Genomic DNA, 52,559 nt, shown 5'->3' on the forward strand with positions numbered 1-52,559 from the left:
GCTCGTACCCGATCCGCAGCAGCCCGACCGGCCCGGGGGGGCCCCCGCCCGCGGGGGACTCGGCACGCCGGGTGGGGGGGGGGCGGCCCCCCCCCCGGCACTCAGGCTCCCGGGGGTACCTGCGCCGGGCGGCCGTTACCGCGGGTGAGGCGGTAGCCCCAGATGCCCGCGAGTGCCGCCAGTACGGCGCCGCCCGCCGTCCACAGCAGCCGGGTGGACCACCAGCCGGAGGCCCAGCCGCCGTCCGGCTCGACCCGTGGGCCGGACGCGGGCACCAGCGGCGCTCCCAGGGAGCCGTCCGCGTCGGCGGCAGCCCCGGCGTCCGCCGTGGTCACTTCGAGCGAGGTGTCGACGGACTCACCCAGGTCCTCGGCGGGGGCGGTGACGACGGTCAGACGCACGTAGTAGGCACCGGGCAGCGGATCGTTCGCCGCGGGCTCGGCCCACGCCCTGACCGTACGCAGCGCGCACGACAACTCGACCGAGGCGGTGCCGGGGGACGCGCTCTTGGTGTCGCCGCCGTAGCGGCAGGCCTGACGGCGCCGCAGCCCGTCGTACACATCGAGCCGCCAGGTGTGGGCGCCGTGCCGGGCCTTCGCGTCCGGCAGCTTCACCGTGGCCCTGACCGTGGTGCGGTCCCCGGCGTCGGCGGGGAACTGCCAGTACAGGTAGTCACCAGTCGACGCCGGGGCCGTGGCTCGCTGCCCGGGACGGACCACCGTCGCGGTACGGAACGACGTACCGGCCTCGGTCGGCGCCGGGGCTTCGTCCACGTCCCCGGACGCGGTCGGCGAGGGTGTGTCGGCAGCGGCGGTCCCGGGCAGTGCGAACAGCGCAGCGCAGACCGCGAGCGCACCCGAGAAAGCGCGCAGGGTGCGGGTACGGGTCAGGGAAGGCGTACGGGAACGGGTACGGGTACGCATCAGTTGGTCCTCCAGACGGCGATGCGCCAGCGCGAGATCCAGCCCCAGAGCAGTCCGGCCAGGAAGCCGGTCAGGGCCAGCAGACCGAGCAGCCACCAGCCGCGGCCGAGACCGAAGTAGGCCACATCTCCGGCGCCGTCTGGGCCGTCGACCACGTCGATGGTGAGCTCGACGGGCAGACCGGGGGAGGTCTTGACGGAGGCCGGCGCGGAGAAGGAGTTGCTCACCCTCAGGCACACGGTCTCCGCAGCGGGCTCGGCGCCGGTGCCATCGGAGTCCGAGTCGGCGTCCTCGTCATCGCTCTTCGGCTTCGGGTAGCGCAGTCCGGTCGAAATGACGTCGGTGCGTCCATCACCGGCGGCCTCGCCGCGTACGATCTCCCGGCCGTGCACGGTAGAGGCACGCAGCAGCACACCGTAGTCACGGTTGACGGCACGGTCGGCGGCGACGCTCACCGATGCCCGCAACTCCTGCCCGGGCAGCACATCCACCCGGTACCAGCGGTGCTGGCCGAACGTCTCACGGTCGCTGTAGAGCCCGGCCCCGAGCCGCGGCGCGCCTTCGCAGCGGTCCGTGCCCCGCGTGGCCACCGGGGTGACCACGGGCTCGGCCGCGCGATCGACCAGTTGGCTGACCCGGTCGGACAGCTCCTCCTTGTGCTGCACGGAGCTGTATGTACCGCCGGTCGCCTCGGCGATGCACATGAGCTGCGCGCGCATCTTGGCGTTGGGGACCAACCCGAGGGTGTCGATGGTGATGTTGACGCCCTTGGCCGCGATCTCGCGGGCCACCTCGCAGGGGTCCAGGGGGGCGCAGGTGTCCTCGCCGTCCGTGATGAGCACGATCCGGCGCGTGGTGTTCCCGCCCTCGAGGTCGTCAGCGGCTCCCAGCAGCGCGGGCCCGATCGGCGTCCACCCGGTCGGTGCCAGGGTCGCCACGGCCGTCTTGGCCTCGGTGCGGTCCAGTTGGCCGACGGGGTAGAGGGTGCGGGTGTCCTTGCAGCCTTCCTTGCGGTCGTTGCCCGGATAGTCGGCGCCGAGGGTACGTATCCCGAGCAGCACCTCGTCCGGCACCGCGTCGAGTACCTCGTTGAACGCCTGCTTGGCGGCGGACATCCGGGACTGCCCGTCGATGTCCCTGGCCCGCATCGAACCGCTCACATCGAGTACCAGCTCGACCTTCGGCGGCTCCTTCGCCTTCGCCTCCCGCTGGTTGTCGGGCCCGCCGGAGTCGGCGATGGCGGCGGCCGGGAGCAGGCCGCCGGTCAGGGTGACCAGCAACGCGCCGCAGAGAGCGGCTGCCAGTCGCTTTCTTGTGATCATCGGCGGATCATAGTGATGCTGGTCGGCCCCGCCCAATTCGGCCGGTTGCCGGGCTCGACGCGGCGTGGTGCCTCACACCAACTGCCGTCGCACCAACTCGTGCAGCCGTCCGCCGGGGTCCGCCAGCAGGGCCGAAGGCCGGCCCTCCTGGACCACGCGTCCCTCCGACATGACGATGACGCGGTCCGCTTCCAGCACCGTGGACAAGCGGTGGGCGATCACCACACGGGTGGCGCGCAGGGCCCGGGTGCTTTCGGTGACGACGCGCTGGGTCGCGTTGTCCAGCGCGCTGGTCGCCTCGTCGAAGAAGAGGATGCTCGGGCGCCGGATCAGGGCCTGGGCGATCATCAGGCGTTGGCGCTGACCGCCGGAGATGGCACCGGAACCCGCGATCATGGTCTGCATGCCCATGGGCATACGCCGGATGTCCTCGGCCAGCCCCGCCATCTCGGCCGCCTCCCAGGCCTCGTCCTGCGTGAACGGTTCCGCACCGCAGATGCAGTCCATGATCGAGCCGGTGAACGGCTGGGAGTTCTGGAGGACCACACCGCACTGGCGGCGCACGGCCGCTTGGTCGAGGGCGGTGAGGTCCTGGCCGTCGTAGTGGACGCTGCCCGATTCGGGCTTGTCGAAGCCGATGAGCAGCCGCAGCAGGGTGGACTTCCCGCAGCCGCTGGGGCCGACGATCGCCAAGAACTCACCCGGTCGGACCGCCAGTGAGACACCGTCGAGTACGAGCGGGCCGTCGTCGGCGTAGCGGAAGGACAGTTCGCGCGCCTCGATCGCCCCGGACAGGCCCTCGGGCTGGGTGCTGGTACCGCGCACCTCCGGAGCCTCGTCCAGCAACGGCTTGATCTGCTCGAACATCGGGAGTACGGCCGCCACCGACACCAGCGCGCCGGTCAGCTGGGTCACCGAGGCCAGCATCATCGTCACCGCCGTGTGGAAGGTGAGGAAATCACCGGCGGACAGGCTGCCGCGCGCCGGGCCCGCCAGCAGCATGAACATGATGAGGGCGGACAGCGGAAGGTAGACGGCGTCCAGCACCGTCGTCACCGTCCTGATCCGGCCGGCCCGCCGCTGGAGTTCCCGGCTGCGTGCGAACTGCCCGGCCCACGCCGCGTACGCGAAGCTCTCCGCCGCCGCGACCCGCAGCTTGGGAAGTCCGCGCAGGGTCTGGAACGCCTGGTTGCTGAGCTTGTTGTTCAGCTCCACCAGACGTCGCTGCCAGCGCAACTGCCACAGCCCGAGGCATAGGAACACCACGCCGATGGCAAGCAGCAGCCCGATCGCCGCCAGCGCCAGCGGGACGCTGTAGACGAGTAGCAGTACCAGGTTCATCGTCCCGACGGTGCAGGCCTGGACCACGACCGGCCCGACCCCGGACAGCAGTCGCCGGATCGCGCTGACGCCCAGTGCCGCGCCGGCGAGCTCCCCGGTGGAGCGCTCGGCGAAGAACCGGGTCGGCAGCCTCAGCAGCCGGTCCCATACGGCGGGCTGGAGCGTGCTCTCGATACGCCCTTCCATCCGCAGGATGGTGAGGTTCTGGAGCAGCATGAACGCGGCCGACACCAGGCCCGCGACCATCACGGCCACCGACACCTGCACGATGAGGCTGGTCTCGGCCTTCGGTACGTACTCTCCGAGCACCTTTCCGGTGGCGATCGGCACCAGCGCGCCCAGGGCGACCGTCACCAGACCGGCGACAGCCAGCATTCCCAGGTCGGGGCGGGTGCCGTGCAGGCTGAAGCGCAGCAGCCGCCAGAGACTCATGGGCAGTTCGGGGAGCGGCCGGTAGAACATGACGGCGCGTGGTTCGAACTCCTGCGCGCTGTCCTCGGTGATACGCATCCGGCTGCCCGTCACCGGGTTGACCGCCTGATAGCCGCCGCGGCGCCGGAGCAGTGCGACCGGCGCGCCGGACTTGGCCCGATGGCCTATCAGGGGGCCGTAGTCCTCCCGCCACCAGCGGCCGTCGAGCCGGACGGCGCGGGTGCGGATCCGGGAGGTGAGCGCGAAGCGCTCGACAGGCCCGCCGCGGTCGGACGCCGGAGCGGCGCCCGCGGCGGATGGCCCGGCTTCGGGCACGGCGATGCCTGTCGCGGTGGCGACAAGCCGGCACACGGCGTCGACGGCGTCGTCGGAACCTCCCTGCGCCGTGCGCGCCGCCGCCGTACCGCGGGAGCGGCCGATGGAGTCCAGCAGCGCCCGGTCGGCGCCCTGGCGCATCGCCTCGCCCGCCCTCAGCCCGGCGGCTGCCCGGTCCTCGTGCGTCTGCTCCAGCCGCTCGATCCAGCCGTCCACGGCGGACAGCAGCCGGTACTGCTGGTTGACCATCTGCTGCCACAGGGCGCCGTCCACCAGCAGGTCGGCAGCGGAGTCGGCGTTGTACTCGGCCCCGTAGCGCACGCTGCCGGGGAACACCGGCAGCCACAGCACGTTCTCGTCACCCGCTGACGACTCGTCGTCCGCGGTCCGTCCGTCGAGTGGTGCCTCGAACAGCACCCGCTGGCCCCGGCCGGCACCGAGTGCGAAGGCGTGTTCCAGCAGGCTGAGTGTGCCGTCCTGGCTGTCGTACTGGCTGCGGTAGTGGCTGGGGTACCGCTGTTCGTACCCGCTGTACGCTCCCGGCTCCGGATAGGCCTGCGGCTGGTACAGCTCCAGCAGCGGGATCCGGCGCAGTACGCAGTCAGGCGACGGCCTGCCCACCAGTGTGTGCCGGGGGCCTTCGACGGGGCCGAGCAGCAGGGTGCCCCGCTCCAGCCGGCCCAGGAAGTGCCAGTGGCCCCGCTGGGCGGCATCGACCGCGAACAGGTCGAGTGCGCCGTCCACGATGAGCCACAGCACCTGCGGGCCTTCCAGCGGCAGGCTGCGCAGTCCGTCGCCGTCCACTGGTCCGCCGAGCCCGCCGAGCGCCGTCAGGACCGGGTCGTCCGGCTGAGCGGCGGCGGCCCGCGGTGAGTGCTCGGTGGGGATCACGTCAATGCTCCTTGACCAGTTCGGCATACGCGCCACCGCGTGCGGCGAGTTCTCCATGGCGGCCCCGCTCCACCACGGCGCCACGGGCGAGCACCACGATCTCGTCGCTGTCGCGCACGGTCGACAGCCGGTGGGCGATCACCACACAGGCGCAGCCGCGCCGCCGCAGGTTGTCGATGATGAGCCGCTCCGTCTCCGCGTCCAGGGCGCTGGTCACCTCGTCCAGCACCAGCACGCTGGGACGGCGCACCAGCGCGCGGGCGATCTCCAGGCGCTGGCGCTGCCCACCGGAGAAGTTGCGCCCGTCCTGCTCGACCCGGCTGTGGATGCCGCCGGGCCGCCGCGCGACCACGTCGTGGAGGGCAGCGTCCCTGAGCGCTTCGACCACCGCGTCATCGGGGATCGACGGATCCCACAGCGCGACGTTGTCCCTGACCGTTCCCTCGAAGAGGAAGACGTCCTGGTCCACGAAGGAGACCGAGGCGGCGAACGCCCCGCGCGGGATCTCGTCCAGTCGGCGGCCGTCGATCCGGACCGTTCCCTCCCAGGGGCTGTAGAGGCCGGCGATCAGCCGCGAGACCGTCGACTTGCCGCTGCCGGAGCCGCCGACGAGGGCGACCTGCTGCCCGGGACCGACCGCGAGCGAGAAGCCGTCGAGGAGAGGTTTGTCGAGCGGGCTGTAACCGAAGGTGACGTTCTCCAGCGTGACATGGCCGAGCAGTCTGCGGGTGCTCGCGGGCGGCTCGCGGCGGGTGTAGATGCTGTCCGCGGGGAAGTTCTCCACGTCCTTGAGCCTGGCCACATCGGCGGCGAAGTCCTGGATGCGGCCCGCCATCCCGTTCAGCCGGGTGATCGGGGCGGTGAACCGGGTCACCAGTGCCTGGAAGGCGACCAGCAGGCCGATCGACATATGGCCTTCCACGGCGCGCAGTCCACCGATCCACAGGATCAGCGCGCTGTTGAGCGTCGCGAGGGCCGGTGCCACGACGGCGAGCGCCGCGCTGGGCACACCGAGCCGCTGCTGCTCCTCCAGCGTGGTGGCGTGCTGCCCCGCCCAGCGCCGGAAGTAGCCCGCTTCGCCGCCGGTGGCCTTGAGGGTCTCGATGAGCTGGATGCCGGTGTACGAGGTGTTCGTCAGCCGGGCGCTGTCGGCGCGCAGTTTCTGCGTACGGGTCGCCCGAAGGCGTACCACCACCCGCATCGCGACCACGTTGAGCAGGGCGATCAGCACGCCGACGACCGTGAGCTGAGGGTCGTACGTCCACAGCAGCAGTGCGTAGAGCACCACCACGGTCCCGTCGACCCCGAAGGCGGTGAGGTCCCGGGCCAGGGTCTCGGCGACCGTGTCGTTGGATTGCAACCGCTGCACCAGGTCGGCGGGGCTGCGCTGGGTGAAGAACGCGACGGGCAGCCGCAATAGATGACGGAGGAAGCGGGCACCGCTCAGTGTCGACGCGATGATCCGGCCGCGCAGCAGATTGGCTTGCTGGAGACCGGTGAGCACGGCCGTCAGCGCCACCATCGCAGCCATGGCGGCGAACAGCACACCGAGCAGCGAGGTCTGGCGCCCCACCAGGAACTGATCGATGTACGTACGGCTCAGAGCGGGCAGCGCCGCGCCGACCGCGACGAGCAGCAGGCTGGCCAGCAGGGCGGCGGCCATGGTTCCGGTGGTGCCGCGCAGCCGTGCGGGGACGGAGCGCAGCGCACCCGGCCGCCTGCCGCCCTCGCGGAAGTCCTTGCCAGGTTCGAAGACCAGTACGACCCCGGTGAAGCTGGTGTCGAAGTCCTCCATCGGGACGAACCGGCGGCCCTTGCCCGGGTCGTTGATGTGCACACCCCGGCGGCCGAAGCGTTGCCCCATGCCGTCGTGGACGACGTAGTGGTTGAACTCCCAGAAGAGGATGGCGGGCGGGCGGACCCCGGCCAGCGCGGCGGGCTCCATCTGCATGCCCTTGGCCTGGAGGCCGTAGCCGCGGGCCGCCTTGAGGATGTTGCCGGCCCGGGAGCCGTCACGGGAGACCCCGCAGGCGATCCGGAGCTCTTCGAGCGGTACGTGCCGGCCGTAGTGGCCGAGGACCATGGCGAGCGCGGCGGCTCCGCACTCGACGGCCTCCATCTGGAGCACGGTGGGGGTGCGGACGGGCTTCTGCGCTCGTGGTGCGGGCGGCACAGACCTGGCGCGGCGGCGGCCGTGGCCGCTGCTGCCGCTACGGGTGCGGGGTGGTGAGTTCCTGGTGCGGCTCATGGCAGCAGCCAGTCGATCGGCTGCTGATCGGCCACTCGGACGGCGCCGGTGAGCAGGGTCATGGAGTCGAGTGCGTGCGGCGGTCCGTCCTGTGACGACCAGCGGTAGCCGGACGGGGCGTCGGACGACGGTTCGAGGCGCACGAGGACGGCGAGTGGACGGCCCTGCCGGTTGAACTGGTCGGCCAGTTGACCGTCACCGAGGAATCCGGCGATCTGCCGACTGGTCTGGGGGGTCCGGCCGACCGCTTCGACCCGGCCGCGCAGCACCCCGTACCGCTGCGCGGGCACCGACTGCACGGTGAGGTCGACCTGGGCGCCGACGTGCATCGCCGAGCCGTTGTCGGGGGGCACGTAGAGCATCGCGCGCAGCGGCGCGGACGGCTTGTCGACGCGCTCCATGACCGCCACATCGGCCCCTGTGGTGATCACGGCGCCGATACCGACGGCGAGCGCGGTGACCCGGCCCGCGGCGAGGGTGCGGATGACGGTGCCGGCGTCCTCGTCCTTGTCCGGTGTCCCGCCGTTCTCCGGCGCCGGACCCGGGTCCGTGCCCGAGCTCGCCCCGTCCGTGTCCTGCTCCGCCAAATCGGCCGCTCCTGGCGGCTCCGCCGTACGCACCTTCAGCAGGGGTGCGCCCGCCGGCAACCGCTTGCCTTCCGCGGCCAGCACCTCGGTGATCTGCCCGCCTACCGGACTCTGGAGGACATAACTGCCCTGGGCATGCGTAAGAATCCCGGGTGCGCTGACGGTGGACGAAACGGAACCCTTTACCGCCCAGACACAAGCCGCCGCCATTGCGACAACGGTGACGCTCAGGACGAGCCAGCCCTGTGGCCTGGCAAATCGCACCGGGAGATCGATTTCCTCGGGCGACTGCAGCTTGGAAAGTGCCTTCTGGCGAAACTGCACGTGACTCTTCCCTCGCGTGCACAAGTGCAAGTCGGAAACAAGCTCGAAGAATTACGGGAAACTGCGGCAAGCCCCGGAACGTAAACGGTTCCGGGGCTCACACGGACCGGCTCAGAGACCGGCGACCAGGCCCGTGACGGCACCGGTGTTGAGGCCGGTGGCGCCCTCGACGGTGCCGACGACCGTACCGACGAGGCCGGAGACCGGGGCGACGGAGTCGAGGGTGGAGGTCAGGTTGCCCGCGGCACCGCTGACGACGGCGCTGTGCAGCCCGCCGGACACGTTGTCGAGGTCGGCGTCGGAGATCTCCGCGGTCTCAACCTGGGGGGTGAAGTCCATGATCGAGTTTCCCTTCAAGGTGGATATTTCTCAAAAAGGCCACGGCCGGGCCCCGCCGGGAATGCACCGGCCGCTGCCGCGAGTGTGTCTGCGCCTCGGATTCCCGATTCATCGCCAACCTTTGGCGTCACTCCCGCGATGCGGTTGATCAAAGCACGTGGAGTCACCGCGCAGCCAATCAGTGAACGCGTCTCGGGCCCCCGGTCGGTCACGGAATTGAATTTGCGTGCAGGCGCGTCCACTTATTGGTGGCGACTTCTACACAAGCTTCACGGGATGAATTCTTCCCGGGGCGGCCGGAGGCAGGGCGCCGGACCGGACACTTCCGCCCCAATGGCCAGCCACGGCGCCAAGCGGGCCGGGGGTGCCGAGCGGTGCTCAACATCCCCGCATTGGTTGAGTGTTCAATGTGCAGGTTTCCGGAAGATGGCGTTCCAGTCTGAGTACGGGCCCGGATTCGCCCGTATGCGGGGCGAGTCGTGGTGGGCGGGACCCGTGTGGGGCGCCGGACGCGCGCCCTGCGCGGGCGCGACCCGGTTGGCCCCGCACACGGCGCGCCTCGGGCATGTGGCCCTTGGCCGGTGAAGGATCGACTGGGCTCCGGTCCGCGCCCTTCGCCCCCACCTGAGGATCCGCATGCACCTCTTCGACGACCCGCTGTTCCAGATGCACGCCGAGCGGGCGCTGACGCTGATCGGGCGCGGCGGCGCCGAGTACGGCGAGTGCGCGACGACAGCCGGCCATATCCGCGCCGGTGACCGGGACTCCTGGTACCGGGCCTGGTCGGCCACCGCGTCCCGGGTGGCCGCCGCGGCCGAGCACAGCGCGGCGCAGGGGCACCGGGTGAGTGCGGCTGACGGGTTCTGGCGGGCCACCACGTACAACCGCATGTCCTACCAGCCGCTGTTCGGCTCACCGGTGGACCCGCGGCTCGCGGCGGCCTGCAAACGGGAGCGTGACTGCTTCAGTCGATACGCCGCTCTGGCGCCCCGTCCCGTGGAGTTGGTCGAGGTTCCGTTCGAGGGCACCACGCTGCCCGGCTGCCTCTGCCTGCCCGACGACGACCGGGGCCTCGCCCGGCCGACGCTGGTCGGGGTCAACGGCTACGACTCCAACATCCACGAGATGTACTGGGCCCACGCCCTGCCCGCGGTACGCCGTGGCTACGCCTGCCTGCTTGTCGACGGCCCTGGCCAGGGGCGGGCGCTGGTGCAGCAGGGGCTGCGGATGCGACCGGACTGGGAGACCGTGCTGCGCCCGGTCATCGACTACGCGAGCGGCAGACCGGAGATCGACGCCGAACGCATCGCCGTCATGGGCTGGAGCTTCGGGGGCTATCTCGCGCCGCGCGGGGTGTCGGGCGATCAACGGGTCGCCGCTCTGATCGCCGACCCCGGACTCTTCGACCCCGTCGATGTGATGCCCCTGCCGCCAGAGCTGAGAGAGCAGTTGCCCGATATCGACCGCGAGGTCCTGGACGCGTACCTGGCCCCGGTGGCCGACGATCCGGTGATGCGCTGGCGGCTGGTCCAGCGGGCGCTGTGGGTGCACGGGCTCGACTCGCTCGGTGAGTACGTCATCGAGATGGACCGCTACCGGCTTTCCGGTGTGGCCGGGCGCATCACCTGTCCGACGCTGGTCGTCGCGAACGATGACGACCCGTTGGCCGCCCAGGCGGAGCTGCTGCTCGACTCGCTGGGCGGCCCCCGGACGCTTGTACGCTTCCGGGCCGAGGACGGGGCGAAGGGGCATTGCCAGGCATGGAACCGCTCGCTGTTCGACCAGCGGGCGTTCGACTGGCTTGACGCCACTCTGGGAGTGGGGGAGCGCGGGGAGGGCTGAGCGCCGACTCCCCGCCGCGCCGTGGGCCGGCCGTTGCGGCCCCCCGTCGCCGTCCCTCGTCACCCGTGACCGTCACAGATCACGGTTCACGTGTCAGAGCTGCGAGCCGAACGCCTGCGTCCACCAGGGGCCCCCGGACCCGTTGTGTATGCCCACACCCAGCTCCTTGAAAGAGCAGTTGAGTATGTTGGCGCGGTGCCCTGAGCTGTTCATCCAGGACTCCATCACCGACTCGGGGCTCTGCTGGCCCCGTGCGATGTTCTCGCCGTAGGTGCTCCAGCGGTAGCCGGCGTCGGTGATCCGGTCGCCGGGGTCCTCGCCGTCCGGGTTGGTGTGGTCGAAGAAGCCGCGGGCGGCCATGTCGTCGGAGTGGTTCGTGGCGGCGGCGGCCAGTCGGCCGTTGTTGCTCACGGGGCCGCAGCCCGCCTTGGAACGCTCGGCGTTGACCAGGGCGATGACCTGTTCCGCGGTGCTGCCCCCGGTAGCCGGCTCCGGTTCCGGGGCCTTCGTCTCGGGCTTCGGCTGCGACTTGGGCTTGACCGGGCTCGGCTTTGGTGACGGCTTGGCCGAGGACTTGCTCGGGCTCGGCTTGGGGCTCGGGGAGGCCGAGACCGAAGGGGTCGGGGAGGGAGACTGGCTCGCGGAGGCCGAGGGGAGCGGCTTGTCGGCCGGGGCTGCGGCCGTGGCGGGTTCCGCCACCTTCGGGTCGGGGCTGTTCAGCATGCTGACCGCGGCGCCGCCGGCGACCAGTACGGCGACCCCGGCCGCGACGACCGTGGTACGGCGCCGGCGGCTCGCGCGTTCCAGCCTGGCCTGGGTCCTGGCGGAGGGGGAGGCGGAGTCAGCGCCCGAGTGGTCACCCCGGCGGCCGGCTGCCCGGGATGGGGCCGCGTGGGCGGAGGCCGTGCTGACCAGGTGTGGCGCGGCGATCGTGTCGGCGGCGTGTGTGGCGTGAGCGGTGTGCGCGGAGGCCGCGGTGGCGAAGCCCGGTGCGGCGACCTTGCCGGAGAGTGCCGCCGCGACCGGGACGAGGGCGAGGCCCACCAGAAGGCCCTCGGCGGGCACCAGGTTCGACCAGTGGCCCGCGCAGGACGTGCAGTCGCGGGCGTGACGGGCGATGCGCTTGCGCCAAAGGGCCGAGGGTATGCCGTCCCAGGAAGCGACGATCGGCTCGAGCAGCACACAGCGCGGCTGGGCGTCGAGGGCGCGGACCACCACCCGCGCCGCCTCGAGCTGGGCCTTCATTCGCTGCACCCGCACCGCGGTGTGCTGGGGCGTCAGCTCCATGGCGTCGGCGACCTCGGCGCGCGACAGCTCTCCCGCGGCCTCCAGCCACCACAGGGACAGCAGGGCGCGGTCGTCCTCGTCCAGCCAGCGGGTGGCCTCGGCGGTCTCCTGGCGCTGACCGGACAACCCGAGTCGGAGGATGGTGAGGTCGACGAAGTCGGCTCCCGGGTCGACGACGTCGTACCCGTCACCCAGAACACCGCCGCCGGGTATCGCCTCCGTACGCCGTTCCCGCCAGTGGCCGCGTATCTGGTTCATGGTGATGGCGACCAGCCAGCTGCGGAAGCTGTCCGGGCTGCGCAGGGTGTGCAGGCTGCCGAGCACGCGGATCATGGTGTCCTGCACCACGTCGTCCACGTCCGCGTGGCCGTTCAGTGCCCGGCCGGTGATGTTGTAGACCAGCGGAAGGTACTCGGCGACGAGCCGGTCCTGCGCCTCCTGGTTTCCGGCCTGTGCTGCCGCGACCATCTGGGCTTCGCGTTCGCTGCTCACGCTGTGTCCACTCACTTCCTGGGCTCGGGCCTGTTTCGTCCGTCACAGGGGAGACGCCCCGCCTCCGCTCCGATAACAGAAATCGGATAGGAGTACGTATGAACCTTCGGAAGTGTTAGATCGGGTCGCCAGGCGCGCAGTACTCCGGCGGACGGTACGAAGAGTTCGCCCGGAATGTCCTCAGGCGCGTACCACTGCCAGCGCGCGATCTTGTCCGGCTCGGTGACCTGGGGCGCGCCCCTGACACCCTGGACCAGACCCGCGGCCGAGATTCTGGGGATGCCCCGTTCGCTGTCCAGCACCATGGCCACCACCGAGACATCTTCCGCGCGGACCTGGAGTGCGGTCTCCTCTGCAAGTTCGCGGGCGCCCGCCTGCTCGAAGTTCTCCCCGGGGTCGACCTTTCCGCCCGGGAGCTCCCAGCGGCCGTCATGCCCGAGACCGAGCAGGATCCGGCCGCCCGGATCGACCACGATCATGCCGATCCCGGTCATCCCGTTGGGGGCGGGGAAGGCACGGGCGGGGCGTTGCGTCCCGCCCGGCGCTCCGGTCGGCTGGGAACCGCTGGGAGAATCGGGCACCTTGGGCCTTTCGGGCATATCGCTCCGCGTCCGGTCGGCGCGGCGGTGCCTGATCGTACGGGCAGGTGCCGGCAGCCGCTGTGACGCAGACGGCATCGTCGGCGTTCGCCCCGCGGCGCGCCGTCAGTCAGGCCAGCACGCGCTTCGGCTGCGCCGGACCGCTGCCCCGCGGTTGCCACTCGCGGGGATAGCCCACCGACACCTCATGGAAGGGCACTCCGTCGTGCTCGGTCGTACGCGGGATGTGCAGATGCCCGTACACCATCGCCCGCGCCCGGTACGTGAGGTGCCAGTCGGCCGTCTGCTCCGTACCGCACCACAGCGCGAACTCGGGATACCGCAGCACCCGGGTCGGCTCCCGGACCAGCGGATAGTGGTTGACCAGCACCGTCGGCAGCTCCGGCGGGATCTCCGCCAGCCGCGACCGGGTCAGTTCCAGCCGGGCCCGGCACCACGCGTCACGGCTGGGGTAGGGGTCGGGGTGCAGGAAGCGCTCGTCGGTACAGACGACATGCGCCTCACGGGCCCGGTCCAGGGCCTCGTCCCGGGTGGTCGTGCCGTCCGGCCGGAAGGTGTAGTCGTACAGCAGGAACAGCGGCGCGACGGCGAAGGACTGTCCGTCGCTCCCCGTCCAGACCGGGTACGGGTCCTCGGGTGTGTGTACGCCGAGCCCGCGGCACAGTTCCACGAGCAGCTCATAGCGTTCCACGCCGCGGGCCTGGACCGGATCGGCGGGAACGGTCCACAGTTCGTGGTTGCCCGGAGCCCAGACGACCTCGGCGAACCGCTCGCGCAACAGCGCCAGTGCCCACTCCACATCGGGCACCAGATCGGCGACGTCTCCGGCCACCAGGAGCCAGTCGTCGTCGGACGCCGGTCGCAGACTGTCGACGTGCTTGCGGTTCTCCGGGTGATTGACATGCAGATCACTGATGGCGAGCAGGGACAACGCGACCCCCGTGGGTAGGCGGCTTGCCGGGACATCCCGGCGATCCTTCCACCTGCGGGGGCAACTGTCCTTGCCAGTCACCCGGCTGCCGCGAAATGGGGCGACCCAGGCCTCAGGCCTCGTGCGCGCGACTGGGCTCGTAGCGCGCCCACGCGGGTGCCGTGCCCGTGATCTGGCACACCATCAGGTAGAGCGGGATCGGCGGGGTGTAAGGGATGGCGTCCTCCGGCCAGTGGATCAGCCGGGCGGACTCGGTCGGCACGCAGGCGCCACGCGAGTAGTACGACGGCAGTGGCCAGGTCAGCTCCAGATCGGAGCCCTCGGGAACGATCCACCACCACCAGTCGGCGTCCGAGAACACGCAGCCCGGGTGCGGCAGGCGCGTGAGCATCCCCAGTCCGTGCCGCGCGGGCACTCCGACCGCGTCGCAGCCCAGCGAGGCCGGCAGCCCGGCGGGGATGTCGAGTCGCCCCTCGCGTGCCCCTTCGAGCCCCTCAAGGCTCCTGCGCCTGCTGCGGGTTCTGCGCGAAGCGCGGGGTTTGCGGGCGTCGCGCGGGTCGCGGGCTTCACGGATCTCGCGGCCTTCGCGGGAGGCGGCCCCGTGCCCGCTGAGGGGCGCCGGGGGCTCGAACCCGGAGCGGCCGAAGCGGCGGACGGCCGTCGGCGGGGCGAAGGGGGCGGCGAGCTGTGAGCCGAGCGCGTTACCAGGTGCCACGACCAATCCTTCACGGTGGGGAAGCGGTGCCGCCGGTCGCGCCTCTCCTCGGGCAGGGCGCGGCAGCCTCGTGAACTGGTTCAGCGAGCCACTCTCCTCCGGGAGATGACACTTGGCAAGAGGCACTCTGAAAATTGCAGAGTGCCGGTTTCGGGGGCAGAGTCTCATGGCACACTCGTCGCATCGAGGACAGGGCGTTGGGGAGGTCGACGTGAGCGAGCCGCGGTCCGCCCCCACTGTGGGACAGGTCGTACTCGGCAAGCGGCTCCAGGAGCTGCGGCAGCGGGCGGGACTGAGGCGTGAGGAGGCCGCCAAGGTGCTCCATGTCGCCCCCGCCACCATCCGCCGGATGGAGCTGGCAGAGGTCGCGCTGAAGATCCCGTACGTACAACTGCTGTTGAGGACCTACGGGGTCGGTGAAGAGGAGGCCGGGAAGTTCGCCCGGCTCGTCGAGGACGCCAACAAGCCCGGCTGGTGGCAGCGTTTCCATGATGTGCTGCCGAACTGGTTCAGCATGTACGTCAGTCTGGAAGGAGCCGCGAGTCTGATCCGGGCCTACGAACCCCACTTCGTACCCGGACTGCTCCAGACACGTGAGTACGCCCGCGGTGTCATGGCCGGCGGAGCTCTCGGTACCACCAGCGCCGAGGACGTCGAACGCCATGTCACGCTCCGCATGGCGCGGCAGGACCTGCTCACCAGGCCCGACGCCCCCAGATTCTGGGTGATCATGGATGAGACGGTGCTGCGAAGACCCGTAGGCGGCGCTCGGGTGATGCGGGATCAGCTGGACCGGCTCCTTTCGGCCGCCGAACTCCCCAATATCACCGTCCAGTTGGCCGAGTTCGCGTCCGGACCGCACCCCGGCACCTACGGCCCCTTCGTCCTCTTCAGGTTCGCCATGCCCGAGCTGCCTGACATGGTCTACAGCGAGTACCTGACCGGCGCGGTCTATCTCGACGCCCGCGCCGAGGTGGCGTCCCACCTCGAGGTCATGGACCGCATGGCGGCCCAGGCCGCCACCGCACAACGCACGAAGGACATCCTGAGGGCTGTTCGCAAGGAGCTGTGATGGATCCCATATACAACGGTATGCCCGCCCGCGAGCTCGGCTCGGACGGCTGGCACAAGCCGTGGAGCGGCGGCAACGGCGGCAACTGCCTGGAGGCCATGAAGCTGGCCGACGGCAGGGTGGCCGTGCGCCAGTCCGCTGATCCGGACGGTCCCGCACTCATCTACACCCATGGCGAGATCGCCGCGTTCATCCATGGAGCGAAAACCGGTCAGGCGGACTTCCTGCTGACAGATGTGACGTGACGTCATGTGATGTCGTGTGACGTGTTGCGGCGGCGTGACGTGACTCTTTACGGCCGACCGGGGCGACTGGCCAGGTCAGTGTGCCGGCTCGATTGACACCGAATCAACAACGGCCCGGTTCAGTACAGTTCTCTCGTCCCACTGTCATATGTCCCACTACCCCTGGAGACGCCAGATGACCGGGCAAGACCCCGCCGCCGCACGGATCGACACCAGCAAGCCGCACCCCGCCCGGATGTACGACTGGTTCCTCGGCGGCAAGGACAACTACCCGGTGGACGAGGAGATGGCCCGACAACTCCTCGCGCTCGAACCGCGCGGTCGGGACATGGCGCGCGTCAACCGCGCCTTCATGCATCGCGCCACGCGCTGGCTCGGCGACAACGGCGTCCGCCAGTACCTGGACATCGGGACCGGCATCCCCACCGAGCCCAATCTGCACCAGATAGCCCAGCAGGCCGCACCCGAGTCCCGCATCGTCTACTGCGACAACGACCCGATCGTGCTGGCCCACGCCGAGGCGCTGCTGCGCAGCACTCCGGAGGGGGCCACCGAGTACATCCAGGCCGACGCCCGCGATCCCGAGACCATCCTGGAGGCGGCGGGTAAGGTCCTCGACTTCTCCCGGCCCATCGCCCTGTCGATGCTCGCGCTGCTGCACTTCGTGGATGACGAGGACGGGGCGTACGCGCTGGTGGACCGGCTGGCCGCCCGGCTCGCGCCCGGCAGCTACCTGGTGCTGTCGCACACCACAGGGGACTTCGACCCAGAGAAGGCGGCGCAGGCACGCGCGATGTACACGGCGCGCGGGCTCACCCTGCGCCTGCGCTCCCGCGAGGAGTTCACCCGGTTCTTCGACGGGCTCGAACTGGTCGGACCGGGCGTCTCGCTCACCGCGGACTGGCATCCCGAGCTGGGTGAGGTCGTGGAGGTCCTGGGCGACGACCCGATCCCGGGCTATGCGGGAGTGGCGCGCATCAGGTGATGTCCCGTGACGGGCGGCTGGGGACAGGACCTCAGCGGGCATGAGCCGGCCTGGATCGCCATGGGACCGATCCGGGAGAGGAAACCCCACAGGGCCTCGTCTTCCGGATCGCCCCCGCCGATCACCCCGGGGCCGTCAGCGGCGTCTGAGCGCACCCCGGATGAAAGCCGCCTGCCCGGCGTGCTGGAGACCGTCCGCGATGACGCTCACCAGCCGGACGCCCAGGGTCACCGGCGGCGACCACGACTCGTCCACGACCCGGTTCAGGGCGGTGCCGCGCAGACCGCCGATGAACTCCAGCGTCCGCGTGTGCACGGCGTCGACGTAACCGAGCAGCAGCTCGGGGGACTCCACCCGGACCTGGGCGACCTGGCTGCTCGTCTGACCGTAGCCGGTCGCGCTCGCGTCGAACGGCAGCCCGAACCGCTCGAACCAGCCGTCGGCCGACCACACCTGCTCCCGTCCGGCCGCGTCGGCGACGTGGTCGTCCTGGATCCGGGCCAGATGCCACACCAGCCAGGCGATGTTGTTGGCGCCGCCGTCGAGCCGGGCATGCAGGTCGTCCACCGCGAGCCCCTCGACCGCGTCATGCACCGCCTCGTGGACGCGTCCGAAGGCATCGGCCAGCACTTCCGCTGTGTTCATGCGACGAGTGAACCCTGAACCCGGCCCGGGTCGGCGCCGACACCACGGGGCGGGCGCACGAACACACCAACGCGGGCACGGTCAGGACGCGTCCTCGGGAGCAGCGGGATCCTCCCGCAGCGATTCGGCCACCTCCAGCATGTCGGGGAGAAGCGCGCCCAGTTCGGTGACGAGACCCAGCAGGTCGGGTACGTCGGGCATCGGGTGGTAGAGGAACATGATCTCGCCGCCGGCGAGCGAGACGGCCGGTGCCCCCAGCAGCAGGAGCCGTTCCGGCAGCCGCGCCGACTCCAGGGGCCCCGCGATGGCGTGGACGTCGGAGGCGACGGGCACGTACAGGACGCCGTGGGGCACGGTGAGCCCCATCTTGCGCCCGCTCCAGTCCCGTTCCAGGCGCAGCATCGGATAGTCGCGGGGGAGCCGGAAGGACACCGAGAACCAGTGCAGGCCCCTCCGCTGCTCAAGCAACTGGGCACGGCTCACGGTGACCTCATGGCCGTCGTGCGAACCGTTCAGAACCCTGACGACGGGCGCGTCGACCCATGCGAAGTGGTACAGGAACCTGTCCCGGAGGGCACCCGGCCGGGGCGCTTCGAGTTCCCAGCCCGGAGCGGTCGCGAGCTTCCTTATCTCGCGGTCCGCTCTGGTGACCCGCCGCAGAACGCCCACCTCCCGGGTCAGGCCGAGCACGATGGGCAATGCCAACACGGCGATCACCAGGATCCAGCCCACATACCCGCCCATGTGCTTCCCCCTCCGCGGAAACGCGGCCCCTGTCGGTGCCGTACCCCTCACTGACGTTCCCTTGCGACGGGCCCGCCACACGCTGTGAGGGCCCTTGGCTACCCCCTTGCTTCACCCCCTTGATCCACTGGGGGCAGTTCAGTCGCGCACCAGCCGCAGCGTCAGGATCTGGAAGGGCCGCAGTGAGACCGTCACCGCGTCCTCCTCGGCAGGGAGCGGCGGTTGCCCGGCCAGCGGGCGCTCCAGCAGATCCGTGACCATCGCGCGTACCGCGCGGAACCCGGTGCGCAGCACGGTCGTCGTCCGGCCGCCCAGCGACTCGTAGAGCCGCACCACCACATCGCCCGACCCGTCGTCGGCGAGCTTCACCGCCTCCACGACGGCCGACGGCCCGTCCGTGGTGACGACGGGTGGCACCGGCGCACCGCCGGGGCCGATTCTGAGCGGGAGGTTGAGAGCGTAGCCCTCGGCGATCGCGTCCTCGACCGTCGCACCCGGCAGCAGCGAGTAGGTGAAACGGTGCGTGCCCTGGTCGGCGTCCGGGTCCGGCACGCGGGGGGCGCGCACCAGGCTGAGCCGTACGGTGGTGGTCGTACCGCCGTCCTCCTCCCGCGTCGTACGGGAGACATCGTGGCCGTATGTCGCGTCGTTGAGGAGCGCGACACCGTAGCCGGACTCGCCGACGTGCACCCAGCGGTGCCCGTATACCTCGAAACGGGCGGCCTCCCAGCTCGTGTTGGTGTGGGTGGGCCGGTGCACATGCCCGAACTGGATCTCCGCGGTTGACCGGTCGGCCCGCACATCGAGTGGGAAGGCCGCCTTGAGGATCTTCTCCTTCTCGTGCCAGTCGATATCGGTGGCGATGTCGATCCGCCGGCTCCCGGCCCGTACGGTCACGGTCTGCGTGATCCGTGAGCCCCGGCCGAACGCCCGTTCCACGCGCAGCTCGCCCAGCAGCGGATCGCTCTCGGTGACCGCGACCACCGGGCCTTCCAACAGGTCCCTCCACTGCCCCAGATAGTGCTTGTCGATGTCCCAGGCGTCCCAGTAGTTCGGGAGATCCGTGTGCAGCCGCAGCAGATTGCCCCGGCTGCCCGGAGCGAGCACCTCGCGGTCCGCGAGCAGATCGCGGACGGAGGCGAAGGTGCCGTCATCCGCCAACTCGACCCGTACCAGCCCGTTGTCCAGGATCTGACGCCCGATCACCCTGACCGGCGGCGGCGCGGATCGCGCGCCCGCCGCCACCGGCGCGCAGCCCGAAGCAGGCACCTCCACGCGCACCGCGACCGCGCCGTCCGACAGGCGCGGCAGCCCGGGGTCGAGTGCCCCGGCCAGCGCGGACGGCACCCGCACCACCTCCGAACGCGGCCGGGGGCCGGCGTTGTACGCCCACACCTCCAGCGGCCCCGCCCCACCCACAGCCTCCAGCGCCTGTGCCGTCAGGGCGTCGAGCTCCGCCGCGACCCGGGCGTACTCCTCCTCTGCCTCCCGGTGCACCCAGTTGATCGAGGAGCCCGGCAGGATGTCATGGAACTGGTGCAGCAGCACCGTCTTCCACAGCCGGTCGAGTTCCGCGTACGGATACGCGTAGCCGGGCACCCGCAGCGCCGCCGCTGTCGCCCACAACTCCGCCTCTCGCAGGGCGTGTTCACTGCGGCGGTTGCCTTGTTTGGTGCGTGCCTGGGTGGTGTAGGTGGCCCGGTGCAGCTCCAGGTAGAGCTCGCCCGACCAGACCGGGGCGTCCGGGTACTCCGCCTGGGCCGCCGCGAAGAACGCGTTCGGGTGCTCGATCACGACCTTCGCCGAGCCCTCCAGATCGGCCAGCCGCCGAGCCCGTTCCAGCATCTCCCGGTTCGGGCCGCCCCCTCCGTCACCGTGCCCGAACGGGGCGAGCGAGCGCGTACCCCGGCCCTTCTCCTGGTAGTTGCGGACCGCATGGGCCAACTCCCGCCCGGAGAAAACGGCGTTGTAGGTGTCCACCGGCGGAAAGTGGGTGAAGATCCGGGAGCCGTCGATGCCCTCCCACCAGAAGGTGTGGTGGGGCAGCTTGTTGCTCTGGTTCCAGGACAGCTTCTGGGTGAGGAACCACTTCATCCCGGCGAGCTTCGCGAGCTGCGGGAACGCGGCCGTGTAGCCGAAGGAGTCGGGCAGCCACACACCCTCCGTCTCCACCCCGAAGGCATCGAGGAAGAAGCGCTTGCCATGCACGAACTGGCGCGCCAGTGCCTCGCCCCCCGGAAGATTGCCGTCAGCCTCCACCCACATACCGCCGACCGGCGCCCACTGCCCGCGCTTCACCGCCTCCTCGATACGGGCCCACACCCCCGGGTGGTTGTCGCGCACCCAGGCGTACTGCTGTGCCTGCGAGCACGCGAAGACGAACTCCGGGTACTCCCGCGCCAGGGCCGTGGCGTTGGCAAAGGTCCTGGCGGCCTTCCGCTTGGTCTCGCGGATCGGCCACAGCCAGGCGCTGTCGATATGCGCGTGCCCGACGGCCGACAGGGTGTGCGCGCCGGCGTGCGCCGGTGACGCCAGAGCGGGTGCGAGCACGGCGCGGACAGCGGCGGCCGTGCCCGGGATGTCGTCCAGGTCGAGCCGGTCGAGTGCCCGGTCCAGGGTGTGCAGGATCTCGTGCCGGCGGGGATCGTGCTCGGCGAGCTCCAGCATCAGCTCGCGCAGCACCTGTGTGTCCAGGGACAGGTGCCAGACCTCCTCGTCGAGTACAGCGAGGTCGGCGCGGGCGAAGGTGTAGAGAGGGTCCCGGCCCGCGGTGCGCTTGTCGCCCATCGGGGTGGGGCGGCGGAAGCGGTCGGCGAGGATGTCCGGGTTCGACGCGGCTTCGATGAGGTAGGCGACCTGCTCGCCACCGCTCGCCGGCGAGGCGACGGGGACGTACTGGTTCTGCGGGTTGACCGCCTTGAGCGGGGTGCCGTCCGGCAGATGCACCAGTGCCTCCGCCTGGTTGCCCGGCCAGCTGCTGACGAAGCCCAGGTCGAACCATGCCTCCACCCTGCGTCCTGCCCAGTCGGCGGGCACTTCGCCCCGCACCCGGAACCAGGTGGTGCCCCAGGGCGGGCCCCAGGGCGTGCCCATGGCGAAGGGCGTGAACTCCGCGTTCCGTACCGCGTCCTGTACCTGCTCGAACGGCACCGGCTCGTCCGGCACCTGCCAGGACTCGACGGTCAGCGGCACGGCGGCCGAGTGGATCAGGGGCCGGATCCGCTGCTCCAGTACGCGTTCCACGCGCTGCTCGATCCTCGCGCGTTCGTCGTGCATCGGACGGACACCTACTTCCGGTTGAGATAGGCGAGGCCGGGATGCTGCCGGGTGTAGCCGTCCACAAGGCGGCGGGCGACGGCGACGGAGTCGACCAGCGGATGCAGCGCGAAGGCCCTTACGGCGGCCGCGCGTGAGCCGCCGGCCGCCGCCGTGAGCACCTCGCGTTCGACCGACTTGACCGTGGTGACGAGTCCGGCCGCGTGCGGGGGCAGCGGGTCGACCGCGTACGGATGGGCGCCGTTCGCGTCGACCAGGCAGGGCACCTCGATAACGGCGTCCGCGTCCAGCTCCGAAAGGGCGCCGCGGTTGCGCACGTTGAGGATGAGGGTGGCGCGCTCGTCGCGGGCGATGGCGCGCATGAGAGCCAGGGCCACCTGCTCGTAGCCGCCGGAGCCGAGGTCGTCCGCCGCACGCTCGCCCGCCCCCGCCACCTCGCGACTGCCCGCCATGTATGTCGCCTCACGCTCGGACCTGGTCGCCTGCCAGCTCTTGAGGGAGGGAGCAGCGTAGAAGGCGGCCTGCTGGTCGAGCAGGAACGCGCCACGGGTGCGCGCGGCCGAGCGGTATGCCCGCACAGTCTCCCGGTTGAAGTAGTAGTAGTGCAGGTACTCATTGGGGACCGCCCCCAGCGAACGCAGCCAGTCGGCACCGAACAGCCGGCCCTCCTCGAAGGAGCCGAGGGCTTCGGAGTCGGCCAGCAGCCGGGGGAGCAGGTCCCGCCCGGCCACCCGCAACCCGCGCAGCCAGCCGAGGTGGTTGAGGCCGACGTAGTCGAACCACGCCTCCTCGGGGTCGGCGCCGGCCGCCCGGGCGACCCGCCGGCCGAGCCCGGCGGGGGAGTCGCAGATCCCGATGACCCGGTCGCCCAGCAGCCGGGACATGGCCTCGGTGACCAGCCCTGCAGGGTTGGTGAAGTTGATGACCCAGGCGTCCGGAGCGAGCGCCGCGATCCGCCGCGCGTAGTCCGTCGCCACGGGCACGGTCCGCAGCCCGTAAGCGATGCCGCCCGCCCCGGCGGTCTCCTGGCCCAGTACCCCTTCGGCGAGTGCGACCCGCTCGTCAACGGCCCTGCCTTCGAGGCCGCCCACCCTGATCGCGGAGAAGACGAAGTCGGCGCCCCGCAGGGCGGCGCCCGGGTCGGTGCTGACGGTGACGGCCGGGGCGTCCGGGACCCCTGATGCCTGTTCGGCCAGCACACTCGCGATGGCGCTGAGCCGGGCGGCGTCCGGATCGTGCAGGGTGACATGGGTGATCCGGCTGCTCCCGCCCCGGTCGCCGCCAACCCCGCTACCGCTACGGTCGTCGCCACTGCCTTCGCCGAGCAGCGCTCCGTACACCAGCGGCACCCGGAAGCCGCCGCCGCCCAGAATCGTCAGCCTCATACCGCGACCGCCCTCTGCCGTAGGCCTCCCTCTACCGTTCCCCGTTTCGCGGCGCTGTCACTTCCGAGAGCGGCTCACACGGCACAATGGGCGTATGGCCCGACGTACCAGCCGCCCCGCGCGTACCTCCCGCACCGCCGACTCACCGTGCCCCTGCGGGCTCGCGGCCTCGTACGCGGCCTGCTGCGGGCGCTTCCACAGCGGACAGGCCACCGCTCCGACGGCCGAACTGCTGATGCGCTCGCGCTACAGCGCCTTCGTCGTACGCGACGAGCCCTATCTGCTGCGGACCTGGCATCCCACCACCCGCCCGGCGTCCGTTGAGTTCGACCAGGAGATGCGCTGGAGCGGCCTGGAGATCCTGGAGACGGCGGACGGCAGCATGTTCCACAGCACGGGATCCGTCACCTTCACCGCCCACTACACGCACGGCGGCGCACCGGGAGCGCTGCGCGAGCGCAGCCGGTTCGAGCGCCGCGACGGTGACTGGGTGTACGTGGACGGCACCTTCGAGGACTCGGAAGTGTGAGCGTCCAGGGGGTGCGAGCCCCCGATGACCCCTGGTTCGCCGGTCAGGCGCTGGTCGTCGACCCGGGCCGCACGATCATCAGGACAGTGACCGTGGCCCAGAGAAGGTTGAACACTCCGGTGTACATGGCGAGCCGCTTGGTGTCCGCGATCCGCGCCGGTGCCGCCAGGATCGCGCTCTGCCGCGGCAGCACCAGCGCGGCGAGCACGGCGGCGGCGCCGGCGGTCAGCAGCATCGACACGATCAGCCAAGGCTCCCCGAGCACTCCGAGGCTGCCGGCCGTGGCGATACCGAAGACGGGAACGACGACACCGGCGATCGCGTACACCCGGCAGACGCGATGCAGGTTGCGCAGTACCGCTTGACCGCGCTCGTCGTCGGGTGCGGCGATGACCCCCCGCGCCGCCGCGGGGAACATGCTCGCGGCCACGGTGACGGGTCCGATGGCGATGATCGCCGCCAGCACATGCACGATGAGAAGGAATCTGGTCACGGGGCGAAGCTAGCGGCGGGTGCACGGAGCGCGACAGCGGCGTGAATGCCAGTTCTCAACGGATTCCCGCCAGGCAGCCACGACACCTGTTCCGCGGCTGTCACCGCCCGGCCACGCGACGGGAGCACGCCCCGACCCTGCCTGCCGGCGCTGACGAGAATCCGGCCATCACCTACCTTGTGGCCATGCACACGGTGGCCGTACTCGCCCTCGAAGGCGTCATCCCCTTCGATCTGTCCACCCCGGTCGAGGCATTCGGCCGGGCCCGCCTGCCCGACGGCCGCTCCGCGTACCGGGTCCGGGTCTGCGCTCCGGACCGGGAGGTCGACGCCTGCGACTTCACGATCTGGGCCCGCTGGGGGCTGGAAGCACTCGCCGAAGCGGACACGATCATCGTGCCGGGCTGTGCCGACCCCTCGGCGGCGGTGAGCCCGGCGGTGGTCGGCGCCCTGTGCGCAGCCGCCGCGAGCGGCACCCGTATCGCCTCGGTCTGCGTCGGCGCCTTCGTTCTGGCGGCCGCCGGGTTGCTCGACGGCCTGCGGGCCACCACTCACTGGCTCGGGGTGGCTGAACTCGCGCGGACGTACCCGCGGATCGAGGTGGATCCGGACGTCCTCTACGTCGACAACGGTCAGTTCCTGACCTCTGCGGGGGCGGCGGCCGGACTCGACCTCTGTCTTCATATGATCCGCCGTGACTACGGATCCGCGGTCGCCGCCGACTCCGCCCGGCTCGCGGTGATGCCCCTCGAACGCGAGGGCGGACAGGCCCAGTTCATCGTCCACGAGCAGCCGCCCGCACCCGCGGGAGCGGCACTGGAGCCCCTGCTGCGCTGGATGGAGGAGAACGCCGGACGTGAGCTCACGCTTGCCGACATCGCCTCACACGCCGGAATGAGCGCCCGCACGGTCAACCGCCGCTTCCGCGAACAGATGGGCACATCACCGCTCCAGTGGCTGCACCGGGCCCGTGTCCGGCAGGCCCAGCACCTTCTGGAGACCACGACTCACCCTGTCGACAGGATCGCCGCACAGGTCGGCTTCGGTTCACCGACCGCCTTCCGTGACCGTTTCAAGCGCCAGGTGGGCACCAGCCCGCAGGCGTACCGCCGTGCGTTCCGCGGCAGCGGGCCGACATCGCGGGAAGGTCAGAAACCCCGGCCCGGACGCAGCACCAGCCCCGGGTTGTAGGCCGCCAGCACCTTGTTGGCCCTGGCCAGGGCGGCGAGGGCGTGCTCGCGGTCGGCCTGGTCCTCGGTGCAGAACGGGGCGCGGAACCGTCGTGCCTCGCGGGCCGCGCATTCGGCCTCGATCTCCGCCTGGAGGACGCCGAGGGGCATGCAGGACCCGATCAGGGCTGCGACCCCGTCGGGGATCGGGACGGGGACGAGGTTCGACGCGGTCACGAGAGGGGTCCTTTGCTGAGAGGTGCGCCGGGTGGGCCGGGCGCGGCGTTGTCGCTCTCTATACGTACCGGACGGGCTTCATGGTTTGCCCGCCGGGATGTCTTATTGCTGCAACCATTTGCCGCCGCCCCTTGATTGCTGCTACAGCGCTCCCGGCACGGATGGGACGGGGCACCCCGGTCAGGCCGGTCAGCCGGTCAGTCCCCACCGGACAGAACCTCGGACAGGTCGTAGCGTACGGGCTCCTCCAGCTGGGCGTACGTACAACTGTCCGGAGTGCGATCCGGCCGCCACCGCCGGAACTGGGCGGTATGGCGGAAGCGGTCGCCCTCCATATGGTCGTACGCGACCTCCACCACCCGCTCCGGACGAAGCGCCACCCACGACAGGTCCTTCTTCCCCGACCAGCGGCTCGGGGCGCCGGGGAGCCTGGCCGACTCGTGCGCCGACTCCTCCGACCAGCGCCCCCAGGGGTGCTCGGACGCGTCGTCCATCCGCAACGGCTCCAGCTCCGCGACCAGTTCCTCGCGGCGCTTCATCGGGAACGCGGCGCACACCCCGACATGCTGGAGCACGCCGTCGGCGTCGTGCAGACCCAGCAGCAGCGAGCCGACGACCGGGCCGCTCTTGTGATGGCGGTAGCCCGCGACGACGACATCCGCCGTGCGTTCGTGCTTGATCTTGTACATCAGCCGTGCGTCCGGCCGGTAGGGGAGATCGAGCGGCTTGGCGATCACCCCGTCGAGTCCCGCACCCTCGTAGCGGTCGAACCACTCCGCCGCGACCGCCGTGTCCGTGGTGGCGGGAGCCAGGTGCACCGGCTCGCGGGCGCCGGACAGTGCCTCGGTGAGCAGAGAGCGGCGCTCCGCAAGCGGGGTGTCGAGCAGGGACCGGTCACCGAGTGCGAGCAGATCGAAGGCGACGAAGGCGGCCGGGGTGGTCTCGGCAAGCATCCGCACCCGGGAGTCGGCCGGGTGGATGCGCTCGGTGAGCCGGTCGAAGTTCAGCCGGTCCTCGTACACGATCACGATCTCACCGTCCATCACACAGCGCCGGGGCAGGTTGGCGCGCAGTGCGAGGACCAGTTCGGGGAAGTAGCGCGTGAGTGGCTTCCCGGTACGACTGCCGATCACGACCTCGTCACCGTCGCGATGGACGATCGCACGGAAGCCGTCCCACTTTGCCTCGTACTGCATCCCGGGCGGAATCCTGGCCACGGACTTGGCGAGCATGGGCTTCACGGGGGGCATCACCGGCAGATCCATAGGGTGATTGTCCGGTATGTCTGGTATGCGGGGAAGTCGACGCGGCCTAGGGTGGCGGACATGGCCGCAGCAGTGGAACTGCAAGTAGGGGACCGGACCGTCCGTGTGTCCAATCCGGACAAGGTGTACTTCCCGGAGCGCGGCTACACCAAGCTCGACATGGTCGAGTACTACCTCGCCGTCGGCGACGGCATCACCCGGGCCCTGCGCGACCGCCCCACCACCCTGGAGCGCTATCCCGACGGGGTGACGGGCGAGTCCTTCTTCCAGAAGCGCGCACCCAAGTACCTCCCCGAGTGGATCCCCACCGCCCACATCTCCTTCCCCAGCGGGCGTTCCGCCGACGAACTGTGCCCGACCGAGCCCGCCGCGGTGATCTGGGCGGCGAACCTCGGAGCCGTCACCTTCCACCCCTGGCCGGTACGCCGCGACGACACCGACCACCCCGACGAACTGCGCATCGACCTCGACCCCCAGCCGGGCACCGGCTACGCCGACGCCGTCCGCGCCGCCCACGAGCTGCGCGGCGTCCTGGACGAGGCCGGACTGCGCGGCTGGCCCAAGACCTCGGGCGGCCGAGGGCTGCATGTCTTCGTCCCCATCGAACCGCGCTGGACCTTCACCCAGGTGCGGCGGGCCGCGATCGCCTGCGGACGCGAACTGGAGCGCCGTATGCCGGACCGGGTGACCATCAAGTGGTGGAAGGAGGAGCGCGGCGAGCGGATTTTCGTGGACTACAACCAGACCGCCCGCGACCGCACCATCGCCTCCGCCTACTCCGTACGCCCCCGCCCGAACGCCTCGGTCTCCGCACCGCTGCGCTGGGAGGAGATCGACGCCGCCGTGCCCGAGGACTTCGACATCACGACCATGCCCGCGCGGTACGCCGAAGTCGGCGATGTCCACGCCGACATGGACGATCACCGCTTCAGCCTGGACACCCTGCTGGAACTGGCCCGCCGCGACGAGGCGGACCATGGACTCGGCGACCTCCCCTACCCCCCGGAGTACCCCAAGATGCCGGGCGAGCCGAAGCGAGTGCAGCCGAGCCGGGCCAAACGCGAGAGTTGAGCCGTTCCGCGGCGTGGCGCCGTCCTCCGGACCGCCCTCAGGCCGCGGACCGTACGCGGTCGACAGGAGGTCCTGCCTGGAGCACACGGACGCCGTCTCGGCGCCAGTGAGTCAACGGCCGTAGGTCTGATGGCACAGGGCCGTCAGAGCCGGGTCCGTGACCCCGTCGGACTCCTCGCACAGATTGCGCATGCCGTAGCCCGGACGAGGCCCGGGCCGGGGACCTTGGGTTTCGTCCTCTGCACCGGTCCGAGGAGGACGTCCTTCGGCCGGGCCGCGCCGCGGCGGGGCGGGCTGTGCCGCGTGGCGTGGCGGCAACCTGTGGGGGTGCCGGGCAGAGCCGCTCCCGGCTGTCGCACCCCTGGCCTTTGAATCCGCGGCACCGCCCAGGTCCGCGGACGCCCGCTGCTCGGGAGCGGTACTCGCGAGCTCCTCACGCGTCGGCGGGCGTACAGGCGATGGTGCCGCCGTCTCCTGGGCGTCGGCGGCTGCCGGATCCGTGGCCTCGCTCGGTACGGGGGAGTGCGGAGTGCCGGACACGGAGACACAGCCGGTGGCGGAGAGTAGGGCGGCGAAGGTGACGGGAATGATCCGCAAGCGCATGGATCCACCCTGCCGTAGGCGAGCCCGGGCACGGTGGCGGCAGACGGCAGCACCACCGTGACGGGTGACCGGCACAGACCGCGCGCGGGGCCGGAAGCACACGGCGCGCCGTGGAGGCGAAAGCTTCGCGAGGCCCGACACCCGCGCGCTAGGTTCCCGTTGGGTGGCCGGAGTGCATGATGGCAGCCGGCTCGTTGAGGGCTCATTGATGTGTTGTTTATCGAGACCCGGCAACGTGTTGGACATGCCGATCAACACCACGACTACGCCGATGACCGCCACCATTACCAGCGCCGATGACGAACTGGCCTGGCAGGAATCGGCCTTGTGCGCCCAGGTGGGCCCCGAGCTGTTCTTCCCCGCCCCCGGGTCCTCCACCAGCGAGGCCAAGCAGCTCTGCGGAGCCTGCGAAGGACGGGTGGCGTGCCTGGAGTACGCGCTGGCGAACGATGAGCGGTTCGGTGTGTGGGGCGGTCTGTCGGAGAACGAGCGGGGACGGCTGCGCCGGGCGGAGAACCGGCGACGCGGGTAGCGGGTACGGGCGGTGACCAGGAGGCGCCGTGCTCGGCCGCAAGCCGGAGGCCGCAATAACGTGATGCCGAGGACCGGAGCGCTTCATTACGATCGACGGGCATGACACACCGGATCACGGACGAGGAGTTGGCGGTCTTCGCCGGCGTCGTCGGACGACTGCGAGCACTGCCCCTGGACGACCCTCAGCGCATGCGCGGCGAGGAACTCGCCGCGTCCTTCGCGAAGGAGAGCCGCAACAAGCGGCGCAAGGCCGTCCGGCAGGCACGCGCCGACGCTGACGCGGTGCTGAGCGCCGCCACCGCGACCGGTGCGCTCGACCGGCGTGAGGACACCGCGCTGGCGATGCGCGAGGGCAGCCCGGGTGAGTTCCTGCAACCCCGGCGCTGCTACGTCTGCAAGTCGCCGTACCGCCGGGCCGATGCCTTCTACCACCGCCTGTGCCATTCCTGCGCCCGGGACAACGCGGCCCGGCGCACCATGCGCGCCGACCTGACCGGCCGTCGGGTGCTGCTCACGGGCGGGCGGGTGAAGATCGGATTCCAACTGGCGCTCATGATGCTCCGCGACGGCGCCGAGGTGACCGTCACCAGCCGCTTCCCACAGGACACCCTGCGCCGCTTCGAGGCCGCAGAAGGCAGCGAGCGATGGCTCGACCGGCTCACCGTCGCCGCCGTCGACCTGCGGGATCCGCGCCAGGTGCTCGGTCTGTGCGAGCTGCTCCACGCCGACGGCAGGCCACTGGACATCCTGGTCAACAACGCCGCCCAAACGATACGCAGACCGCCCGAGTCCTACGCCCTGCTCGCCGCGGTTGAGGGGAGCTCACCGCCGCCCGGTGCGCTTGCCGCGCCCGGATACGCCGTGGCGGCGGCGATAGGCGCGCCGTCCGGCTCCCTCGAACTGGTGCTCGCGGACAGGGGCGCCGATGGCGCGCTGGACACGGCGGGCACGGACGAGGCCGGGCTGCTGCCCGACCCGTCCCCGGTCAATTCGTGGTCCGCCCGCATCGGCGAGCTCGACCCGGCCGAGATCCTGGAGGCCCAGCTTGTCAACGCCCTGGCGCCGACGCTGCTCTGCGACCGGTTGCTGCCGCTGCTGCTCGCCTCACCGCACCCGCGCCGGTACATCGTCAACGTCTCGGCGGTCGAGGGCCGTTTCGCCGTGCGGAACAAGACCGGCGGACATCCGCACACCAACATGGCCAAGGCAGCGCTCAACATGCTCACCCGCACCAGCGCCGCCGAACTCGCCGCCCAGGGCGTCCACATGTGCAGTGTGGACACGGGCTGGATCACGGACGAGAACCCGGCCCCGCGCAAGGCGCGTATCGCCGCGGTCGGTACGCGTACGCCGCTGGACATCGTCGACGGTGCCGCTCGGGTGTACGACCCGATCGTGCGGGGCGAGGCGGGGGACCCGGTGTCGGGGGTGTTCCTGAAGGATTACCGGGAGGCCGCCTGGTGACCCCAGGCGGTCCGGTCCGGTGACGGTTCGTGCTGTGGGTCAGTCAGCCCGCCGCACGGGCCGCCAGCCGCGCCTTGCGCGCCGCGAGCTTCTCGTCGAGTTTGCGGGCCTCCGCGTCCAGACCGCCCATGTAGAAGCCCAGCTCCTCCTGGGCCTTGCGGCCCTCGGGACCGAGACCGTCGATCTCCATCACCTTCAGGAAGCGCAGCACCGGCTGCAGCACATCGTCGTGGTGGATACGCAGGTTGTAGATCTCGCCGATCGCCATCTGTGCCGCGGCCCGCTCGAAACCCGGCATTCCATGTCCGGGCATCCGGAAGCCGACCACCACATCGCGCACGGCCTGCATCGTCAGATCGGGCGCGAGCTCGAAGGCGGCGCTCAGCAGGTTCCGGTAGAAGACCATGTGCAGGTTCTCGTCGGTGGCGATCCGCGCCAGCATCCGGTCGCACACCGGGTCGCCCGACTGGTGGCCGGTGTTGCGGTGCGAGATCCGCGTCGCCAGCTCCTGGAAGGAGACATACGCGACGGAGTGCAGCATCGAGTGCCGGTTGTCGGACTCGAAGCCCTCGGACATGTGCGCCATCCGGAACTGCTCCAGCTTGTCCGGGTCGACCGCGCGTGAGGCGAGCAGGTAGTCGCGCATCACGATGCCGTGCCGGCCCTCCTCGGCCGTCCAGCGGTGCACCCAGGTGCCCCAGGCGCCGTCCCGGCCGAAGAGCGAGGCGATCTCGTGGTGGTAGCTCGGCAGGTTGTCCTCGGTGAGCAGGTTCACGACGAGGGCGATCCTGCCGATGTCGGTCACCTTGGACTGGCTCGGGTCCCACGCCTCGCCGTCCTCGAAGAAGCCCGGGAAGTTCCGACCGTCGCCCCACGGGACGTACTCGTGCGGCATCCAGTCCCTGGCGGCCTTCAGATGCCGGTTGAGCTCCTTCTCCACCACTTCTTCCAGGGCGTACAGCAGCCGGGCGTCCGTCCAGGCTTCCGAACTGCCGAGGTGGGGAGAGGTGATCGTCACGGGTGCTCCTGGGGACGCGGAGAGTGCTCGAAACCGCTCGGGGAGTGAGCAGGGCGGGCAGCCGCAGGTGATCCACCGCATGGGGGCGGGGGTGGCTACCTACGGCTTCGTAGGTTACGAAACCGTAGGTTAAGCACACGGTCGGCCGACGGCCAAGCCCGCGTCCGTTATATGCCGTTACAGCAGGTCAGGAGTGCAGGTCACGGAGGCGAACGGAGAGGCAGGTCACGCAGCCTTCGAGCTTCTCGAACTCGCCGATGTCCACGAGGACCGGTTCGTAGCCGAGATCCGTGAACAGCTCCGCCGTCTTCGGGGCACTCGCCGCCATCAGCAGCTTGCCGCCGCCGAGCAGCACCACATGGGACCCTGCCTCCTCGGGCACCGGCATGAACCGGGGGAACAGCGCGGGCTGGTCCACCAGCGGTTCGTAGCCGATCACGGTGCCGTCCGGCAGCGCCGTGACGGCCGACTTCAGATGGAGCACCTTCGAGAGGGGGACGGCCACCACACGCGCGCCGAGCGGTTCGAACGCGGCCCGCAACTGCTGGACCCCGGCGGCGTTGGTGCGTCCGCCACGGCCCACGTAGACCGTGTCGCCGATCTTGAGCACATCGCCGCCGTCGAGGGTGCCGGGCTCCCGCACCCTGTTCACCGAGCAGCCGAGCCGTACCAGGGACTCCTCGACCGCGACCGTCTCGGGCCTGCGCGTCTCAGCCCCGGAGCGGGCGATCAGTGCCACGTTCCGGAAAATCACCACGGTGTCCTCGACGAACACCGAGTCGGGGCAGTCGGCGGTGGCCTCGGTCTCGACGGTCTCCCAGCCGTGCCGGCGCAGCGCGTCCGCATAGGCCTCCCACTGTGCGAGCGCAGCCGCCGCGTCGACGGGGCGGCGCTCGATGTGGGTGACCAAGCCCTCGGCCAGGCGCGGGTCAGGGCGTCGGATCAGGGCTTTTCGGCTCGGCAACGGAATCTCCTGTGCGGGTCGGCGCGGGTGATGATCGCGCGCCCATCTTCACCCGCGGCCGCCCGCTACGGTAGAGACCCGTGCACGACACCCGCGAGGCGCGTTGGTGACACGGGGCGGCGCGCCGCCAGCCGCCGCCCCGCCTGTTCCGCTCCCACGGCGCCTGTCGCCTGTCGCCCGTCGTGCGGCAACGGCGTGTCGCGGCGCGGTATCGCGCGGCCACGCCGCTATCGCGTATCCACGGCCGCCCACACCTCCTCCCGCGTCGTGGACCGCAGCTCGCCGTCGAGCAGCAGCCAGCGAGTGATCCCGATGGCGTCCAGGAACCGCACGTCATGGCTGGCCACGATCAGCGCGCCCTCGTACGCCTCCAGCGCCGCCGTCAGGCTCCTGGCACTGGCCATGTCCAGATTGTTCGTCGGCTCGTCCAGCATCAGCAGCTGCGGGGCCGGTTCCGCGAGCAGCAGTGCGGCCAGCGCGGCACGGAAGCGCTCGCCACCTGACAGCGTCCCCGCGGCGCGGTCCGCTCGCGCCCCCTTGAACAGGAACCGCGCGAGGCGTGCCCGGATGGCGTTGTCCGTCGCCGCGGGGGCGAAGCGGGCGACGTTCTCGGCCACGCTCAGGTCGTCGGCGAGCACATCCAGCCGCTGCGGGAGGAACCGCCATGGCACCTGTGTCTCCACCTCGCCGGCGACCGGGGCGAGTTCTCCGGCGATCGTGCGCAGCAGGGTCGTCTTTCCCGCACCGTTGCCGCCTACGAGGGCGATACGCTCCGGGCCGCGCAGTTCGAACGCACCTGCGACACGGGCGCCGTACGCGAGCCGCACATCGCTCAACCGAAGCACCTCCCTGCCCTGGTGCACCTTGGTGTACGGCAGTTCGATACGGATCTCGTCGTCGTCGCGTACCGCGTCCACCGCCTCGGCGAGCCGGGCTTTCGCCTCGTCGAGCTTCTCGGTGTGCATGATGCGGTGCTTGCCCGCGGACACCTGGGCCTGCCGCTTCCGCTCTCCCATCACGACCTTGGGCTCGCGTTTGCTGTCGTACATCTTCTGCCCGTAGCGCTTGCGGCGGGCCAGCTTGACGCGAGCGTCTGACAACTCCCTCTTCTGACGCTGTACATCGGCCTCCGCGACCCGGACCATGCGCTCGGCCGCCTGCTGTTCCACGGCCAGGGCCTGCTCGTAGTCGGAATAGCCGCCGCCGTACCAGGCGACCTCGCCCTCGCGCAGATCGCCGATCTGGTCGACCCGTTCGAGGAGGTCCCGGTCATGGCTGACCACGACCATCACTCCGGACCAGCTCTCCACCGCCTCGTACAGCCGGGCGCGTGCGTACAGGTCCAGGTTGTTGGTGGGCTCGTCCAGCAACAGCACATCCGGACGGGCCAGCAGCAGGGCCGCCAGCCGCAGCATGACGCTTTCACCACCCGACAGCTCACCGACGGTCCGGTCGAGACCGACATGGCCCAGCCCCAGCCGACCGAGCGTGGCGTGTGCCCGCTCCTCCACGTCCCAGTCGTCGCCGACGGTCGTGAAGTGCTCCTCGCGGACATCGCCGGACTCGATGGAGCGCAGGGCGAACCGGGTGGCAGAGATCCCGAGTGCCTCGTCAACGGGCAGCGCCGTGTCGAGCACCAGGTTCTGCGGCAGATAGCCGACCTTGCCGGTCACCCGCACAGAGCCTTCGGCGGGGACGAGTTCACCCGCGAGCAGCCGCAGCAGTGTTGACTTCCCGGAGCCGTTGAGCCCGATCAGCCCGCTCCTGCCAGGGCCGGCGGTGAGATGGAAGTCCTCGAACACGGGGGTGCCGTCCGGCCAGGAGAAGGACAGCGCGGTGCAGGTGACGGACGTGAAGGAAGTAGACATACGGGTCTCCCTGTTGCGGGGAAGTTCGGGTGGGCAACGGGTGAGACACCGGTCGGGGCAACGCGGAAACCCTGGTCCGGAGAATTCGGGACGATACGCTCGTACGCCGAGGTCGCACACGGCACGCGAGCCCGACAGGGCCGCGTCGCACGGTGTCTCAAGACCTCAGACGAGCAATGTCCTTCTCCGATCAGCGACAACAGGGACAAGAGAGAAGCTAGGCCCGCGGGGGCGGTCGGGCAACCGAATTAACGGCGGGGTCGGCGGATCAAACGGTGCCGCCGCCCATCAGTTCGGCGAGGTCCCCGTCGAGGTCGAGGAACAGGTGCTCATGGCCCTGCGGGACCATCCCGTCGATCCGCTCCAGGAACGTGCGCAGCTCAGAGGTGCGGATGTGCACTACCGCGGTGCCCTCGGGAGCGTGGAACTCCACCACGGTCCGGTCGTACCCGTACGGCCGCACCCGTACGTCGCCCACACCGGCGGGTTCCTCCATCCCCGCGGCGAGCAGTTCACGCGAGAAAGCCCAGGACACCTCGGTGCCCTCCAGGGTCGCCGGGGCGGGGAACTCCATGCTGACGGCGAACGGATCCGCCCGGTCGTAGCGAAGGGTGGTGGGCACGGACTCCATCTTCGGGGCCGACGCGACCAGCCGGGCCTGCACGGCCTGCTCGATGATGCTGGACAAGTCCTGCTTCCTCTCGTCATTGCGGCGCGGCGACGCCTCTTCGCGCTCAGGAAGACGACGAACGGCTGAAATTCGTGCATCGGCCGTGCGAGGTCGGCCGCGTGAGCTGCGTCACCGGCCCGGCCCCCGGTCGCCGAGGCGGTCTGGACCCGCCGCCTCCGGTGGACTACGTTCGCGCGCCATGACCTCACTGGGGAAGACGCGACGCACGATTTCCATGGGACTCTGCGGTGCGGCGCTGGCGGCCGTCCTCGCCGCACCGTCACCGGCGCAGGCGGCAGCCGCCCCCGCCCCGGCACACTGGGAGCTGGGCCAGACCGGTACGGACGCGCGCTTCCGGGGACTTGCCGCGGTCAGCCGGAACACCGCCTGGGCGGCGGGGTCCAAAGGCACGGTTCTGCGCACCACCGACGGCGGCCGCAGCTGGCGGAATGTCTCTCCGCCCGGCGCGGGCGAGCTGGAGTTCCGGGATGTCGAGGCGTTCGACGGCAGGCGCGCCGTGGTTCTGGCCATCGGTGAGGGCGAGGCCTCCCGGGTGCTGCGTACCAGCGACGGAGGCGCCACCTGGACCGAGTCGTTCCGCAACACCGACCCCAAGGCGTTCTACGACTGCCTCACCTTCTTCGACCACCGCCACGGTCTCGCCATGAGCGACCCCGTCGACGGCAAGTACCGGATCCTGTCCACCGGCGACGGCGGGAAGTCCTGGAAGGTGCTGCCCAGCGCCGGGATGCCCGTCGCCCAGCCGGGCGAGGCGGGATTCGCGGCCGGCGGCCAGTGCCTGGTGAGTTCGGGACCGAGGGACGTCTGGCTGGCCACCGGAGGCGGGCCCACCGCACGTGTGCTCCACTCCGCCGACCGCGGACTGAACTGGAGCGTGTCGGAGTCCACGATCCCGGCCGGTGACCCGGCACGCGGGGTCTTCGCCCTGGCCTTCCGCGACCGCTCGCACGGCCTCGCGGTCGGCGGCGACTACCGCACCGGCCAGGCATCGCCACAGGCGGGCGCGGTGACCGGGGACGGGGGTCGCAGTTGGCGGCAGGCGGCCACGCCCCCCGCGGCGTACCGCTCGGGCGTCGCCTGGCTCCCGCACAGCCGCTCCGCGGCCCTCGCGGTCGGCCCCACGGGGACGGACTTGACGACTGACGGCGGCCGCACCTGGCGCACCGTCGACACCGGTTCCTTTGACACGATCGACTGCACGCCGGACTTCGGCTGCTGGGCGTCGGGTGAGAAGGGCAGGGTCGCCAGGCTGGAACCGGGGCGTCCGGAGGCCGCCGACGGGCAGTAGGCAGTATGCCGGGGCTCGGCGTGAACACGGCTGCGCGCCGGGGTGCGGCGGGCAGCCCCGGCCCCCCGGTGGTCCTACAGCCCGCTGCCCGGCCGACTTGCCGTCCCATCTCAGGCGCGCGCCTGCTCGCCGGGCCCTCCCACGGCCCAGCGGTGGCGCCGGACGACGAACGGGACCGGCGGTCGCCGCCGCACGCGCCCGAGCCCCGCTCCCCGGTGGCCTACCGCGCCATCGGGGACAGCCCTCAGGCCGTACCCGGGAGTTGCTGCCGGTACGGCGCGAGCTCCGGTGCGGTCTTTGTCGCGTAGAACTCCGTGACGCGGTACTCACCCACCCCGCCGCTGATGAAGGGATCGGCCCGGATCAGCTCCTCGACCCGTGCACGGTCGTCCCCGACGGCCAGCAGCACCCCGCCGTCACGAGGGTTCTTGCGGCCGGAGGCGATGACGACACCGTCCCGGTACAGGGCGTCGAGCCACTCCACATGCGCGGCGAGCAACTCGTCCACCCGCTCGACGGGCGCGATATAGGTCAGTTCCAGAACGAACATGATCGGCAGCCTACCCGCGTGCGGCGGGTTCGCCGTGAGGCGTCGGTGTTCACGCCGTCTCCGCCGAGGCGCAGCGGAGACGGCTAAGGTCAGATGCCTTGTCCCCCGCGTCGGAGTTGGGATCACCGTGTCGACAGGGGGGCCCATGCACCGGACGCTGCTCCTTGACGGGCAAACCTTGCCTGACGCGGCACTAGGCTCGGGGATCATGACCACCCTGAGGACACCAGCCGACGAGACCGAGGCACGCGCCATCCAGGACGAGCTGCGCGCCCGTGTCGTGCTCGATGAGCCCGGCCCACCGCCCGGCAGCGGACTGGTCACCGGGGTGGACGTGGCCTACGACGACGAGCGTGATGTCGTCGTGGCGGCTGCCGTGGTGCTCGACGCAGGCAGTCTCGCGGTGGTCGAGGAGGCCATCGCGACCGGCCGGGTCGACTTCCCCTATGTACCGGGCCTGCTCGCCTTCCGCGAGGTGCCGACCGTGCTGGCAGCTCTGGAGTCGCTGAGGAGGGCGCCCGGCCTCGTGGTCTGCGACGGCTACGGCCGCGCCCATCCGCGCCGCTTCGGGCTGGCCAGCCATCTCGGCGTGCTGACGGACCTGCCCGTGATCGGAGTCGCCAAGAACCCGTTCACCTTCGCTGCCGCCGACCCGGGCCCCCGGCGCGGCGACAGCTCGCCGCTGCTCGCGGACGACGGCGACGAACTCGGCCGGGCGCTGCGCACCCAGGACGGTGTCAAACCGGTCTACGTGTCCGTCGGGCACCGCGTCTCGCTGGACAACGCCTGCGCCCATACGCTCGCCCTGGCACGGGACTTCCGGCTTCCCGAGTCGACGCGGCGGGCGGACGCGCTGTGCCGCCGCGCCCTGCGCGAGGCGACGGCGTGAGCGGCCGCGTCACGGTGTAGGAGGCTGGGCGACTCCGCCCAGTTCGAGCTCCCCGACGGTCTCACCATCGCTCGTCTCGCCGGTCGGCCGGAATCCGAGCCTCAGATAGAACGCTTCGGGGCCGTCCTCGCCGGGATGCCAGGTGGTGGTGAGGCGGCTGCCGCCGCGCCGGCGGATCTCGGCCGCGACGGACTCGACCGCGAAGCGCCCGTAGCCGCGGCCCTGTTCACCGGCCGCGATGTTCAGCCGCCAGAGCCCCGAGCGGACGTCGGTGCCCGCTCCGTCACCGGCCCAGTCGGTGTCGAAGAAGGCCATCAGGAACCCGACCGCACGGTCGCCGTCGACGATAAGCCGGGGCCAGGCGGTCCCCGGGTGCACATAGGCCTCGGCGAGCGACTTCACCACCGGTGCGACCCGGTGCTCCTGGTCCGGGCGCACCCGGATGCCGACAGCGGTGTCGAGGTTGTCGGCGGTGATCTTCTCCAGCCGCGGTCCAGTCGTCATGCCCTCACGATAGGGAGGTGGATCAAGTGGGTTTCCGCGCACCGCGTCGCCCGCTCACCAGCGGCAGTCCTCAGCGCAGATCGGCTACCCGGAACACGATTCCCGCCGCGCGCAGCCGTTCCAGCAGCGCGTCGCCCATCGCGACGGCCGTGGTGACCTGGCCCGCGGTCGGCGGCAGATCGTCGAACGCGAGGCTGAGCACGGACTCGGCCAGGATCTTCGCCGTCTCGCCGTAGCCCGGATCGCCGCCCGAGACCTCGGTGAAGACCCGCCGCCCGCCGCCTTCGCCGACGAAACGGAGCTGGAACCAGCTCCGCTCCCGGCGTTCGGCGCTGGGGCCGCGTCCAGGCTCGTAGCGGTTCATCAGCCAGGTACGGGCGGGTGGAAGCTGAGCGAGCGCCGCGAAGGCACCGAGTGCGGCAGGGGCGGCGATCGCCATCGGCAGCGTCTTGACCGAGGCGTAGTGCCGGTACCGGAAGTCGGGGCCGTACCGGCCAAGCTGCCGCGCCGAACGGGTCACGATCTGCGGGTCCAGGGTGGGCAGCGGCAGTGCCCAGGTGCCGGTCGCCTTGCTGAACCGGGGCACGGCGAACGGGGCCGCGGCCCTGCGGCCCACCAGCCGGGGCTCGTGCAGCCGCCGCTCCCTCGCGGCCCGCAGGGCGTGGCGCTGGCGCCCCGTCGCGGTGATCGCCGAGGCGAGGGTGCCGCCGGAGATCAGGCCTCCCGCGCGTACGAAGCCGTCCACCCGCAGAGGTACGTCCTCGGGTAGCTGCTGAACCGTGAAATACGCGCCCAGATCGTGGGGTACCGAGTCGAAACCACACGCATGGATGATCCTGGCCCCGGTCTCGCGAGCCCTGGCGTCATGCCGTACGAACATCGTGTCCACGAACTCGGGTTCGCCCGTGAGATCCGCGTAGTCCGTTCCCGCTTCGGCGCAGGCGGCCACCAGCGGCTCCCCGTACCAGACATAGGGGCCCACGGTGGTGGCCACCACGTGCGTGGACTCGGCGAGCTCGCGCAGCGCCACCGGATCGGAGGCGTCGGCGACGATCAGCGGCAGGTCCGCGCAGCCGGGGTGGTCGGCCGTGAGCCGCTCACGCAGCTGCTCCAGCTTGGCCCGGCTGCGACCGGCGACGGCCCAGCGGCAGCCCTGCGGCGCGTGCGCGGCGAGGTATTCCGCGGTGAGCGTGCCGACAAAGCCGGTGGCTCCGAAGAGCACGATGTCATACGGCCGGTCCGGTCCGTTCTGCCTGTCCACGCTGACCCCTTCAGCTCCTGCTCCGGGCCCCGGCCGGTCGATCCGGCGGGCTGACCGGCCGGACACGGGGCCGTGCCCCGCGCCGATGCCGATGGGCGAGGCTAGCGTGGGCCGTGCACATCCGTGCGACCGGGAGGACCAGATGGCGGCACCACCGAAGGCGGCGATGGCGAAATGGGAGAAGGTGCGGTCCTTTGCCCTGGGTCTGCCCGGCGCCACCGAGGAGTTTCCCTGGGGGGAGACCGTGGCGAAGGTCAATAAGAAGGTCTTCGTCTTCATGGGTGTGACCGACGGAAGTCATCCGCTGGGCGTCGGAGTGAAGCTGAAGGATGAGGCGGCGCACGCGCACGCCCTGTCCTGCCCCGGCGCGCAGCCGTCCGGCTACGGCCTCGGCAAGGCGGGCTGGGTGCAGATCCCGCTGGCGGAGAAGGGTGCTCCTCCAGTCGATGTGCTGTGCGACTGGGTGGAGGAGAGCTATCGGGCGATCGCTCCGAAGAAGCTGATCGCGCAGCTCGACACGGTCGGCTGAACCTCCGGGGCCCGGTGCTGCGGCGCGCGAAGAAACCAAGCGCTTGCTCGCCTCAGGGGCTTGTGCGGAGTGGAACACGTTCTTAACATCACTGATGTTACATCAGTTGTGTCATAGTGCTGGGGGCTTGATGGCAGCCACAGAGAACGGTCCGCGGAGCGGTCCGCTCGCGGGAGTGCGCGTGGTCGAATTGGCCGGTATCGGGCCGGGTCCGTTCGCCGCGATGCTCCTCGCCGACCTCGGCGCCGATGTCGTAAGAGTCGACCGCCCCGGTGGTGCCGGACTCTCCATCGACCCGGCGTACGACCTCACGAACCGCAACAAAAGGTCCGTACTGATCGACCTCAAGTCGGACGGCGGCGCCGAGCGGGTGCTCGATCTGGTCGAGCGAGCCGATGTACTGATCGAGGGCTACCGCCCGGGTGTCGCCGAGCGCCTCGGTGTCGGGCCCGAGGAGTGCCACGCCCGCAACCCCAAGCTGGTGTACGGCCGGATGACCGGCTGGGGTCAGGACGGGCCGCTCGCCCAGCACGCCGGACATGACATCTCGTACATCGCCATCACCGGCGCACTCGGCATGATCGGCAAACCGGACGAACCGCCCGCCGTGCCCGCCAACCTCGTGGGCGACTACGCCGGTGGTTCCCTCTACCTCGTCATCGGTGTACTGGCCGCGCTCCAGCACGCCGGTACCCCCGGCGGATCGGGACAGGTGGTGGACGCCGCGATCGTCGACGGCACCGCCCATCTCACCACCATGATCCACGGGATGATCGCGGCGGGTGGCTGGCAGGACCGGCGCGGCAGCAACCTCCTCGACGGCGGCTGCCCCTTCTACGGGAACTACCAGACCGCCGACGACCAGTACATGGCCGTCGGCGCCCTTGAGCAGCAGTTCTACGACCAGTTCATCGAGCTGCTCGGGCTGACCGGCCAAGTCCCCGCCCGCAAGGACTTCGACAGCTGGGGCGAGCTGCGCGCCGCCGTCGCCGCCCGCTTCCGCACCAGGACCCGGGAGGAGTGGACCGCGGTCTTCGAGGGCTCGGATGCCTGTGTGGCGCCCGTGCTCTCCCTGCGCGAGGCACCGGGCCATCCGCACCTCTCGGCCCGCGGCACCTTCACCGAACACGGGGGCATCACCCAGCCCGCCCCGGCACCCCGGTTCTCCGCCACCCCCGGCGAGGTGCGCCGGCGCCCTGCCCAGCCGGGTGCGGACGCCGAGGAGGTCGCGCGCGACTGGGACGTACCGAGCGTCCTGCGCGAGGGTCGGGGCGAGGCCCGCTGATGACCATGCCGAGAGCCCGGCTGATGACACTCACACAACCGAAAGCGGACCTGGTGGAACTGGGGGCAGTGCGATGAAGCGGCAGATCTACGGCACCGAACACGAGGCGTTCCGGGAGACGGTCCGGACCTTCCTCGCCAAGGAGGTGCTGCCCCACTACGAGCAGTGGGAGCAGGACGGCATCGTCTCGCGCACCGCCTGGCTGGCCGCGGGCAAGCAGGGACTGCTCGGTCTCGCCGTACCCGAGGAGTACGGAGGCGGCGGGAACCCGGACTACCGCTACAGCGCCGTACTCGGCGAGGAATTCACCCGGGCCGGGGTTTCGGGGCTCGCCGTGGGCCTGCACAACGACATCATCGGGCCGTACCTCACCTCGCTCGCCACCGACGAGCAGAAGCGGCGCTGGCTCCCGGGCTTCTGCACCGGCGAGATCATCACGGCCATCGCCATGACCGAGCCGGGCGCCGGCTCCGACCTCCAGGGCATCCGCACCACCGCCGAGGACCGCGGCGACCACTGGCTGCTGAACGGCTCCAAGACCTTCATCTCCAACGGGATCCTTGCCGACCTGGTGATCGTCGTGGCCAAGACCACCCCCGAGGGCGGCGCCAAGGGGCTGTCCCTGATGGTCGTGGAGCGCGGTATGGAGGGCTTCGAGCGGGGCCGCAACCTCGACAAGATCGGCCAGAAGGCACAGGACACCGCCGAACTGTTCTTCAACGACGTACGGGTCCCCAAGGAGAACCTCCTCGGCGAGCTCAACGGCGCCTTCATCCATCTGATGACCAATCTCGCGCAGGAGCGGCTGAACATCGGCGTCGCCGGGATCACCGCCGCAGAGAACCTGCTGGAGATCACCAAGCAGTATGTGAAGGAGCGCGAGGCCTTCGGACGGCCGCTGGCGAAGCTCCAGCACATCCGCTTCGAGATCGCCGAGATGGCGACGGAATGCGCCGTCACCCGGGCGTTCCTGGACCGCTGCATCGTCGACCACTCCAACGGGGAACTCGACGCGGTGCACGCGTCGATGGCCAAGTGGTGGGCCAGCGAGTTGCAGAAGCGGGTCGCCGACCGCTGCCTCCAGCTGCACGGCGGATACGGCTATATGACCGAGTACCGCGTCGCGAAGGCGTTCACGGACGGCCGTATCCAGACCATCTACGGCGGCACCACCGAGATCATGAAGGAGATCATCGGCCGTTCGCTGCTCGCCTGACCGCTGTGTCACGCCGCCCGGCACCCGTATCCCCTGAAGACCGATCACCCTCACCACCCACCCTCACCACCCTCGACCGCCCCGACTGCGCACCCCGCACTCGTGATGCGAAAGGCTCTGTCTTGAGTACCGAAGCGTTTGTGTACGACGCGATCCGCACCCCGCGCGGACGCGGCAAGGCCAATGGCGCCCTGCACGGCACCAAGCCGATCGACCTCGTCGTCGGACTGATCCACGAGATCCAGGCCCGTTTCCCGTCGCTGGACCCCGCCGCCATCGACGACATCGTGCTCGGTGTCGTCGGCCCGGTCGGCGACCAGGGCTCCGACATCGCCCGGATCGCGGCCATCGCGGCCGGACTGCCCGACACCGTCGCGGGTGTCCAGGAGAACCGCTTCTGCGCCTCAGGCCTGGAAGCCGTCAACATGGCCGCGATGAAGGTCCGCTCCGGCTGGGAGGACCTGGTGCTCGCCGGCGGCGTCGAGTCGATGTCCCGCGTCCCGATGGCCTCGGACGGCGGCGCCTGGTTCGCCGACCCGATGACCAACTTCGAGACCAACTTCGCCCCCCAGGGCATCGGCGCCGACCTGATCGCCACCATCGGCGGCTTCACCCGCCGCGACGTGGACGAGTACGCCGCGCTCTCCCAGGAGCGAGCCGCCGAGGCCTGGAAGGACGGCCGCTTCGACCGCTCCGTCGTCCCGGTCAAGGACCGCAGCGGGCTGGTCGTCCTCGACCACGACGAGCACATGCGCCCCGGCACCACGGCGGACTCGCTGGCCTCGCTCAAGCCGTCGTTCGCGGCGATCGGCGAGATGGGCGGCTTTGACGCCGTCGCGCTCCAGGAGTACCACTGGGTCGAGAAGATCGACCACGTCCACCACGCAGGCAACTCCTCCGGCATCGTGGACGGCGCCTCGCTCGTCGCGATCGGCTCCAGGGAGGTCGGGGAGCGCTACGGGCTCCGGCCCCGCGCCCGGATCGTGTCCGCCGCGGTCTCCGGATCCGAGCCCACCATCATGCTCACCGGACCGGCGCCCGCCACCCGCAAGGCACTCGCGAAGGCCGGGCTGACCATCGACGACATCGACCTGGTCGAGATCAACGAGGCGTTCGCCGCGGTCGTCCTGCGCTTCGTCGAGGACATGGGGCTCTCCCTGGACAAGGTCAACGTCAACGGCGGAGCGATCGCTCTCGGCCACCCCCTGGGCGCCACCGGGGCGATGATCCTCGGCACGCTCATCGACGAGCTGGAGCGCCAGGACAAGCGCTACGGCCTGGCCACCCTGTGCGTCGGCGGCGGTATGGGCATCGCCACCATCGTCGAGCGCCTCTGAGTGTCCCGTCCCTCCCGCCCCCTGACCGTTCCCGCATACGGAGAAGCAGCAATGACCGCAACGCCGACGAGCTCCACCATCCGCTGGGAGCAGGACGAGACCGGGGTCGTCACCCTCGTACTCGACGACCCCAACCAGTCCGCCAACACCATGAACCGGGCCTTCCAGGAGTCCATCCAGGCCATCGCCGACCGCGCGGAAGCCGAGAAGGACTCCATCCGCGGCATCATCGTCACATCCGCCAAGAAGATGTTCTTCGCGGGCGGTGACCTCAAGGACATGATCCAGGTCGGCCCCGAGCACGCACAGGAGACCTTCGACCGGGGCATGGGCATCAAGCGCGCCCTGCGCCGTATCGAGACCCTGGGCAAGCCGGTCGTCGCCGCCATCAACGGCACCGCGCTCGGCGGCGGCTACGAGATCGCCCTCGCCTGCCACCACAGGATCGCGCTCGACGCTCCCGGCTCAAAGATCGGCCTCCCCGAGGTGACGCTCGGCCTCCTCCCCGGCGGCGGCGGTGTCACCCGCACCGTGCGCCTCATGGGCATCGCCGACGCGCTGCTCAAGGTGCTCCTCCAGGGCACCCAGTACAACCCCGCGCGCGCCCTGGAGAACGGCCTTGTCCACGAGGTCGCCGCCACCACCGATGAGATGCTGGCCAAGGCGCACGCCTTCATCGACGCGCACCCCGAGTCCCAGCAGCCCTGGGACGTCAAGGGCTACAAGATCCCCGGCGGTACGCCTTCGAACCCGAAGTTCGCCGCCAACCTGCCCGCCTTCCCGGCCAACCTGAAGAAGCAGCTGAACGGCGCGCCCTACCCGGCTCCGCGCAACATCCTCGCGGCCGCCGTCGAGGGCTCCCAGGTGGACTTCGAGACGGCCCAGGTCATCGAGGGGCGCTACTTCACCGAGCTGCTCACCGGGCAGACGGCGAAGAACATGATCCAGGCGTTCTTCTTCGACCTCCAGGCCGTCAACTCCGGTGCCAGCCGTCCCAAGGGCATCGAACCGCGCAAGGTCCGCAAGGTGGCCGTGCTCGGCGCCGGGATGATGGGCGCCGGTATCGCGTACTCCTGCGCCAGGGCCGGGATCGAGGTCGTCCTCAAGGACGTCAGCGTCGATGCCGCCCAGCGCGGCAAGGACTACTCGGTGAAGCTGCTCGACAAGGCGCTGAGCCGTGGCCGCACCACCGAGGCCAAGCGCGACGAGCTGCTCGCCCGGATCACCCCGACCGGTGACCCGGCCGATCTCGCGGGCTGCGACGCGGTGATCGAGGCGGTCTTCGAGGACCCCGCGCTCAAGCACAAGGTGTTCCAGGAGATCCAGGAGATCGTGGAGCCGGACGCCCTGCTCTGCTCCAACACCTCCACGCTGCCGATCACCCTGCTCGCGGAGGGCGTGGACCGCCCGGCCGACTTCATCGGGCTGCACTTCTTCTCGCCCGTCGACAAGATGCCGCTGGTCGAGATCATCAAGGGCGAGCGGACCGGGGACGTGGCCCTTGCCCGTGCCTTCGACCTGGTGCGCCAGATCAACAAGACCCCGATCGTCGTCAACGATTCGCGCGGTTTCTTCACCTCGCGTGTCATCGGCCAGTTCATCAACGAGGGCGTGGCGATGGTCGGCGAGGGCGTCGAGCCCGCGTCGATCGAGCAGGCCGCGGCCCAGGCCGGATACCCGGCCAAGGTGCTGTCGCTGATGGACGAGCTGACGCTGACCCTGCCGCGCAAGATCCGCAACGAGTCCAGGCGGGCCGTCGAGGAGGCCGGCGGCACCTGGACCGGCCACCCCGCCGACGCCGTGATCGACCGCCTGGTCGACGAGTTCGGCCGCACCGGCCGCAGCGGCGGGGCCGGGTTCTACGACTACGCCGAAGGCAAGCGTGCCGGTCTGTGGCCGGGGCTGCGTGAGCACTTCGGCAAGCCGGGTGCGGACGTTCCGTTCAAGGACATGAAGGAGCGGATGCTCTTCTCCGAGGCGCTGGACACCGTCCGCTGCCTTGAGGAAGGCGTGCTGATCACGGTCGCCGACGCCAACATCGGTTCCATCATGGGCATCGGATTCCCGGCCTGGACGGGCGGTGTGCTCCAGTACATCAACGGCTACGAGGGCGGACTCCCGGGCTTCGTCGCCCGGGCGCGCGAGCTGGCGGCGACGTACGGCGAGCGCTTCGAGCCGCCCGCGCTGCTGGTGGACAAGGCGGAGAAGGGCGAGACCTTCATCGACGCCTGACCGTACCGACGCGACGCGTCACGAGGGACGGGTCCCGCCGCACCGGGGCCCGTCCCGCGCCTTGTACGGACCGTCCCTCAGAGCGCTGGACCGGGGTCCGGATCCGGGTCCGGATCGGGTATGCGCTCCAGAAGCTCGGCGAGGACATCCAGCCGAAGCGCCGCGCGATGCACGTCGGTAGCCGTGATGCTGCCCGCCGGAGGCGGCTGGAAGACCGGGCCCGGCGCCGCACCGAGTGCCGCCATCCGGTCGCGTATGCGCTGCTCGAACTCTTCCGGTGAGGTGTACGGGCAGACGATGTCCCGTGGCGAGAACACCGTCCAGGCCATCTCCTCCTCGTGCGTCGGTAGGGCGAACCACGCCACGCGGGTCACCGAGGCGTCAGGAAGCGGGAAACGCAGCGCGGCCATCGGACGCGCCCAGCGCTGGATGCCCCGCCGCAGCATCCCGCCGACCCCGTCGCTCTCCGGCCACGCGGCGGGCGGCACCACGCCGAGGTAGCCGACGCGCTTCACGGGGTCGGCCCTGCGGGCGTCCTCGGCCACCTCGTAGGACCACAGCTTCTGGTTCCACCGCCACAGACGTGGGGACGAGCTGACCCGGATCAGGGTCAGCTCCCAGTCCGGACGGTACGTCCGCATCACGTAGAGCCCACCGGGCTCAAGCTGCGAGAACCTCATGATGCTCCCCCTGGGCCCAGGCGTCCGCCTCGATCAGCGGCCGTCGCTCACGACACTAGAGGTCACCACTGACAACGGACCCTGTGCGCCGCCCGGAACGGGCCGGTTCGGTGCCGAAGGCCTCGCGCAGCTCCTGCCGCAGAGTGCGCTGGAAGGCCGTCACCAGGGCCTGGACCACCATCGGCTGCATATGGGCCGACAGCGACTTCATCGCGGCGACATGATCGTGGCCGGGGTCCGACTCCCGCTCCCGGTAGGGGCTCCACACCTCGTCCTGGAAGATACGGCTCATCTCGTGTGCGGCGGCGCGGGCGTGTTCGAGCAGGGCCGCACGGGCGGCCAGCAGCGTCTCGTGGGGGATGGGTGCGTCCAGCAGCTCGATCCCGAGCCTGAGCAGGGCGCCGTCCAGCCGGTACACATCGGGATCCGGTGTCCGGTCGAGCACCCCCATAGCCGCCAGCCTGCCGATGTCCTGGGCCGACAGGGCCCGCCCGGCGCGCTCCTCCAGATCTTGCCGGCACACCTCATCGGCGGACTCCGGCGCCCAGGACGCCACCAGCGCCCGGTGGATCGCCAGATCGCGCGCGCTGAGATCGGCCGGCAGCTGATCGACATAGCGCTCGATCGCCGCCAGCGTCATCCCCTGGTGCTGGAGCTCCTCGATCAGGGCCAGCCGGGAGAGATGGGCGGAACCATAGTGACCGACGCGGCGGGGGCCGATCACCGGCGGCGGCAGCAGCCCGCGGGTGCTGTAGAACCGGATGGTGCGCACGGTGACCCCCGCGCGGGCGGCCAGTTCATCGACGGTGAGCGTCGGCCCATCGGTCTCGGTCGCCATGGTCTCCCTCGTTCCGCGCACGTTCCGATGCGGGCAGGCGCGATGCGCGTGACCATGGTGAACCGGTGAGCACGGTGAATCGCAGCGAGCCGCAGTGAAACAGTATTGCTGTCTCACCAGTCTTGTGAAAGTGCCGGGAACGGGTTCGGGCGCTTGTCACCGACCACCCCGGTCGGCCGGTGAGCATTCCCTGTGTGGCCGGACGCTGCTCACGGCTTGTAGACCTCGCCCGGTTCGGCCTCGCCGGGCGCGAGGAGCTGGGGCACGGTCACGAAGGTGTAGCCCGTGCCTTCAGTTCCTTGATGATCCCCGGCACGGCCGGCACGGTCCCGTCGTAGATGTCACGTCGTTGGTACGCCCCTGCGGCGGACGCATCAGCGTCGGCCGGCGTCCGGTGAGATCGAGGGAAGCCCTGCCTCCCAGGCAAGATCGCCCGGGTCCCGCGCTAGATGTATTGATCACGAGTGTCAACAACGCTCGTGATCAATACACCTAGGCCAAGCTGAACTCGGCCTGTCTGGATGATGGGAACGGCGCGCCTCGGGCCTGTGTGCGGGCGCCGGTGCAGAATCGGTGCGGTGGTCTCGGGGCCAACCGGTACCCCCGTCGAGTGAGGAGGCCCGGCCATGAGGCGCGTCGACGTTCCGCCGGTCCCGCTTCCCGGGCTCGACGCCGCCGTCTGTGCCACGTCGGCGGCGATGTGACCCCCGTTCCGGACGAGGAGGCGCGGCAGGACGGCGGCTACGGCCGGACCGTCTTCCGCCCCGAAGCGGCGGGAGAAGGCACGCGCATCGACTTCGGCGCCCTCGCCTACGACGACATCACCATGGCGCGGCTGCGGGCACTCGGGGCCGGCCCGGGGTGGAGCTGCCTTGATGTGGGCGCCGGCACGGGTACGGTCTCCCGTCGGCTCCTGGACGAGACCGGCGTGACGAGCGTGCTCGCTGTGGACCGCGACGTACGGTTCCTCACCGAGCGGCCCGGGCTCGACGTGCTGGAAGCCGACGCCACCGCCCCAGACTTCGGCCCCGGCCGGTTCCGGCTCGTCCACGCGCGTTTCGTGCTGATGCACCTGCCTGAGCGCGACCGCATGATCGCCGCGCTGGCCGAACTCGTCGCGCCTGGTGGTGTGCTGGTGCTCAGCGACGCCGTCGACCTGACCAGCGGCGGCACTCCCGACACGCCGTACAGCGCGGTGATGCGGGCGATGTGGCAGGGTCTGCGGGCCACCATCGGCACCGATGTCTCCTGGGTGCCGTCGTACCCGCAGCGGCTACGGGGAGCGGGGCTCGTGCCCGTCGCCGCCGAGATCCATGTGCCTCCGCTGGTGCCGGGCAGTCCCATCAGCCGCTTCTGGGCGGACACATGGGAGCGGAGCCGAGCCGCGATGCTGGCCACCGGTCTGGTCGACGACGCCGACATCGACAGAGCCATCCGATACCTGGACTCCGACGAATGTGCCGCCCTGTCGGCAGGCATGCTCACCGCCTGGGGCTGGAAACCCGAAGACACTTCCCCATGACTTGCCCACCGCGCGCGGCCTCCGCGAACGGCACCGACCGCACGCCGACCCGGTCGAGCGGGCACCCGGCGGTGGTGCGCCGCCAGGCCGTGGAGCCCTGAGCAGCGAGTCCCGTCGAGTTGTCGGTGGTACTTCGTATGGTTGCGGTACGAAGTGGCCGAACGCGGTGACGGGGGGACACGGGGATGACGGGGATCACCTATGTGCGGGGCGACGCGACCATGCCGCACGGCAAGGGCGTCAAGGTCATCGCGCATGTCTGCAACGACCTGGGCGGCTGGGGCAAGGGCTTCGTCCTCGCGCTGTCCCGCCGCTGGCCGGAGCCGGAGACGGCCTATCGGCGCTGGCACCGGGGGCGGGCCGGCAACGACTTCGGGCTGGGGGCGGTGCAGCTCGTTCAGGTCGGTTCGTACACATGGGTGGCCAACATGGTGGGGCAGCGGGGGATACGGACGGGCAGCAAGGGTCCACCGGTCCGGTACGAGGCCATCGACACGGCACTCGGGAAGCTGGCCGACGCGACGGCCGGGCTCGGGGGCTCGGTCCACATGCCCCGTATCGGCTGCGGGCTCGCGGGTGGCACATGGGCGCGGGTGGAGCCGCTGATAGAGCGGCGCCTCGTGGCACGGGACATCGCCGTGACCGTCTACGACCACGAGGCGTAGGTACCGCTAGAGTGCGGGTGCTTGTTCGAATGTGCGCGAAGGGGGAGGCAGCGTATGAGCGCGCAACTGAGAGAGGTCGCTTCGGAGTTGGCCGACGTGCTGTGGCGTGAGCACACGGTGTACCGGGATCGGGCGGGGGGCGTGGTCATCCGGGGGGACCATGTGCAGCGCTGGATCAGTCTCGCGCCGAGCGCCGGCCGGGACGAGATACTCCTGCGTGCCGGACGGATCCTGGACGGTGGTACCACCGCGCCCGCGCGTTCGGAGGCGATCGCCAGTATTGCTGCGGGGACCGACGAGATCGCCGCGGTATGCCGCAGGCTGCTGGCCGAAGCTGCGGCGGACGCGGCGCCTCCCCTTTCGGTCGGGAAGCGGCCGCCCGTACCCACCCGGAAGCGGAGGGGCCGTCGGCACACCGGCATCGGCTCCTGGGTGGTCCTGCTGTGTGTGCTGGCCGCGGTGGGGTACTACGCCTACAGCGTGGCGCGCGCCTACCGCTAGCGCGCCCACCGGGCCTCGCGACCGCCGAACGCCCCTCCCGCCCGGGAGCGGAAGAGGCGCTTCACCACCGGTGTGCCACGGCCTAGGAAGCGGACCCCGTCACCGGATAGTGGTCCGACAAATTGCTGTACGTGTAACTCTTGCCCCAGCTGGTGACCGTCCAGGGCGTCGTCTGCTCCTTGACGACGTCGTTGTTCCAACCGGCCGGCTTGGCGTGGCCCGCGCGGTGCAGCACGTAGTCCAGGTCCTCGCGCGGGTCGTCCGGGTAGCGGTCGGCCGCGATGGAGTTGTCCTGGGTGTCGAAGGAGTACGGGTGCCCGGTGCGGGTGTCGGCGCCGACCAGCCCGGCGTCGCTGAGCATGGTGCCGTACTCGGAGGTGCGGGAGTCCACGTTGAAGTCACCGGCCACGATGACCTGCTCGGACGCCGGGATGTTCTTGCCGTCGAGGAAGGCGTCCATCGCCTTGAACTGACGGCTGCGCATCGTGGCCGCCTGACCGGAGGAGCAGCCCGGGTCCGTGGACTGCGCGTGTGTGCCGACCATATGCACCTTTGCGCCGTTGACGTTCAGGACGACGTAGACGAAGCCCTTGTTGGACCACCAGTCGGCACCGCACGCGTCCTTGTAGACGTACTGCTCCTTGCGGAGGATCGGCCACTTGCTGAGCACCGTGACACCGCCGTCCTCCGGTGTCGTGGACGAGTACGAACCGCCGGTCGCGTCCCAGCCGCTCTTGGAACGGCCCATCACCGGGGTCTGGTACGGGTACTGCGTCGCCGCGTTCCGCATCAGGGCCTCGGAGGAGGAGTTGTCGAACGCCTCCTGGAGTACGACGACGTCGTGGCCCTGGAAGAAGGACGCCGTGGGGATCGCCTTGGCACGGTGGTCCTGGCCCCAGTTCGGGTACAGGTTCTTGCTGAACAGGAAGGCGTTGTACGTCAGCACCTTCATGGCGGGCGTCGCGTCCGCGGCTCCGGCGGCGGCATCGGCCGAGGGGGTGGCCGCGGCCAGAGCGACGGCCGTGAGAGCCGTGGAGAGAGCAGCGCCGCAGGCACGGCGAAGCGGGGAATGCGCCACATGAACTCCCGTTTGTGGGGTGGGGGTTTCGGCTGGGAATCAGACCAGCGCGCCACATCCAATCAGCGGCGGTTACTTCGGGGTAGCCTTCAGGCGCCGGATTTCTTACGGAAGCCTCTCGACTGAGCAAACTTGTCGGACAACTGCGGACAGTCCTGAGCGGGGCGGCTGTGCGCACCGTGTGATCGCATACTGGGACCAGGGGGCAGGGCCCATGGGCTCCGCCCAGGAATTCCACAACTCTGACAACTCCGACGACTCTGGGAGGCCCGGGATGCGCGGATCGGACGACCCGGTGCCCCCGCCCGTCGGTGGGATGCTGTGGAGCCTGACGGGGGACATCCGAGGCCTGCTGATGCTGCCGGCGGCCCTGACCATGCAGGTCGCACACCCCGCCGTCGGCGCCGGAGTGGACGAGCACTCCGTCTTCCGTACCGACCCCTGGGGACGGGGGGAGCGTTCCCTGCGCTCACTCCAGCTATGGGTGTACGGCGGTGCGGCGGCAGCCGAGGAGGGCCGGAGACTGCGCGCGCTGCACCGGACCATCCAGGGCACCGACAGCCGGGGCCGCCGCTACCACGCGCTCAGTCCGGAGAACTACGCCTGGGTCCACGCCACCGGCTTCCCCGTCTACCAGTACGCCTGCCGCTATCTGTACCGTCCGCTCACCAGCGAGCAGGAGCGGCAGCTCTACGCGGAGTGGCTCCAGGTGGGCCGGGTCCTCGGCATCCACGACCGGGACATGCCCGGCACCATCGAGGAGTTCTGGCCCTACTACCGCAAGATCCTCGCCGATGAGCTCGAAGCCACCGCCGTGGTCCAGGACCTGGTGGCGACCGACCGGCCCGTTCCGGCGCCGGACCGGGGACCACTCCCGCTTCGGCTGCTGCTGAAGCGATGCTGGCCGGTGCTGATGCCGTTGTTCGTACGCTTCCGGCGCTTCGTCACCATCGGGTTGATGCCGCCTGACGCCCGTGCCGCGATAGGGCTGCCATGGACGAGCCGCCAGGAGCGCCGACTGCGCCGCCTCGGCCGTGTCGTACGGGCCGTGGTCCCTGTACTGCCCGAGCGGCTGCGGTATCTCCCGCTCGCCCGTGCGGCACGCGAAGCGGCTCGCGAATCGCCAGGACCGGCGCGTCCGCACGGACGCAGGGTGCTGTAGGTCCCGTCCGGGCTGATCCTCGAAGATCGCCCGGACAGGACCTGCGTACCTGCCCAGGGCGGAGTCCGGGTGCGCGACCCGGAGCCCGTAGCTGAGCGCCATGACGTGGACGACGGGCCCGCCGTCGTCGCGGGGGGGGGGGGGGGGGCGCCGCCCCCCCGCCCGCGCCCCGCCCAC

At 70.6% G+C, this 52,559-nt stretch carries 48 protein-coding genes and 1 pseudogene; 20 read left to right on the forward strand and 29 right to left on the reverse strand.

The window, feature by feature from the left end; translation table 11 throughout:
* Positions 1–101: 101 nt before the first annotated feature.
* From ACFWI9_RS10955 to ACFWI9_RS10980, 6 genes are all read right to left on the reverse strand, one after another.
* Positions 102–923, reverse strand: a complete 822-nt coding sequence (locus ACFWI9_RS10955; RefSeq protein ID WP_387160717.1) for a hypothetical protein — start codon at positions 921–923, stop codon at positions 102–104.
* Positions 923–2,245 (reverse strand): VWA domain-containing protein, encoded by a 1,323-nt coding sequence (locus ACFWI9_RS10960; RefSeq protein WP_387160719.1) that lies wholly within the window; start codon positions 2,243–2,245, stop codon positions 923–925. The genes ACFWI9_RS10955 and ACFWI9_RS10960 overlap by 1 nt, the downstream gene beginning before the upstream one ends.
* A 72-nt stretch (positions 2,246–2,317) precedes the next feature.
* Entirely contained in the window at positions 2,318–5,224 is a 2,907-nt protein-coding gene (locus tag ACFWI9_RS10965) for an NHLP bacteriocin export ABC transporter permease/ATPase subunit (protein WP_387160721.1), read from the reverse strand.
* A 1-nt stretch (position 5,225) separates the two neighbouring features.
* Entirely contained in the window at positions 5,226–7,472 is a 2,247-nt protein-coding gene (locus ACFWI9_RS10970) for an NHLP family bacteriocin export ABC transporter peptidase/permease/ATPase subunit (protein WP_387160722.1), read from the reverse strand.
* Complete coding sequence (locus ACFWI9_RS10975; RefSeq protein WP_387160724.1) at positions 7,469–8,383, reverse strand: HlyD family efflux transporter periplasmic adaptor subunit; 915 nt, start codon at positions 8,381–8,383, stop codon at positions 7,469–7,471. Before ACFWI9_RS10975 ends, ACFWI9_RS10970 begins: the two co-directional genes overlap by 4 nt.
* Positions 8,384–8,494: 111 nt before the next feature.
* On the reverse strand, positions 8,495–8,722 hold the full coding sequence (locus ACFWI9_RS10980) for a type A2 lantipeptide (protein ID WP_387160726.1): 228 nt from the start codon (positions 8,720–8,722) through the stop codon (positions 8,495–8,497).
* A gap of 636 nt (positions 8,723–9,358) precedes the next feature.
* Here ACFWI9_RS10980 and ACFWI9_RS10985 point away from each other — a divergent pair.
* A complete protein-coding gene (locus ACFWI9_RS10985) occupies positions 9,359–10,564 on the forward strand; it encodes an alpha/beta hydrolase family protein (protein WP_387160727.1) in 1,206 nt (401 codons plus the stop codon).
* 93 nt (positions 10,565–10,657) lie between these two features.
* On the opposite strand, the gene ACFWI9_RS10990 is transcribed toward ACFWI9_RS10985, so the two are convergent.
* The 4 genes from ACFWI9_RS10990 to ACFWI9_RS11005 form a co-directional block, all read right to left on the reverse strand.
* Positions 10,658–12,343, reverse strand: a complete 1,686-nt coding sequence (locus tag ACFWI9_RS10990) for a sigma-70 family RNA polymerase sigma factor (protein ID WP_387160729.1) — start codon at positions 12,341–12,343, stop codon at positions 10,658–10,660.
* Between the two features lie 11 nt (positions 12,344–12,354).
* Positions 12,355–12,837, reverse strand: a complete 483-nt coding sequence (locus ACFWI9_RS10995) for an NUDIX hydrolase (protein ID WP_387160795.1) — start codon at positions 12,835–12,837, stop codon at positions 12,355–12,357.
* Positions 12,838–13,051: 214 nt separating this feature from the next.
* On the reverse strand, positions 13,052–13,873 hold the full coding sequence (locus ACFWI9_RS11000; RefSeq protein WP_387160730.1) for a metallophosphoesterase family protein: 822 nt from the start codon (positions 13,871–13,873) through the stop codon (positions 13,052–13,054).
* A 112-nt stretch (positions 13,874–13,985) separates the two neighbouring features.
* A complete protein-coding gene (locus ACFWI9_RS11005) occupies positions 13,986–14,333 on the reverse strand; it encodes a hypothetical protein (protein WP_387160798.1) in 348 nt (115 codons plus the stop codon).
* A gap of 466 nt (positions 14,334–14,799) precedes the next feature.
* Here ACFWI9_RS11005 and ACFWI9_RS11010 point away from each other — a divergent pair, with 466 nt between their 5' ends.
* From ACFWI9_RS11010 to ACFWI9_RS11020, 3 genes are all read left to right on the forward strand, one after another.
* Complete coding sequence (locus tag ACFWI9_RS11010) at positions 14,800–15,660, forward strand: helix-turn-helix domain-containing protein (protein ID WP_387160732.1); 861 nt, start codon at positions 14,800–14,802, stop codon at positions 15,658–15,660.
* Positions 15,660–15,905 carry a DUF397 domain-containing protein gene (locus ACFWI9_RS11015; protein ID WP_387160733.1) on the forward strand — a complete coding sequence of 82 codons (246 nt, stop codon included), beginning with the start codon at positions 15,660–15,662 and terminating at the stop codon, positions 15,903–15,905. The genes ACFWI9_RS11010 and ACFWI9_RS11015 overlap by 1 nt, the downstream gene beginning before the upstream one ends.
* Positions 15,906–16,080: 175 nt before the next feature.
* Complete coding sequence (locus ACFWI9_RS11020; RefSeq protein ID WP_387160734.1) at positions 16,081–16,890, forward strand: SAM-dependent methyltransferase; 810 nt, start codon at positions 16,081–16,083, stop codon at positions 16,888–16,890.
* A gap of 135 nt (positions 16,891–17,025) precedes the next feature.
* On the opposite strand, the gene ACFWI9_RS11025 is transcribed toward ACFWI9_RS11020, so the two are convergent.
* From ACFWI9_RS11025 to ACFWI9_RS11040, 4 genes are all read right to left on the reverse strand, one after another.
* Entirely contained in the window at positions 17,026–17,535 is a 510-nt protein-coding gene (locus ACFWI9_RS11025; protein ID WP_387160735.1) for a DinB family protein, read from the reverse strand.
* 81 nt (positions 17,536–17,616) lie between these two features.
* Positions 17,617–18,279: a hypothetical protein gene (locus ACFWI9_RS11030; protein WP_387160736.1), complete on the reverse strand. Its 663-nt coding sequence runs from the start codon at positions 18,277–18,279 to the stop codon at positions 17,617–17,619.
* A 138-nt stretch (positions 18,280–18,417) separates the two neighbouring features.
* Positions 18,418–21,555, reverse strand: a complete 3,138-nt coding sequence (locus ACFWI9_RS11035) for an alpha-mannosidase (protein ID WP_387160737.1) — start codon at positions 21,553–21,555, stop codon at positions 18,418–18,420.
* A gap of 11 nt (positions 21,556–21,566) precedes the next feature.
* Complete coding sequence (locus ACFWI9_RS11040; protein WP_387160739.1) at positions 21,567–22,940, reverse strand: 6-phospho-beta-glucosidase; 1,374 nt, start codon at positions 22,938–22,940, stop codon at positions 21,567–21,569.
* Positions 22,941–23,034: 94 nt separating this feature from the next.
* On the opposite strand from ACFWI9_RS11040, the gene ACFWI9_RS11045 reads away from it, so the two are divergent.
* Positions 23,035–23,469, forward strand: coding sequence for a YchJ family protein (locus tag ACFWI9_RS11045; protein WP_387160740.1), 435 nt, complete (start codon positions 23,035–23,037; stop codon positions 23,467–23,469).
* Between the two features lie 43 nt (positions 23,470–23,512).
* On the opposite strand, the gene ACFWI9_RS11050 is transcribed toward ACFWI9_RS11045, so the two are convergent.
* Positions 23,513–23,962 (reverse strand): hypothetical protein, encoded by a 450-nt coding sequence (locus ACFWI9_RS11050; RefSeq protein WP_387160741.1) that lies wholly within the window; start codon positions 23,960–23,962, stop codon positions 23,513–23,515.
* Positions 23,963–24,147: 185 nt separating this feature from the next.
* Here ACFWI9_RS11050 and ACFWI9_RS11055 point away from each other — a divergent pair, with 185 nt between their 5' ends.
* Positions 24,148–25,152: a GlxA family transcriptional regulator gene (locus ACFWI9_RS11055; protein WP_387160742.1), complete on the forward strand. Its 1,005-nt coding sequence runs from the start codon at positions 24,148–24,150 to the stop codon at positions 25,150–25,152.
* On the opposite strand, the gene ACFWI9_RS11060 is transcribed toward ACFWI9_RS11055, so the two are convergent.
* Entirely contained in the window at positions 25,110–25,367 is a 258-nt protein-coding gene (locus ACFWI9_RS11060; protein ID WP_387160743.1) for a hypothetical protein, read from the reverse strand. The two genes, ACFWI9_RS11055 and ACFWI9_RS11060, sit on opposite strands and share 43 nt — an antisense overlap.
* A 197-nt stretch (positions 25,368–25,564) precedes the next feature.
* Complete coding sequence (locus tag ACFWI9_RS11065) at positions 25,565–26,632, reverse strand: ATP-dependent DNA ligase (protein WP_387160745.1); 1,068 nt, start codon at positions 26,630–26,632, stop codon at positions 25,565–25,567.
* 60 nt (positions 26,633–26,692) lie between these two features.
* On the opposite strand from ACFWI9_RS11065, the gene ligD reads away from it, so the two are divergent.
* On the forward strand, positions 26,693–27,703 hold the full coding sequence (ligD, locus tag ACFWI9_RS11070; protein ID WP_387160747.1) for a non-homologous end-joining DNA ligase: 1,011 nt from the start codon (positions 26,693–26,695) through the stop codon (positions 27,701–27,703).
* A 111-nt stretch (positions 27,704–27,814) separates the two neighbouring features.
* Here ligD and ACFWI9_RS11075 read toward each other — a convergent pair whose 3' ends face one another.
* Positions 27,815–28,306, reverse strand: coding sequence for a hypothetical protein (locus ACFWI9_RS11075; protein ID WP_387160749.1), 492 nt, complete (start codon positions 28,304–28,306; stop codon positions 27,815–27,817).
* 244 nt (positions 28,307–28,550) lie between these two features.
* Between ACFWI9_RS11075 and ACFWI9_RS11080 the strand changes: the two genes are divergently transcribed.
* Together ACFWI9_RS11080 and ACFWI9_RS11085 are read left to right on the forward strand one after the other, a co-directional pair.
* Positions 28,551–28,838, forward strand: a complete 288-nt coding sequence (locus tag ACFWI9_RS11080; RefSeq protein WP_387160751.1) for a WhiB family transcriptional regulator — start codon at positions 28,551–28,553, stop codon at positions 28,836–28,838.
* Positions 28,839–28,939: 101 nt separating this feature from the next.
* The gene (locus ACFWI9_RS11085; protein ID WP_387160753.1) at positions 28,940–30,304 is read left to right on the forward strand and encodes an SDR family NAD(P)-dependent oxidoreductase; all 1,365 of its coding nucleotides are present in this window, start codon (positions 28,940–28,942) and stop codon (positions 30,302–30,304) included.
* Between the two features lie 43 nt (positions 30,305–30,347).
* Here the strand turns inward: ACFWI9_RS11085 and ACFWI9_RS11090 are convergent, their stop codons facing one another.
* The 4 genes from ACFWI9_RS11090 to ACFWI9_RS11105 all read right to left on the reverse strand — a co-directional run bounded on the left by ACFWI9_RS11090 (position 30,348) and on the right by ACFWI9_RS11105 (position 34,842).
* Positions 30,348–31,322 carry an acyl-ACP desaturase gene (locus ACFWI9_RS11090; RefSeq protein WP_387160754.1) on the reverse strand — a complete coding sequence of 325 codons (975 nt, stop codon included), beginning with the start codon at positions 31,320–31,322 and terminating at the stop codon, positions 30,348–30,350.
* 187 nt (positions 31,323–31,509) lie between these two features.
* On the reverse strand, positions 31,510–32,286 hold the full coding sequence (ddaH, locus tag ACFWI9_RS11095; RefSeq protein ID WP_387160756.1) for a dimethylargininase: 777 nt from the start codon (positions 32,284–32,286) through the stop codon (positions 31,510–31,512).
* Between the two features lie 227 nt (positions 32,287–32,513).
* Positions 32,514–34,154 carry an ABC-F family ATP-binding cassette domain-containing protein gene (locus tag ACFWI9_RS11100; RefSeq protein WP_387160758.1) on the reverse strand — a complete coding sequence of 547 codons (1,641 nt, stop codon included), beginning with the start codon at positions 34,152–34,154 and terminating at the stop codon, positions 32,514–32,516.
* A gap of 268 nt (positions 34,155–34,422) precedes the next feature.
* Positions 34,423–34,842: an SsgA family sporulation/cell division regulator gene (locus tag ACFWI9_RS11105; protein WP_387160760.1), complete on the reverse strand. Its 420-nt coding sequence runs from the start codon at positions 34,840–34,842 to the stop codon at positions 34,423–34,425.
* A gap of 181 nt (positions 34,843–35,023) precedes the next feature.
* Between ACFWI9_RS11105 and ACFWI9_RS11110 the strand changes: the two genes are divergently transcribed.
* Positions 35,024–36,133, forward strand: coding sequence for a WD40/YVTN/BNR-like repeat-containing protein (locus ACFWI9_RS11110; RefSeq protein ID WP_387160762.1), 1,110 nt, complete (start codon positions 35,024–35,026; stop codon positions 36,131–36,133).
* A 244-nt stretch (positions 36,134–36,377) separates the two neighbouring features.
* Here the strand turns inward: ACFWI9_RS11110 and ACFWI9_RS11115 are convergent, their stop codons facing one another.
* Complete coding sequence (locus tag ACFWI9_RS11115) at positions 36,378–36,683, reverse strand: YciI family protein (protein ID WP_387160764.1); 306 nt, start codon at positions 36,681–36,683, stop codon at positions 36,378–36,380.
* Between the two features lie 208 nt (positions 36,684–36,891).
* Between ACFWI9_RS11115 and ACFWI9_RS11120 the strand changes: the two genes are divergently transcribed.
* Entirely contained in the window at positions 36,892–37,572 is a 681-nt protein-coding gene (locus ACFWI9_RS11120) for an endonuclease V (protein ID WP_387160766.1), read from the forward strand.
* Between the two features lie 9 nt (positions 37,573–37,581).
* Here ACFWI9_RS11120 and ACFWI9_RS11125 read toward each other — a convergent pair whose 3' ends face one another.
* Both ACFWI9_RS11125 and ACFWI9_RS11130 read right to left on the reverse strand, forming a co-directional pair.
* The gene (locus ACFWI9_RS11125) at positions 37,582–38,076 is read right to left on the reverse strand and encodes a GNAT family N-acetyltransferase (protein ID WP_387160768.1); all 495 of its coding nucleotides are present in this window, start codon (positions 38,074–38,076) and stop codon (positions 37,582–37,584) included.
* 70 nt (positions 38,077–38,146) lie between these two features.
* The gene (locus tag ACFWI9_RS11130) at positions 38,147–39,337 is read right to left on the reverse strand and encodes a saccharopine dehydrogenase family protein (protein WP_387160770.1); all 1,191 of its coding nucleotides are present in this window, start codon (positions 39,335–39,337) and stop codon (positions 38,147–38,149) included.
* Between the two features lie 142 nt (positions 39,338–39,479).
* Here ACFWI9_RS11130 and ACFWI9_RS11135 point away from each other — a divergent pair, with 142 nt between their 5' ends.
* The 5 genes from ACFWI9_RS11135 (at position 39,480) to ACFWI9_RS11155 (ending at position 45,936) form a co-directional block, all read left to right on the forward strand.
* Positions 39,480–39,866: an MmcQ/YjbR family DNA-binding protein gene (locus tag ACFWI9_RS11135; RefSeq protein WP_387160771.1), complete on the forward strand. Its 387-nt coding sequence runs from the start codon at positions 39,480–39,482 to the stop codon at positions 39,864–39,866.
* 130 nt (positions 39,867–39,996) lie between these two features.
* Complete coding sequence (locus tag ACFWI9_RS11140) at positions 39,997–41,151, forward strand: CaiB/BaiF CoA transferase family protein (RefSeq protein WP_387160773.1); 1,155 nt, start codon at positions 39,997–39,999, stop codon at positions 41,149–41,151.
* 73 nt (positions 41,152–41,224) lie between these two features.
* Positions 41,225–42,367: an acyl-CoA dehydrogenase family protein gene (locus tag ACFWI9_RS11145; RefSeq protein WP_387160775.1), complete on the forward strand. Its 1,143-nt coding sequence runs from the start codon at positions 41,225–41,227 to the stop codon at positions 42,365–42,367.
* A gap of 122 nt (positions 42,368–42,489) precedes the next feature.
* Positions 42,490–43,704 carry an acetyl-CoA C-acetyltransferase gene (locus tag ACFWI9_RS11150; RefSeq protein ID WP_387160777.1) on the forward strand — a complete coding sequence of 405 codons (1,215 nt, stop codon included), beginning with the start codon at positions 42,490–42,492 and terminating at the stop codon, positions 43,702–43,704.
* Positions 43,705–43,755: 51 nt separating this feature from the next.
* A complete protein-coding gene (locus ACFWI9_RS11155) occupies positions 43,756–45,936 on the forward strand; it encodes a 3-hydroxyacyl-CoA dehydrogenase NAD-binding domain-containing protein (protein ID WP_387160779.1) in 2,181 nt (726 codons plus the stop codon).
* A 77-nt stretch (positions 45,937–46,013) separates the two neighbouring features.
* On the opposite strand, the gene ACFWI9_RS11160 is transcribed toward ACFWI9_RS11155, so the two are convergent.
* The 3 genes and pseudogenes from ACFWI9_RS11160 to ACFWI9_RS11170 form a co-directional block, all read right to left on the reverse strand.
* Complete coding sequence (locus tag ACFWI9_RS11160; protein ID WP_387160782.1) at positions 46,014–46,616, reverse strand: hypothetical protein; 603 nt, start codon at positions 46,614–46,616, stop codon at positions 46,014–46,016.
* A 55-nt stretch (positions 46,617–46,671) separates the two neighbouring features.
* Positions 46,672–47,454 carry a MerR family transcriptional regulator gene (locus ACFWI9_RS11165; RefSeq protein ID WP_387160784.1) on the reverse strand — a complete coding sequence of 261 codons (783 nt, stop codon included), beginning with the start codon at positions 47,452–47,454 and terminating at the stop codon, positions 46,672–46,674.
* A gap of 209 nt (positions 47,455–47,663) precedes the next feature.
* A pseudogene (locus ACFWI9_RS11170) lies at positions 47,664–47,853 on the reverse strand (polysaccharide deacetylase family protein); the annotation flags it as partial.
* A gap of 301 nt (positions 47,854–48,154) precedes the next feature.
* Here ACFWI9_RS11170 and ACFWI9_RS11175 point away from each other — a divergent pair.
* The 3 genes from ACFWI9_RS11175 (at position 48,155) to ACFWI9_RS11185 (ending at position 50,142) form a co-directional block, all read left to right on the forward strand.
* Complete coding sequence (locus tag ACFWI9_RS11175) at positions 48,155–48,976, forward strand: class I SAM-dependent methyltransferase (protein ID WP_387160786.1); 822 nt, start codon at positions 48,155–48,157, stop codon at positions 48,974–48,976.
* Between the two features lie 185 nt (positions 48,977–49,161).
* Complete coding sequence (locus tag ACFWI9_RS11180) at positions 49,162–49,641, forward strand: macro domain-containing protein (protein WP_387160787.1); 480 nt, start codon at positions 49,162–49,164, stop codon at positions 49,639–49,641.
* A gap of 54 nt (positions 49,642–49,695) precedes the next feature.
* Positions 49,696–50,142 carry a hypothetical protein gene (locus ACFWI9_RS11185; RefSeq protein ID WP_387160790.1) on the forward strand — a complete coding sequence of 149 codons (447 nt, stop codon included), beginning with the start codon at positions 49,696–49,698 and terminating at the stop codon, positions 50,140–50,142.
* An 82-nt stretch (positions 50,143–50,224) separates the two neighbouring features.
* On the opposite strand, the gene sph is transcribed toward ACFWI9_RS11185, so the two are convergent.
* A complete protein-coding gene (gene sph / locus ACFWI9_RS11190; protein WP_387160791.1) occupies positions 50,225–51,220 on the reverse strand; it encodes a sphingomyelin phosphodiesterase in 996 nt (331 codons plus the stop codon).
* Between the two features lie 274 nt (positions 51,221–51,494).
* On the opposite strand from sph, the gene ACFWI9_RS11195 reads away from it, so the two are divergent.
* Positions 51,495–52,382 carry an oxygenase MpaB family protein gene (locus ACFWI9_RS11195; protein ID WP_387160793.1) on the forward strand — a complete coding sequence of 296 codons (888 nt, stop codon included), beginning with the start codon at positions 51,495–51,497 and terminating at the stop codon, positions 52,380–52,382.
* Positions 52,383–52,559: the final 177 nt, after the last annotated feature.

Origin of the sequence: Streptomyces sp. NPDC127084 (assembly GCF_042724175.1) — a bacterium.
Taxonomy (GTDB): Bacteria; Actinomycetota; Actinomycetes; order Streptomycetales; family Streptomycetaceae; genus Streptomyces.

Bases quoted from the DNA above. Each gene is read 5' to 3' on its own strand.
- ACFWI9_RS11185 (WP_387160790.1), top strand. From the start codon at position 49,696: ATGAGCGCGCAACTGAGAGAGGTCGCTTCGGAGTTGGCCGACGTGCTG.
- ACFWI9_RS11020 (WP_387160734.1), top strand. From the start codon at position 16,081: ATGACCGGGCAAGACCCCGCCGCCGCACGGATCGACACCAGCAAGCCG.
- ACFWI9_RS11155 (WP_387160779.1), top strand. From the start codon at position 43,756: ATGACCGCAACGCCGACGAGCTCCACCATCCGCTGGGAGCAGGACGAG.
- ACFWI9_RS11195 (WP_387160793.1), top strand. From the start codon at position 51,495: ATGCGCGGATCGGACGACCCGGTGCCCCCGCCCGTCGGTGGGATGCTG.
- ACFWI9_RS10955 (WP_387160717.1), bottom strand. From the start codon at position 923: ATGCGTACCCGTACCCGTTCCCGTACGCCTTCCCTGACCCGTACCCGC.
- ACFWI9_RS11015 (WP_387160733.1), top strand. From the start codon at position 15,660: ATGGATCCCATATACAACGGTATGCCCGCCCGCGAGCTCGGCTCGGAC.
- ACFWI9_RS11075 (WP_387160749.1), bottom strand. From the start codon at position 28,306: ATGCGCTTGCGGATCATTCCCGTCACCTTCGCCGCCCTACTCTCCGCC.
- ACFWI9_RS10980 (WP_387160726.1), bottom strand. From the start codon at position 8,722: ATGGACTTCACCCCCCAGGTTGAGACCGCGGAGATCTCCGACGCCGAC.
- ACFWI9_RS11085 (WP_387160753.1), top strand. From the start codon at position 28,940: ATGACACACCGGATCACGGACGAGGAGTTGGCGGTCTTCGCCGGCGTC.
- ACFWI9_RS11040 (WP_387160739.1), bottom strand. From the start codon at position 22,940: ATGAGGCTGACGATTCTGGGCGGCGGCGGCTTCCGGGTGCCGCTGGTG.
- ACFWI9_RS11120 (WP_387160766.1), top strand. From the start codon at position 36,892: ATGACCACCCTGAGGACACCAGCCGACGAGACCGAGGCACGCGCCATC.
- ACFWI9_RS11025 (WP_387160735.1), bottom strand. From the start codon at position 17,535: ATGAACACAGCGGAAGTGCTGGCCGATGCCTTCGGACGCGTCCACGAG.
- ACFWI9_RS10970 (WP_387160722.1), bottom strand. From the start codon at position 7,472: ATGAGCCGCACCAGGAACTCACCACCCCGCACCCGTAGCGGCAGCAGC.
- ACFWI9_RS11180 (WP_387160787.1), top strand. From the start codon at position 49,162: ATGACGGGGATCACCTATGTGCGGGGCGACGCGACCATGCCGCACGGC.
- ACFWI9_RS10985 (WP_387160727.1), top strand. From the start codon at position 9,359: ATGCACCTCTTCGACGACCCGCTGTTCCAGATGCACGCCGAGCGGGCG.
- ACFWI9_RS11135 (WP_387160771.1), top strand. From the start codon at position 39,480: ATGGCGGCACCACCGAAGGCGGCGATGGCGAAATGGGAGAAGGTGCGG.
- ACFWI9_RS11035 (WP_387160737.1), bottom strand. From the start codon at position 21,555: ATGCACGACGAACGCGCGAGGATCGAGCAGCGCGTGGAACGCGTACTG.
- ACFWI9_RS11080 (WP_387160751.1), top strand. From the start codon at position 28,551: ATGCCGATCAACACCACGACTACGCCGATGACCGCCACCATTACCAGC.
- ACFWI9_RS11140 (WP_387160773.1), top strand. From the start codon at position 39,997: ATGGCAGCCACAGAGAACGGTCCGCGGAGCGGTCCGCTCGCGGGAGTG.
- ACFWI9_RS10960 (WP_387160719.1), bottom strand. From the start codon at position 2,245: ATGATCACAAGAAAGCGACTGGCAGCCGCTCTCTGCGGCGCGTTGCTG.
- ACFWI9_RS11125 (WP_387160768.1), bottom strand. From the start codon at position 38,076: ATGACGACTGGACCGCGGCTGGAGAAGATCACCGCCGACAACCTCGAC.
- ACFWI9_RS11160 (WP_387160782.1), bottom strand. From the start codon at position 46,616: ATGAGGTTCTCGCAGCTTGAGCCCGGTGGGCTCTACGTGATGCGGACG.
- ACFWI9_RS11110 (WP_387160762.1), top strand. From the start codon at position 35,024: ATGACCTCACTGGGGAAGACGCGACGCACGATTTCCATGGGACTCTGC.
- ACFWI9_RS11055 (WP_387160742.1), top strand. From the start codon at position 24,148: ATGCACACGGTGGCCGTACTCGCCCTCGAAGGCGTCATCCCCTTCGAT.
- ACFWI9_RS10995 (WP_387160795.1), bottom strand. From the start codon at position 12,837: ATGACCGGGATCGGCATGATCGTGGTCGATCCGGGCGGCCGGATCCTG.
- ACFWI9_RS11115 (WP_387160764.1), bottom strand. From the start codon at position 36,683: ATGTTCGTTCTGGAACTGACCTATATCGCGCCCGTCGAGCGGGTGGAC.
- ligD (WP_387160747.1), top strand. From the start codon at position 26,693: ATGGCCGCAGCAGTGGAACTGCAAGTAGGGGACCGGACCGTCCGTGTG.
- ACFWI9_RS11100 (WP_387160758.1), bottom strand. From the start codon at position 34,154: ATGTCTACTTCCTTCACGTCCGTCACCTGCACCGCGCTGTCCTTCTCC.
- ACFWI9_RS11145 (WP_387160775.1), top strand. From the start codon at position 41,225: ATGAAGCGGCAGATCTACGGCACCGAACACGAGGCGTTCCGGGAGACG.
- ACFWI9_RS11165 (WP_387160784.1), bottom strand. From the start codon at position 47,454: ATGGCGACCGAGACCGATGGGCCGACGCTCACCGTCGATGAACTGGCC.
- ACFWI9_RS11030 (WP_387160736.1), bottom strand. From the start codon at position 18,279: ATGGGCGGGTATGTGGGCTGGATCCTGGTGATCGCCGTGTTGGCATTG.
- ACFWI9_RS11045 (WP_387160740.1), top strand. From the start codon at position 23,035: ATGGCCCGACGTACCAGCCGCCCCGCGCGTACCTCCCGCACCGCCGAC.
- ACFWI9_RS11065 (WP_387160745.1), bottom strand. From the start codon at position 26,632: ATGGATCTGCCGGTGATGCCCCCCGTGAAGCCCATGCTCGCCAAGTCC.